Source organism: Azospirillum sp. 11R-A, from assembly GCF_049472615.1.
Classification (GTDB): domain Bacteria; phylum Pseudomonadota; class Alphaproteobacteria; order Azospirillales; family Azospirillaceae; genus Azospirillum; species Azospirillum palustre.
The window spans coordinates 111,920-157,754 of sequence record NZ_JBCEBL010000018.1 but is presented as its reverse complement, the minus strand read 5'-3'; the positions used below and the strand labels follow the sequence as shown (position 1 = coordinate 157,754).

Genomic DNA, 45,835 nt, shown 5'->3' with positions numbered 1-45,835 from the left:
TTGCCAAAAACGACAGCGCCGCTCCAACTTACCGGAGCGGCGCTGTCGTTTTTGGCATTTTTATTAGCTTCCTAAGGGACTTCAGAAGCCATGCGTGTCTTGCATGGTAGATTTATACATTTGTGCCTGGAAAGTTGGCAGCAGAATGGTCAAATTTTGATCGTTGGATGTTGCGACGCAGCATCTGATGTTTCGTCCCGGAGGTCTCCCCTCCGGGGTTGGGTCCTCGGACCCAGCGTCTCCCAGACGTGAAGCCTCCCTGTTCAACTCGCCGCTAATCCAATGGGTTAGCGGCGGTTTTTTTATGTGGGCAGGGTCTGGGGTCTCACCGGGGTCTCAGGATTGCTTCTCTTGGTGGGCTGGGCCTCTCCAGCGCTGCCGGCAGCCCCAGCACGAGCGGGCGCTCGTCTACCTGCTGATCATGATGCCACTCACTGCAGGCCGGGGGCTTGACGGCCTCTTGAACAGCCCAACGCCGCGCCGCAGTTCCAGGCTGCCTGGCTGCCGATCACCTCGGCCCCAACCGGCGCGAGTCACGGCTCCCGCTGCGCCAGGAGGCTTGCCCTCAGCAGCCGGCAGCGGCGGGACCGCAGTGCTCCCGCAGCACCTTGACCGCGCGTCAGCAGCGGCACAGCCGCGCCACCACCGCCAAACCGCAGCGCCTCCGCCGCACATCGACCGCATTCCAGCCGCGGGACAGGAGCGCCCCCCGTAGCGCCCCACAGCGGCGGTACGGGGCGGCATTCAGGGGCGTGCTGGTGGCGGGTTTCGACGTGATCGGGGATGTAGGCGCAATAACGCAAACCGTTAGCAAAACCCAGCACGGATGCCCCCGCGGCGGTCCCATGACGGGCGACATCATGCTGGCGATGCCGACCGGCTGGCGCGAGCGCTTATCACAGCGGCCGACATGACCACACTGGACGAGGTCGAGGTGTGGGCGATCCAACGCGCCCGCTTCGCCCAGGACCCGGGCTTCGCTGGCATCATCGATGGCTCCCTACGCGCCTTGGTCATCGACTCGGGCGCCACCCCTAAGACCGCCCTCATTGATCAGGTACGCGGGTGGCGTTGACGCGCTAGCCGTTGTGCCGCCTCCACTCCAAACAAATAGCGCTTCCGGTCACAGCCGAAGCAATTTGGCTGCCATCTTGGCAGCCTCGACATTCTACCGGCAGCTTCATGATCCCTTAACCGCTCCTGACGATTGTTCGGTATCTCTGCCATTTCGCGGAGATCTATATAAATTTGTTCATGCGGGGTCATCATGGCCGAAGCTGTCGCGCCGACGCTTTTTCAAGTCGTTGAGCAAAAGGTCGTTGAGCAGGATGAAGATTTCGCCACGCTGGACAAGCGTTATACCGACGAACTCGTCATTGCATTTGTTGGTCCAGTTGGATCTGGCGTCACCACAACAGCTGCACTGCTCAAGGAGATATTCGAGCGGGTATTCAGTTACACCACAACCTACATTCGGGTTAGTGAACTAATTCAAGAATCAGCCCCGGTAGTCGGAGAACGATATACAGTCGGCCTTGCTGGTGAACAACGAATTGAGCGCCTTCAAACTATTGGCACCAAACTGCGGGAACAGATTTCCGAAGCATTCTTGGCAGAGAAATGCGTCGAAAAGATTGCCATCGACCGACGCGAGCGCGGAGGGTACGAGCAACATGGTGACACTCTCGTTCCTGTACCGCGCCGGCACGTTCATATCATCGACTCGCTCAAAAATCCGGCTGAGGTGAAACTGCTTCGCGAGGTCTACGGAGAAACATTCTGGTTGTTTGGGGTCTTTGCTCCCCCCGAAGTCCGTGAAGCTCGGCTAACAGCGCAGGGGTTGAACCCTGTGAAGTTGAAGCTTTTGCTCAGCACTGACGAAGAGGAAGGGGTGGAACATGGACAAAAAGTCCGTGACACCATTGAACAGGCTGATTTCTTTGTCCGCAATGACCGGGAAAATGACGACCGCCTGAAAGTCGTACTCAACCGTTACCTGTCTATTTTGTTCAGCTTGGGCGTCCAGACGCCCACGCAAGATGAAATGGCGATGTATACGGCAGCCAGTGCCGCTACTTCCTCGGCTTGCCTCTCCCGGCAAGTTGGGGCCGCAATCTACACAAATGCAGGCGAGTTGATCGGCAAGGGCTCCAATGACGTCCCGCGCAGAGGTGGCGGTTTGTACACCGTAGAGGCTGGAGATGATGATCATCGGTGTTACAAGTGGGCTGGACATATCTGTCACAATGATGCCCACAAGTCGAAGCTATACCAAGATATCTATACCTCGTTGAAGGACAACAAGGTACTCCGTGCGGCGGCAGGCGCCGAAGCCGTCATGAAGGCTCTGCGCCAAACAGATATCCGTGGGCTGATTGAGTTTTCCCGCGCAAACCATGCGGAGATGGAAGCAATTCTCTCAGTAGCGCGTGGTCACAAGGCTGGCATTGTAGGGGCTACACTCTACTGCACCACATTCCCTTGTCATGCATGTGCCCGCTTGATCGTCGGAAGTGGGATTGCCCGTGTGATCTACATTGAGCCGTATCCTAAAAGCCTAGCCCTCACGCTGCACAAGGACGCCATTTCGGTCAACGAGGACAAGAGGGAATCCCACGTTCTTTTCCTCCAATACGAAGGGGTGGCGCCGAAGAACGTTGTTAGACTCTTTAAACAGCACGGGAAGCGAAAACAGGACGGTAAGGCGGTCACACGGCGACCAGAAACCAGCTCGCCGATATGCAGGACGCAGCTTGACGGATTCCCAGTTAGGGAGCAAATTGTCCTCAAACGCGTTGGGCAGATCGAAGCAAAAGCCAAGGCCGCCCCAACTACTGTTCGGGAGAAATCAAATGGAACATGAACGCCAATTGGGTTTTGTGTTCCTCCAACATGAAGTAGATGGTTATTTCGGAAAGGGTACCCCCGAAGGCGAAAATAGCCAGAATGTCGTTACTTTCGTTCAAGTGAAAGCAGAACGTGTTAAGGCTGAGCTAGTTCAACAGCTCGACCGCAGCGGCGTTCTTGCCGTAGGTCGCCGTTGAAAGTGCATTTTGCACTGCACCAATAGCGAAAAGACCTAACCTGAACTCCCATGTTGAACATATGAACGCCACCATGCTGTCACGTGGTGGCGTTCACGTTTCCTCTTGGATGTCGATCTTCAGCCCAGCAGTTTTCAGCCGGATTGCCGTTCCATTTGCCTCGCTACCTGAAGGCAGAGCCTCCATGTAGGCTGGAACCCTGGCGCGCTCCGGGCGATCTCGTCTAGCAGCGCCAGCACCTCGGCGAGCGGCGCCCCTGGCTCGCTGATCGTGCCGTCCGGCCCCCACATGGCGGCGATGATGTCGAGTCGCGCCAGGACGTCGGCGGTACCGGCGACGGGCCGGGCCTGGATCTCAGCGGCAAGACGCCGCGCCTCCTGCTCCAGCCCGCGGATGCGCCATTCCGAGGCGCTCGGCGCCTCAAGTGCTGACCGGGCGCCGTTCAGCTGTGCGACCTTGGCGGCGATCATCCTCCGGAACCGCTGGGCGGCTTCGTCGCTGATAGCGGTCCAGCCCGGCGCTGGCGTGGCCTCCAACTGGGCAGGATCGGCGTGGCGCTGACGCCCGACCAGCACCGCCGGGGCAGCTTGTTTGCGGTGTTGTCGCTCCTGCTCGGCCAGCAGCCCGGCCAACTCGATCCGGACCGCGTTCCACCGACGCCATGCCGCGCTGGCGATCATGGGAACGGCCTCCCATCGTGGGACCGTGGGACGGGCGACCGGTTGCCATGGTGTGACTCCTTCGCATTCGAACACTTCGGGAGCGAGGAACGGGCATGGCTGAACGGCGGTTGGTGGAGACGATGCCTCTGCAGGGGAGCCCACACGGGCCGGTGCTGCGCGCTGTGCGCGACGCCCTGTGCGCGGCTGGGCTGGCGAACGGCGTCACGCTGGTGCTGGTCGAGGAATGGGAGGCGCTGGCGGAGCTGAACGCCCGGCACCGCGGCGGCTGGTTCCCGCTCCTCCCCCGGCCGGCAGCGGCGGCGTCCTTCTGGGTGGCAGCGGTCGATGCCGACGGCGAGTTCGTCGCCACCCACGGCGTGGTGCTGCTCGACTGCTCGGCGGCCAGCTTCGGCGCGCGGGTCGGGGACCTGACGGCGTTCCATGATCCTGGTGCTGCTCCGGTGGGGGAGTTCGGGTTCTGCGCCTCGGCGGCAGCGTACGAGACGCGCGGGGCGGTGGCCTGGATCGTCGCCGGCTGGAACCGGCCGGACTGGCGCGGACGGGGACTGTTCCACCTGCTGGGCGCCGTGGCGCGTCTGGTGGCGCTGGACCGCTGGTCGCCGCGTTGGGTGGTCGGGCTGGTCGATCCGGAGACGGTGCCGGTGTGGATGCGCCGCTGCGCCGGGCGGGCGCTGTTGGAGCCCCTGCCCGCGGTGCTCTACCAGCAGGCGGGCGTCGGGCGGCTGCCGCTCCACTTCATGCGGTGGAGCCGGCCGGCGGTGCTGCTCGACCTTCAAGAGGCCGCCAGGAAGGATACCCTGGAAACGGGGACCCTTCGCCCGGTCTGGTCAATGCAGGGTCTGGACGTCTACGGCGGACAGCACGGCGCGGCGGCCCCGATCCTCCCACCCATAGAGGGCGTGGGTGTAGACGAAGGGCCGGCCGACACCGGAGACGGTCACCCGGTTGAAGACCGCCTCGCCGGCGCCGATGCTCTCGGCATACTGCGCCCCGACGCTGTGCGCGAACTCGACATGCGGATCCGCTTCGTCGGGCTGGTTGATGACGGCCCGTCCCCAAGCGCGCCCGAGAACCGACAGGGTCGGGACGCCAAGGTGACGGAAGCACAACGGATCGGCCGGCCCGGTGCTGGACAGGAAGGTGCAGCGGTCCATGAGCCCGGCGCGCTTCAGGAAGGCGGGCAAGGAGGGCGTCAACACGCGCTGGCGCCGGCACTCCGCCACGATGGTGCGCTGCCAGTCCGTCGCCTCGGCCAGCGTCAGCCGGACGATGGTGGTTTCCGGCCGGACGGCGGGGCGCAGGGCGCCCCGGTCATGGGTGGGGAAGATCAGGATGGTCACGCCGCCCGCTCCAGCTTCAGAGCCTCCACCGCGGCGGCATAGGCCACCTGGAACTGCGCCGGGGTGATGCCGGCGGCGCTGGCTCCGGCGTCGACCATGCGGCCGGTCGGCTCCTGCGGCAGGGCCAGCGTGGCGGGCGCCTCGGCCTCGAAGGCGGCGACCGTGTCGGCGAAGGCGTCGGCGTCCTGGCGCTGGTCGTTGGCCGCCGGGACGCGGGCATCCGGCGTGGCGTTGGCCAGGTTGCGCAGGCACTTCGCCACGCGCCACAGGGCCGCGACGGATTCCCGCTCGTTGTCCGCGGGGAGCGTGCCGTCGACGAACCATGCGCGGACCTGGGTCTCGTCGATGCCGAAGAAGAGGATCAGGGCGCGCAGGGCAAAGCGGCTCAGGATCTCCAGGTCGTGAATGGTGGTCACTGGCGCGGCCAGAATGCGGCCGGCTGCGTCGGCGGAGCGCTCGGCGATGGCGTCGTAAGCGCCATTCTCTAGTGCCTCCGGGGGAAGCGTCTCCACCTGGGCGTCAAGGGCGACCAGCTCGTTCCAAGCCTGCCTCAGTTCTTCGCTGGGCGAAGGTACGGCGACGCGGGTCTTTCCCAGCAGCTTCACCCGGTTCACGATGGTGTGGATTGCCAGGGTGTGCGGATTGTCGGAATTGAAGGGCGGGTTGAAAGCAATATCTGGCGGACTTCCCGCCACCCCTGCATGCTGCAGGTGGAGCATGGTGTATATCTGGGCTGCCAGCCCTTCCATGGTGGCGGGCGTGGGCTTAACCACCCTCAGGGCTAGGGCGTCCACCTCTCTGCACATGGCGGCAAAGGTGTCATCGTCGGGGCCGTTCTGGCGCGCGACCAGTTCAACGACATCCCATTTCCACTGCTCGAAGGCTGAAAAAATCTCGGCGTCGGCAAGGTGGTGCGCGTGAGCCTCAATCCCTCGGGGGGATGGATTGACGTGCGTTTCCTGCGGGGCATTTCCTGCACCCTGCCGGCCGATCCGCTTGATACGCTCGACAAGAGCCTGTACCGCCGCACCGTCGGCGTGATCGGCGTCGGACTGCGCCAAGAAGTCGATCTCCAGATGGTCGAGCGCCGCGCCGCCGTGCTCCAGGTGCAGCATGAGATAGACCTGGGCGGCCAGCCCTTCCCGAGTCGCCGGTTCGTAGGACATAACATTGAGGGCGGCTTCGTCGGCTTGATCCGACAAGCGCCGGACGTCTTCGTCAGCCTTCGCTGCGCAGCAGTCTCGCACCAGATCGGCCCAATGCTTGAAGGCGGCGAAGATCTCAGCGTCGGCGCTGGCTGCGGCGATGATCTGGGGGCGCAGGCGCTCGACGTCCTCCTCCAGGAGCCGCATCTCGTCGTCATCTTGCTCCAGCGCGCGGATGCCCAAATCTGGGCACATGAGCCGTTCCACCTTGGCGAAAAGGTCGCCGAAGGTCTGAGCCGGCGCGGAGAGAATGGCTTCCTCCAGCCGCCCCCATTCCCTCACTTGCTTTTTTTGCGCGTCCTCGTCCTCCTCCGGAATGGCGGAATAGGCGTCCAGCAGCGCGCGCGTCTGGTCGGCTGCTTCCCGGAAGGTCATCCCCAGCGCGGGAATGGTGGTCGTCGCCAGCAGCGACGCGCGGAAGGGGTCGGGGTTACGTTCGGTGGAAGTCGAGGCTTTCGGGTCCATAGCTTGATCTCCGGGCGCGAGGAGCCCTGCGAACGTCGCTGCTGCCGCAGCCGTACCGTCCGGGAGCGCATCGCTCGTCGTGGTTCGGGGCGCCTCTGCCTCCAGCAGCCCGGCATAGGGAGCCGACAGGGTGCGGGGCATGGCGAGATGGGTGTCGGGCATAGATGCCTCCATGGTTGAGCGATGCAGGAAAGCGCTTGGCCGGGGTGTAAATGCCGGTGCGCTTGCCGAATAAAACCGCTGAACACAGAGGCGCGTTGAGATCCTAAATGGTACGTTTACTGAAAGGACTTCTCCCTGATGCCTGTTGAGAACTTGCTAACTGCCTGATGGATTGCCGACCGCACTCGGCCATTCCATCGAAGAGTGAAGGAACGGCGGACAGCACCTATTTTGCCGACAGGTCGGCGCCGAACCAGCGGCCGGACAGGCGCGCTGTGGTGCCGTCCTCGGCGGCGCTGGCAATGGCCTGGGTGAAGCGGGCGGACAGCTGGTCGCCCTTCCGCACGGCGACAGCCACGCCGCCGCCCAGCACACCGCCGCTGAAGGCGGGACCGACCGGGACCAGATCCCCGCCGGCGGCGCGCAAGGCGTCGATCGACGTCCGGGCCGTCAGCATCGCGTCGACGCGGCCGGCGGAGAGGTCCAGGGCCGCGGCGTCCACCGTCTCGTAGAAGCGCAGCCGGACGCCGGGGAACAGCGCCTCGAGCATGTGGGCGTGGATGGTCGAGGCCTGCACGGCGATCACCTTCCCGTCCAGGGCGCGGGCGGCGCTGCTGGCGATGTTCCGGCCGGCTTCCGTCGAAAGGTCGGCGCGGTCCAGGTCGGGCATGGAGTCGGCCAGCGTCGAGCCCGGCCGCACCGCGAAGACGGCGGGGTCGGCGGCATAGGCGCGACTAAAGTCCACAGCCCCGGCCCGCTCGGCGGTGACGGTCACGCCGGCCATGACGGCGTCATATCGGCCCTGCTGCAGGCCGGGCAGGATGCCGGTCCAGTCCTGGGCGACGATGGTGCAGCGGACCCGCATCCGGCGGCACAGGTCGTTGGCCAAGTCGACTTCGAACCCGACCAGCTTGCCGTCGGCCGTGGTGGCGTTCCACGGGGCGAAGGCGCCCTCGGTGGCGATGCGCAGCACCGGAGCCGGCTCCGGCTGCTGGCTGGCGAAGGATGCGGCGCCAGCGGCGATGGTGGCGACAACAGCCGCGGCGGTGGCGAACAGGGCGAGGCGGCTCATGTGGGATCCTCCAGGCAAGGCGGGAGCGTTCGCGCCGAACGGCGCGTTGCGCGGTAGTGGGGTGGATGGTGGAAACTGGTCGCCCTGGATCAGGCGAGGTTAAGCGGTGCTTGGCGGTGCGGGAACCGATTACCGCTGCGAAATTCTGAGAGTCCCGCCCAGGCTCGCAGCCGGCGGCCGGTCAATGGCAGGCGGTGTATTTCACGGAGCCGTAGCCGCCGCCGTACATCTTGCAGCCGAAGCGGCGCTCGGCGCGGGCCGCGGCGGCGTTGAGCTGACGACTCAGCCCGTTGTTCGCCCTCGCGATGGCGGCGGCGTCCTGGGCGTCCCAATGCGGCTGGGCGCGGGCACGGGCCTCCAGCAGTGCCGCCCGGTCGGCGGCGACCTTCTCAGCCGTCTGGCGGGCGTACATCGCCTCCAGCGCGGCGCGGTTGCGCATCTCCTTCCAGGCGAGCTTCAGGGCATAGGCGAACTCCCGGCGCGGGCTGGTCTTGTTGAACAGCGACATGCTGCGGGCGGTGGACCATGCGAGGCGGAACAGTTTGGCTCGGCAGATCATGGGAGCCTCAAGGATTGTGTTCAGGTCTTATGTGACATAAAATCGTTCACCGCTGACCGAATGTCAACGGAAAATCGTTCACAATTGACCGGATTTCGTTCACATGCTTACAGGCGCGCAAATCCGTATGGCCCGCGGCTATCTCAGGTGGTCCGTTGAGAAACTGGCGAAGGAAGCTCGAGTGGGGATCTCGACAGTCCAGAGAATGGAAAAGGTCGACGGGGTTCCAGCGGCATCGGCCCAGAACCTTGCGGCGATTGAGACCGTGCTTCGCCCGCTTGTACGGTTCACCGAAGACGGTTGCGTCTGCCCGCCGAAGGCAGATGCAGAGCCGACCGAATAAGGCCCGCTCTTCCTCGATCCTGGTCGACGCAGCCAACCCGTAGATCTTCACCCTCACCGTGATGCTCGATGCCAGCGGTTTGAGGCTGACGGCTACATCAGCCGGGCCGCGTCGATGGCAAGCCGCATGTACACTTGCGCAAAGGTGTTATCTAAGCCTCGACAGCCGACGATTACCACCTCATGCTGCCCCGGTTGCGCTGATCCGCTGCGGCTCGCGCTTCACAATGGGGGATGGGATGAGGGGCGCTTGGATGGTTTGGTTGGCTGCGGTTGCCCTCTCTGGCTGCGCAGGGACTCCCACCACCAATCAGGTCACTCGGTATTGCGCCGCAAAGGATGGGTTCCCGTTCGAAACTCAGTCAGCGAGCTGCGCACCGCTGGCGCAGGAAGTGAGTTACAGCGAATACCGTTCCTTGAAGGATCGGCGTGAGAAAGGAATGCGCGAGCCCGGCACTTTAGACGCATCGAAGCCAGTCGCAGTCGGCTGGGCTGCCAAGAAGATCCCGGTTAGCGCCGCGCTCCAGGCGGCCGCCGAAGAGGCGGTAAGAAGCTCTCTGAAGGACCCGGAGTCTGCGCGGTTTAAGCCGCCATTCATGGCGTTCAGGGATGAAAAGGGAGACATAGCGGTTTGTGGGCATGCAAACGCTAAGAACTCCTATGGCGGATATGTTGGGTTTGAGCCGTTCCGGGCATTCATCGCAGAGCGCAAGGGCGGATACTTCGCGGCCGGCGCGGTGTTCGGCGGCGGCCAATATCCGCAGATATTCTATGATCTGCACCCCATGTGCGACGCCCGGAACTGGTGACGGTCAGTAAGCTGCTGGGCGTCGCAAATTGGCCAGCGAAGGCAAAGAAGCAATAGCTACGTTGCAAGCAGAAGTAATGACGTGACATTTTCCGCTGAAGACATTGAAAATCCGCGCCATGCGCGCCGAACAGCCTGCCCAGACCAGCGCCATCGCCAATGCGATCACTGCGACGAAGCAGCAGGCTCCGCAGGTGATCCTGGTGCCGACCCCGCAGGTTCAGCAACCCGCCGCCCCTCAGCAGTGACCAGTCCGCGATAGCACGACAGCCCGTCCGCCACCCGGCCGACGGCCTTCTCCAACCTTGGCCACATCTCCCCATCGATAGAGTGTAGCGTCGGCGCTGGTCCAAAACCTCGTCTGTCTTCCACAAAGCTCAGCGGATCACTATTTTGAGGGTAGGCGGCATTGACCGCCGGCGACAGTGTGTCACGCCTTCAGGCACCGATAATCGCGCATCGCAACGGAAGGCTCCCAGCGCCTGTAATGCGCTTTGATGGAGCACCGCGCGATGTCCAGCGAAGATTTCCTTCAGCTTCAACCCACTACTCCGGAAGGCCAGCGTCGCCGCAGCCGAGCGCTTTCGGCCGTCGGCTTGCTCGAGTACTTGGGGGTGCCGGTTCACCGTTGGCTAGCAGACGCGCAACGCTTAAAGCTATATGCTGCCGCACCAGAAGCCGCAAAATGACCTGGGTGAAAGAGCGCGCGCGACGTTAGGACACGCTCTATCGTTGCTGCTCGGAATCTCACCTTGATCAAGCTCTCTTGTCAGCACAGCGTCGCTGGATCAGGGAGGTTTGGCGACCATGACGATCATCGCATTCGCGTCCGGAAAGGGCGGCGTCAGCAAGACCACGCTGGCCGCGTCACTCGCCTCCTATTGGGCGCGGGAAGGGCGAAGCGTCGCTTGCGTCGATGCGGATCCGAACGCCCACCTCGCGCGCTGGATCGGCCGCATGGCGATCGACGGCTTGACTTGCGAGATGGCCGACAAGAACACTGCGATCGGCATGGTGCACGGGCTAGCGGATCAGCATGAAATGGTGGTCGTTGACGCTGCTCGCATGCAATGGTTCGGGCTGACCGAGATTGCCAAGGCGGCTGATCTGATCGTCATTCCAAGCATGACCAGCGACGGCGACACGGCAGAGGTGGCCCGCACCTATCACGCCGTCGACGATCTCGGACAAGCCGGGAAGGCCGTAGCCATTCTCACCCAGGCCGATCCGCGAACGGTGGTGGCGCAGCACGCCCGAGCGCAGATCGTCACCGACGGTGTGCCGCTGCTGAAGCCGGTTATGACAACGCGGGTGGCCTATCAGGAGGCGTGGGTTCGCGGGATTGCGCCGATCGACATGCGTAGCGATGCGCTGGCGATCGACATCGCCGCCATCGGCAGGGCCTTGAACTCGATGGCTACAAGGTGATCCACCCTAATAACGCGCTACTGGATGGATTTGACGATCATGACAATCATTGCGATCGCCACATCAAAGGGTGGGACCGGTAAGACCATGCTTGCGGCCGGACTAGCAGCCTTCTGGGCAACCGCTGGTAAGCGCGTCCTGGCGCTGGATACCGACCCCAACCGTCACCTTTTTGACCAGCTGGAGGGCTCTGGCATCGACTGCCGGCCGGTGGCCGAAGACGCGATCCTGGCGGAAGCGACGCGTGGCCGCGAAGCTGCAGACGTGGTTCTGGTCGACGTCGCCGGCCTACTGGCGAAGGGCATGGTCTATGCCGCCGCGGCCGCCGACGTGGTGCTGATCCCTTGCCGGCCTGACCGGGCGGATATCGGCGAGGCCGCGCGGACTCAGGACGTGGTGCGGAACGCAGAGGCGATGTCGCGGCGACCGATCCCGCACGCCGCCATCCTGACCCAGGTAAACCCGCGCACCCAGGTGCTGGCCGTGGCGCGCGACGAACTGGACCGGCTGGAGATCCCGCGATTGCCGGCGGAGATGCCTATGCGGGTCGCTTACGCTGAGGCGAATTTTACAGGGAGACATCTCGACAGTTCAGCGATCTACGCTGATCTGAGGGAAATCTCCGAAGCTATCATGCTGACGGTCGCCCATCGGTGATTGTCGCGCCATGAAGCGAAGACTGGACAGAAGCTGGTTACCGCGAGCATTCTTTTCTGGTTGCGTAGAACGGCTTACGTTCGCGCTTGGGTGGGGACGTGGATGGTGTTGATGTTGTCTGCGTGCCCACGCTGTTTACCGCGCGTCACAGAGTCCACAAGGATGGCGAGTGACAATTAATAGATCAGCGCGTCCAAGAAGATCAGGGGAAAGTTCATGGCTCGCTTAGTTTCCAGCGGATCGTCGGCGTTAAGCACGGACAATATCAACCTGTCGACCTTGCTTTATGGATCAATAACCGCGGCCAATAGCAGTTTTATTTCCGTAAGCTACGGATCGGGAACAGCTGAGTTCTATGGCAGCTTCAGCTACGATGCCAGCGGCCGGAACATCGACGGAGGCACGCTGAATGCCGTCCGCGAATTCGCCAACAGTTCATTGATCTACACACTTGACGGGATAAGCGTCCCTGCAACCGTGTTTGTTGGTTGGGTCAATAACGGCCAGACCGCGACCGCTCGCTCCACCATCCTGGCCGGTTCGGATACGCTCTATGGGTCCGACTATGGCGACACGTTGCGAGGCTATGCGGGGAATGACACCATCTATGGAGGAGGAGGGAACGATCTCCTTGATGGCGGTGCTGGAGTAAATTTCATCGACGGCGGCACCGGCGATACGGACATGGTGGCCCGCGGCTCATCTCGCTCGTCGAGCACGGTCGTCAGCTATGGCGGCAGCATCTATGTCGGGGATTCTGCCGGCTATGATCAACTCGTCAATGTTGAGTACATCAGGTTTACGGATCAGACCCTCTCTGTTTCTGTCGCTCCAGCTTTCGACCCTCTGTCCTATTTGGCAGCGAACCCGGATGTTGCTTCTGTGTTGGGAGCCAATCCAGGGGCAGCGCTGAGCCATTATCTGACCGTTGGTGGGCGCGAACGCAGATCGACGACTTTCAATGTTGACGGCTACTTGGCCGCAAATCCTGATCTTGCCGCCGCCTTCGGGGCGAACACGGCGGCTGCCACTCAGCACTACATTACGGCAGGGCGTCTGGAGGGGCGGAGCACGTCCTTCAATGTGATGAGCTACATCGCTGCAAACCCGGACCTGATCGCGACGTTTGGCAGCAACACCACCGCGGCCGCTCTCCATTACGCGACTGCCGGGCGCCTGGAAGGGCGGTCGACCACCTTCAATGCTGCGGCCTATCTGGCGCGTAATCCGGATGTGCAGCGGGCGCTTGGGTCCAGCGAACTGGCGGCGGCAACCCATTACGTCACGAACGGCTACCGTGAGGGTCGGTCGGCGGCCCCGCTTACCACAACGAGCACGCGCACTGGGATGGAGCTTGAGCCGGCTCAGCAGAGCGCAGCCCTCGCAGCGACTTGGTAATGTAGGCCGCGGCAAAGGTGGGGGCCGCGCCGGGCCTCAGCCGGAGCGCCTGTTGCAACCTCTGTGACAGGCTCTGTTGGATAGCGGCTGCGCGGCGTCTGCTTTTGCCCCATCCTGGGCAATTCTCAGGTTGAGGGCTTCCTTCCGCCGAAGGGATTACGATTTCAGCAACCCCTTGGGCAGGGCGCGAAGGTGCGGCCATTTCGGCCATACCTTGGGCGCTCAAACCCCTCCCCCGCGATTCGCCATCCTCGGAAAACCCGAGACTGATCTTCAGGCTTTCGCGGCGCTCCGGCGGCGGCCTCCAAGGAGCCTGCGAAATACAGGCGCCTCCAGTTGACGCCCCGTCCCCAGCCAAGGCATCAAGGAAACCCTGATACCTTCGGCCGGCGCCCGTCCTCAGCAAAGGTATGGTGGAAATCACCATACCTTCTGCCGGCTGCGTGCAGTCGATGGCTGCGCTCCCCCTGTCCAAGCAGGAAAGGTGCCCGGTGCTGCCGGCCTGCATCACGAATATGGTGATGCAGATGCCCAGCGACGCCGCGAGACGCAGGTGCGGTTGCGGCGGGAAACCGCCACCCTCAACGCCAAGTTCGGCAGGCCCTAATGGAAAGGGGAGCGGGCAAATAACGCCCGCCCTATCCTACGGGGTTCCAGTGGGCGGAGGGGCTACCGCACGCAGCACGGCTTGGCCAAGAGGAGTCAATCGGGCAGGATCCAAGTGTGGATGACGATCGGCGCCATCACCCAGGACGCCTCCATCGCTTCCTGGCTCTAGCAATTCGCTGGTGCGTAGCTGGCGCACAGTGCGATCGATGTAGGGGTAAGCGATGTAGTGCGTTGTCAATGCACCCAACCGGAACCCGTCCGCCGCGACCTCAATGTCCGGAGCGGCCGCAATGGCTGCCTCCTCCTCTGAGGTCAGCTTGCCGCTCCAGTACCGATCATAGATCAACAGCACACGCAGTTGTAGCGGCGTCAGCGTACGGACCGCCCGAGCTACCTCCTGAGCTACCAGGGCCTTCGAGTCCTCCATACCCAGATTCAGCGCTGCATTGCGCAACGCTTCAAGAAATGCGTCATCTTCCTCACCGGCGGCGATGAGAACCATCGTGTGCTCCGCCGTGCTGCGGTACAGGGAGGAGTGCGTAAGACGGTCTTCCAAGTCGGAGACAGACGCCTTGAGATGTTCCACTTGTCCAGCAAGTAAGCGTAGGAAGTCGGTCATCTGCTTTTTCGACGCAAACGCTACAAGCTTGTCGCCGATGTCGAAGGCAAGCGCCGCCAGGGGGATTGTCGACAAACAGGCCTTAGCCATCACATGGGCAACATCACGCAACAGGCCGGCCTCGGCGCCAGCTGGCACCAGAGCGGTCAGCGCGGCGGAAGGTGCCGAAAGTTGTGGATCATTCCCTTCGGCGACGGGACCAGGATTGGCCGGAACGAGGGCCGTGGAGTTTGCTGGGGCGGGCTGTTGGTCGCTCATAAAATACTCCAGTTGCCTGTCTTCGTGTGGGTTCCTTACACCGCTTGCATCGCATCGGTTGCTCAGAGCGGTATGATATACACGTCATGAAGCTGAGAGGTTCCGATGCGCAAGAACGCCATGATGATTATCATGCTGGCACTGGCTGCTCCGGCCTTCCTGTCCGGGTGTGGGCTCGCTCGCTCGAAGGAAATCAGCGCGGCGACCGCTCCAGCTCAATTGGCACAGTTCCGAGACAAGGATCTCTGTAACCCGCACGTCGACGAAACCGCCGTGGTGCTGAAGGAGCGCGCAGCACGGGGGCTCGGCGACTGTACGGTCGAGCATGTCCAGTGCGTGCGAACCGGGTTCGCTCCTGGGACCGACGGTTACCTGCGGTGTCGGTCCAGCATCGAGCAGCGGAAGGCCGCACAGGCGGTGCAATCATCTGCAGAGGCGGAACGCTGGGCGCAGATTGGAGCGATGGGGCAGCAGATGATGCAGCCGCCAGCGGCTGTTCCAGTTGCGCCATCTCCGGCGATACGGCAACCGCTGGTTTGCAACCACTATCGCAACCAAACGATCTGCCAATGACGAGCATTTCAGCGACCCCGAAGAGCGAGCGTCTGTTCCACCGCTCGGCTATAATCCTCACCGACCTCAGCCCTTGCGCTGAAGGGGGCGGGCGAGGTGGCAGCCCCACCGTCTGAGTCCGTGGCGTTTCGCCGTGCAGAACGCCTTGAGGTCACTACGGCCCCGATCCCAGGGAAAAGGGAGCCTCCGCAAGGAGGTGGCGCGCTGGGCCCGGCGCGCCTTGGTGGCGCCCTTGGAACTGGTGACGGCGTGGGCCAAATTACTCCCCGGGGAATAATTTGGCGCCGCCCGACCAAGTCAGGTTGCGGCCTTCTCGATCCGGTGTGCGCGTGTCAGCGGCTGTAACCTCCGGCCATCGTCGCGCGTAACCAGGGTCCGTGGCCCGCGCCGGCCGGTCATCGTTGCTTCGTAGACCTCACCGGTCTTTTTGTTAATGACCCGGACGCGGTCGCCGGATCGCAGTTCTGTGCCGGCACCACTCGACCGCGGGGCGCTGGCTGGCATGAGGCGAGCCGATGCCGCCTCGTCAGCTGCCGTCAATTTGTCGACCCGGTCGCGGGCCGCCATGTAGTTGTCGCGCGCCGCGGACCACCGGCGCTCGAACTCGGCACGTTCCGCCGCCGTGGTCGCGCGGGTGGCTTTCGCGCCGGAGGCCCGGCCACCGTCCGCAACCGGGTTCAGCAACATGTACAGGCTGTCCATCACCTCGTCCCAACGCTCCACCTCTGCCTGAGCCCTGCGCAGCTCCGGCGGGGTGCCGCCGATGAAGTCGTTGTCAACCATGCGGGTGGGCGCAAACGACACCGGCTCGGACTCCGGCATGGACTGCGCGGCTTCCTCGATCCGGACCGGAGGCGCCTCCTCGCGCACGCGCACATGCGCGCGCGAGCCGATGCCGGTCTCGACCATGCCGCCAGGGATCTCGGCAACGGCCTCCAGCGCGATATCGCCGGGCTTGCTGATGCGTCCCTCGCTCGCCAACTGGGCGCCGGCCTCACCGGCGGCGCCAGAGCCAGCCTGCATGCCCATCTCACCCAACCCGCGCCCGATGGCACCACGCACCGACTGCGGGCCTCCGGCGAGCCGCGTGATCTTGCCAGCCAAACCGGCGGACAGGCCGTCGAACAGCCCGACCGGGACGCCACGCTTCAGGGCGAACTCGCGGGCCATGGCCATCCGCTCAGGGTCGCCCAACCCGGTCTCGACGCTCTTCGGATCCGCGAGATCGACACCGGAGTCGGCCAGCGATTGAAGGACCGACGAGGCGTATTCCGTGGCGCCGGACGCCACGCCCTGCGCGGCACCGAACCCCACAGGTCCACCGAACGCACCCAGCGCGCCGGCCGCCATGCCGGGGCCGCCCTGTCCCAGGCTCTCGCCCATGATCGTCAACAACGCGCCAGGCTGTTCGTAGAGCGCGGACAGGAAGTCGGCGACCGATCCGGCCTCGCTCATGCGGCGCATGGCGTCCTGCGTCTCCTGCGGCGGGGCGATCTGCTGCTGGTAGCGCTGTTCTTCGGAGATGGTCTTGGCGGCGCTCTCGGGCGTCAGCACCCCGACATCGGCCGCTACCCCGGCAGCGCCCTGCTTGAAGCGGGAGAAGCCGCGACGCACGGAGGCGAAGGACGGGCTCGCCGCGCCTTTCGGCGCTGGCTTGCCGGCATCACCCAGGAACTCCTCCGCCGATAGGATCACAGCATCCGGCGGCAGGCTGGCCAGCGGATCGTCGGGGCCGGAAAGCAGGACTGCATCCGGCGGCAGCAGCGACATGGGATCAGGGACGCTGGGCCGGGCCTCCGCCGCTCTCTGGTGCCGCAGGATCGTGAGGCCGGTGTTCAGGTAATCCTCCGCCGACATGCTGGTAGTGGCTTCTCCGCTGGCATCGCTATCGGCATTACCGGATGCAGCAGGGGCAAGCTCACCCTGAACCAAGCCGCCGCGTGCGAAGCGCGGGGGAGCCAGAAGGTTCACGGAGCGGTTGCCCCAGGTGGGGTCGTACTGGAACGGCTTGAATTGCGTCATGCTCAAGGCTCCTTCGGCGGTCGTATCGGGCAGACGACGAGGGGTGAACTGGACATCAGAAGGTTGGGAATGGCCCGCCGGTTGAGCGCGTTGACGATGGGCCGGGCCTCCACGGTCAGCAGGGTGGGAGGCTGGGGGGTGTATAGGAAGCCGTGTGCGCTCCGACGCCCTTAAGGATTGTCACATCGTCGTAGTAGGCCGGAGTGACTAAGGCGCCCGTCGTTCCTATTCCGACCCTTACTGCATTATTTGCTGTCCGGCCAAGCGAGTTCGCCAAGGCGCCCGACACAACGAGGGAGCCATTCCAGAACATGTAGAGGGTGCCGCTGACGCGCGCCGCCTGTACCTCAACGAAGGCCCCTGCCGTGGGGATCGAGAGGCCGGTGACGGCAACCTGTTCCGGGTTTGTGCCGCCGGCATCGAATGAGCGGAATTCCATACCATCCGGCAAGAGGCGAAATACCCAGTTCCCATTCTCTGAGCCATTGTAGGCTTCATGCGCCATGATGGTGCAGTAGCTCACGCTGTCCAGTCGAACGCGGGCAGTCATCGTGAAATCGCCCGGCAGGGCAAAACCCGTTCCGCGCGGGCCGGACACATATCCGGGGGCGTTCGGGCTTGCAACACGAACAGATGACCCATATGAGGCCCAGGCGCTTTGGGCTGTGCTGATCTGCGTGCCCCCAACCCACGTCAGGGCATTCCCCAGATCATCCGTGGACGGCGTCGCCCCATTCGCCCCCTGGCCGCGCAGGAAGAAAGTGCGGTTGGCGGCGTAGGGGTCGATGGCGCAGGCCACACCGAACCGCGCCGGCTGAACGATCATCATGCCGACTGCCTCCCGATGAGAGTGACCTTCAGGCCCTTGGCGGTGCCGTCGCCGATCTGCGACACGTCGATGGTCATCTCGGCATCGTCGGCCAGGGCGGTATCGGAGATGACGGCGGGCGTCGTCGCCCCAACCGTCGTCTTGCTGCCGTTGTTGAAGGTCGGCTTGGTCGAGAAGATCGTCGTACCGCTCTCCTTGACGTCGATGGTCAGCAGCGAGCCGGAGGTCTGCGCCGTCACCAGGGACGCCCGCACCGCGGTCAGGGTGAAAGCGTAGGGCATGCGGAACGTGACTTTGCCGGTCCCGACCGTGATGGCCGTGGTTTCGTCACCCGCCGCTGCGATGATCGACTCCAGCTGCCGTTGGTGGACGTGGCCGGCATCGGCGGCGGTCCCGGTCGATCCGGCCGATGCGGTGGCCCCCAGAGGCTGCGCCGCGCTCGCGCTGATGCTGGCGGCGAGCAAGCCGCCGGCCAGGGTGAGGCCGGTCCCGACGGAAATCTCCTCCGTGGCTCCGGTCCCGGCCGTGGTGCGACCGATCAGCCGGGCCGTCGACATGCTGGTGCCGATGGTCGTGCCGGTAACGGTGATCAGGCCGGAACCGGTGTAGGTCCCCACCCCGGCGAACTGCGTCCAGGTGATGGCGGTGGTGCCCAGCGTGCCGCCCTGGTTGGCGGTGCAGACCCAGCCGGTATCGCCGTTGACGGTGCCTTGCTCGACGAAGACGAAGGCGCCCGGCACCTCGCTCCAGGCGTCCATATCGGTGGATCGGCTCCATGATCCGGAAGCCGCCACATAGATGCCGTTCTGCGCCTGGGTGGTCTGGTTCTTCACCAGCACGCGGGCACCGGCCGTGACGGATAACCCGTCGACAGTCTGTGCGCCGGACAGGGTGATGTTGGCCGTGGTGGCGGCCAGGACGGACGCCTTGACGTCGAGGCCCTGGGCGACATTGTCGACATACTGCTGCGTCGCCGCCTGAAGCGGGCCTGCCGGATCACCGGCCAGCGTCAGGGGGCCGGTCAGCGTGCCGCCGGTGAGTTGCAGATAGCGCGCATCTGCATCACCGCGGGTCGGGATGCTTGTCGAGGAGCCGACACCAATGGTCCGCTTGGCGAAGGCGTCCACGCCGGTCTGTTCGACCAAGCCAGCGGTGGCGTCAAGGCCGGCAAGCGCGGTCAGCGTGGCATCGGCCGGCTGCGCGCCGATGGCCGCCGGGGTGATGGTCGTGTTGCTGGCGGCGGTCAGGCGCCCCTGCTGGTCAACGGTGAAGGTGCCGGCCTGCGATGCGCTGCCGTAGCTACCCGGCGTCACGGCGGTGTTGGCCAGAGAGATCGTGCGGTCGGCCGTCAGGTTGCCGCCGCCGGTCAGGCCGGTGCCGGTCGCGATGGTCCTGCTGCTCGGGACGCCACCGATGCTGGACGGGGTGATCGTCGCCGTCGTCATGCCGGTGACCTGCCCCTGGGCGTTGAGCGTCGGGATCGGTACCGTCGCCGCATCGCCGTAGGTTCCGGGCATGACGCCGGTGTTGGCGATGCTGATCGTCCCGGTGGACGTGATCGGGCCGCCGGTCAGGCCGGTGCCGGTGCCGACGCTGGTGACGCCGCCGGTGGCTTGGCTGACCCATTGCGCGCCGTCCCAGGTCTCCAGCACGTTCAGCGTGGTGTTGCGCCGGGTGAATCCTGCGGGCGGCGAGAGCGGGCGCTGCGCCGTGGTGCCGCCGGGCGGAAGGAAGCCGGCCGTGCCTGGAAGGCGAGGATCGTCGGCGATGGCGAAGGTCGGGTCCCCGCCGGCGCCCTGGCCATTCGTGATGTCGATCTGGTTGGCCGTTCCGGTCAGCGTGCGCGGGCTGTAGGTATCGGGTCCAGTCGAACAGACCACGCCGGGGCCGGTCAGATCCTCCAGCGCCAGCAGACCGCCGGTCAGGGCGAACGTTGGGTTCCCCGCCACGCCGTCGGCGTTGCTGATCGTGAAGCCCTTGCCGGGCCCGACCAGCGAGCGCGTGGTGACGCTGCCGCCGCCGGTCAGCGCGGTCAGGCCCGTGGTGGACAGCAGCTGGAAGGCAAGCGCCTGCCCGGCCAGCGAGAAGGTCAGCGTGCCGCCGGGGCCGCTGTCGGTCCGCGTGATGCCGTTTGTCGCGCCGGCGCTGCGGCTGTTGGGAAGCGTCTCGCTCTCGCTGTCCGCGGTGACGAAGGACTGCGTCAGCCCCTGAGCTGCGGCGCCGATCTGCTGCACCGTGGCGCGCGACGTGACGCCGTTCTGATCCAGCGGGACATAGGCGAACGGGCTGACCTGCGTAACCGGAGGGAGCTGGGAAATTCGAACGTTGCCCATGGCTTTACTCCTCGGTCGAGGTCTTGGGAACCAGCAGGAGAATCGGCTCTCCATCGCCGCCCGTGAGGACGAACCCGTCCTGGGTCATCAGGCTGAATGCCTCTGTTTCGCTGCTTTGGGTGGTCGAGGTCTGTTCGGTCGTTTCAGAAGTGATTGGAAGCTTGCTATGCGTCATGGGGTGGCTCTCCTTATCGGCCGTTGTCGGGGATGCTGACGATGGCGGTGGTGCGGGAAAGGTCGATCCCCAGGCGTGCGGCAGCGGCCTCTGTGGTTTCGCCTGGCCGGTAGATCAGGACGGCCGGCCCGGTCTGGCCCGTCGCCGGCTGACAGGCGGCCTCCAGCTTGGCGACGCGGCGCTGCATCTCACGCATGGGCGCTCTCCATTCGTTCGCGGGTCCGGTGCTCGATGGCGTCGATCTCCGCCCGTTCGGTGGTGGTCAGGGTGGTGCGGCCGGGGGCAAAGCGCTGGAGGATGGAGCGCAGCGCGGCCCGGTCGTCGGTCGAAATGTGGCGGACCAGGGCGCGGGCCGGTTCCCCGGTGGCGCTGGCGCTGCTGGGGAGCCGCCGCTCCAGGCGCTCGATACGATGGCGAAGGGGTGTCATGGTGTCCCTCACCGGTCGGCGCGGTAGAAGGCGCGCATGGCGGCGCGCTGCTGGTCAGCGGACAGAACGGGGCCGTCGGTCCAGACCACCTTCGCCTCCATCGCGTCGACGAAGGCCAGTTCTTCGTCGGTCAGCGGCTGCCGCTGCTGGCATCGCTCGGCGATGGCATCCAGCTGGAACATCTCCTCCGCGGTCAGGCCGGACAGATTGGGAGCGGTCCCGCCGGCAGGCGCCTTGATCGCGCGCTCCAGCTTGGCAATGCGGTGGTGAAGTGCGTTGGTCATGAACGGGACTCCAGTTCAGCAACCCGGCGCGCCAGGTCCGTTGTTTCGAGGGTGCGGCGGAAGGTCTCGACGACGTTGGCGAGGGAGGCCGCTTCCATGGGGGTGAGGTCGCCGGCGGCGACGGCTGTGGCGATGGCGGACATGGCGCTGGCGGCATCGTCGGCCGTCGTCATCGGCGGGAGGGCGAAACGAACCGGTCGGTCCTTCCGCGGGGCGACGATGCGGTCCAGGACCAGCCGCAGGGCGGTGGTGTCGCCCTCAAGTGCGAGGTCGATGGCCTTGCGGGTGATGGCCTCGGCCTCACCGTCCAGAAGCTGCTCCGCGGCCAGGGTGGCGCGGGCCTTGGTGCCGGGCCGCTTGCCGGCCGGGTTCCCCGACTTGCCCTTTTCGAAGGGACGACCACGCACCGTGCCCGGCTGTTTTTGCAGCGGGTCAGCAGCGGGATTCTTGCGGTTTGCAGCCATGATCAGCAGCGCCCCGCGGTGGGAATGAATCGGGATCCGAGGGCGGACAGCGTGTCTGCCACGTGGTCGATCTCGGCCTCTGCGAATTCTTCAGCGACTTCGCGGGACCAGCCGGCTTCCATGCCCGTGGCGACGTAGATGTCGAGCAGCCGCTGCCACGCGGCGAAGAAGGCTTCGCGTGTCGGCTGGCCGGACAGATAGGTGATGATCAGCAGCGCGTGCGCGTCGCGCTGGCTGCGGCCGGCGCTGGACTGCTCGGCCGGCTGCTGGTGCTGCGTGTCCGTCATTGCTGCGCTCCCCGGTGAGGGTCGGTGCCGGTGGCTTCCGCAAGCGCCTCCTCCAGATCGTGGGCGTGCCGGGCGTAGAAGCTGGCGGCCAGTGCTTGGCGGCGCAGGACGCTCATGGCTTCGTCCAGCAGGGCGGCGGTGGTGCGCACCGTCTGGTCCGCCAGTTCGAGGGCGTAACGCAGGTCTCCGGACTCGGCCTCCGCGAGGCAGTGAGCCGCGAACAAGGAGGAGGGCCGACGGCGGACCGCTGGATCCTCCAGCTTCTTGTCCAGGATCACGCGGCACCTGTCCGCGCGCCGAATGATGGTGGCGATCTCTTCATCGAGGTCGGCGAACGGAACCGGGGTCGGGGTGGTGGCGCCGGTGGCGCTGGCGTCGGTCATGCCGCCCTCTGCGACTGGAAGGCTTCGGCCTCGGCCTCGCATGCGCTGCGGTCCAGGGCGGCACCGATCTGCCGGCGCAGGGCGACCGCGTCGGCGGTGGGGTGCCCGATCCCCGGCGGGTCTCCGGCTTCGGCCCGGTCGAGCATGCGCCGCGCCTCCTCCGCTTCTCCCTTGGCGGCCATGGCGGCGATGGCGGTGGCGAAGTCCAGCCCGACGACGCCCGCCCGCTGGAGCCGCAGGGCGTAGCCGATGACGGCGGCGCGACGGCCAAGGGCTACGGCCCATGCCTGGGCGCTATCGTGGGCACGGAGCCAATCGGCCAGAGAGACTATGCCGGGATGGCTGACCGGCGCATGACGATAAGCAGCGACCGCGTCGTCGAAGTCCCCAGCATCGATGGCCAGCTCACCGAACTGGTTCCGCAACGCGGTATGGTGGGCGATGCGCTGCGCCTGGCGCTGGGCTTCCGCCGTGGCGCGGCGCCGCTCCTCCGTCTCCCGGCGCTGGCGCTCCCGCTCCATCCGCTCCGCGGCGATCAGCAGCAGCCGGCGGCGGCCCTGGATGCTCTCGCATGCCCCGGCCAGCTCGGCGACGCTCGGCAGGAATTTGAGGGTGCGGACGATTGTCCGGCGGGCCTCCCGGATCACGTCGGCCGGCCAGCGGGAGGCTTCCTTCGCCATGGCGCCGCAGTAGATCTCGGGATTGTCCGGCTGGCGGGGGAAGCTGCCGATCATGGTCATTATCTCGGCGCGGGCCTCCCGCTCCCCTGCCGGCGGCGTCGCCAACACGGCTTGCACTTCGTCGACGACAAGGGCCAGCGTGGCGGCGTCCAGCAAGCCGCGGAAGGAGTCGGCCGGCCGGCTGACGAACTCCAGCAGCGTGTCAGCGTGCTGCTCGGCGGTGGGGGTGCGGCCGAACTCGGCGACCGCAGAGACGGGGCGGATGGCGATGGCGTTGGACATCACAGGGCCTCTCTGAAAGCTCGGGCTTCGGGAGTGTCGGCAAAGACCCTGCTGGCCGCGTCCTGGATGGACTGACGGCGCGGGTTGCTGTTGCCGGCGGTGTGGGGGCTTTGGTCTTCGGGGGTATCCTTCCACGCACCATGGCGCAGGAAGTTGGCCGGCTTCTTGATGTACCGGGCCGGGGTGTCCTCGCTGGCCACCGCGGCGGCGTAGGCGCTGGCGCTGGCGATCAGGCCGGCGGGCGTGGCCCCCTTCTTCAGGGCTTCGCGGTAGGCGCCGCGGGTTGCATCCTGGTCGGTCTTTCTCGGATAGACGGTCCAGAACTCCGCGAAGGCTTCCTCTGGGAAAGCGGGCTTGGCGGGCTTGGCCGGCGCCTTCGTCTTCGGGAGAGCGATCACCTTCCCGTCGTCGGGAAACAGGGTGGGAGAATCTGTAGATCCTAGGCGGGTTCTATAGGAGGAGTCGGGTGAAGTGGGCTTCACCTTTTCTTGACGTGAAACTTCACCTTTTACGGCGGCGATTGGTGAAGCTGGCTTCACCTTTTCGGCCTCAATTGGTGAAGTGTGGTTCACCTTTTCCCAGATCGGCCGATAGAGGTTGCTGCGCCCCCTGCCGCGGGAGTGTGTGCAGGCGAACCATCCGGCAGCCTCCAGCCGCTTCACGGAATCGATGCATGCCCGCTTGGTCACGGTCAGTTCGGTGGCGAGCGTATCCAGCGCCGGCCATGCCCCGCCCCTGCTGTCGTCGAAGTAGTCGAGCAACCGGAAGGCTATCCGCCGGTCCAGGTCGGACAGCCCCGGAACGCGCACGACAGCGTCCATGAACAGCCACTTGTCGAGAAGGGACGGGGCGGCGCTCATGGCCGGCCCCCTCGATGCAGGTTCTCGAAGGTCTGGCGCTGGCCGTCGAAGCGAACGGCAACGGTGCCGGTGCCGCCCTGGCGGTTCTTGGCGATGATGATTTCGCCGATGCCCTGGCACTCTTCGAGACGCTGCACCCATTCGCCATATCGGGCGTTGTAGGCGTCCTGCCCCTCATTCGCCCGGCGCGTCGGCTCGGCGCGCTCCAGATAATATTGTTCGCGGAATAGTAGCATGACGACATCGGCGTCCTGCTCGATGGCGCCAGAGTCGCGAAGGTCGGCCAGTTGGGGGCGCTTGTCCTCGCGCTGCTCGACCTGCCGGCTGAGCTGCGCCAACAAGATGACGGGGGTGTCGAGTTCCTTCGCCAGCAGCTTGAGCGCGGTCGTGATTGCCTCGACCTGATGGACCTTGTTCGCCCGCGGGTCGGCCGGCGCCACCAATCCGAGATAGTCGATCAGCAGCAGTTTCAGACCATGCTTGCGCTGGTGCAGGCGGGCGCGGGCTGCGATCTGCGCGGCGGTCAGCCCGGCCTGCGGGTCGATCCGCAAGGGCATGTTGGCGAAATGCTGCTGGGCGTCTACCAGCGCGCGGAACTGCTCGGGCGATAGGGGGCCTCGCTGGTCCTGCACGCTGATTCCGCTGCGGGACGCAAGGAGGCGCTGCCCGAGGCTGACCGTTCCCATCTCCAGCGAGTTGAACAGCCCGGGCTCGCCTCTGTCGGCCGCGTTGGTGGCGATGGTCATGCCGAGGACGGTTTTCCCCATTGAGGGCCGGCCGGCGATGATGACCAGATCCCCACCCTGTAGGCCGCCCAACCGGCGGTCCAGGTCAACAAGCCCGGTGGCAAGGCCGCTCACGCCGTCGGGCGCATGCTGGGCACGCTGTGCCGCTTGCATCGCCCCTTCGGCAGCGTCGGCCGCGGTGACGAGTTCAGCCGCTCCCGCGTGCGCGTGCACGAGAAGGGCCGCCGTCGACGCGTCCAAGTTGGCGATCATCTCCTCGGGTCTGGTCAGGCTGGGGCGATATGCCTCCTCCATCGCCTCGGCCGTTACCTCGATCAGCTGGCGGCGCATGAACAGGTCGTGAATGGTCCGGCCATAATCGGCGGCGTTGACCACGGTCACGATGTTGCCGGCCAGCTCGGCGAGGTAGGCGCCTCCGCCTTCCTTGGTCAGGTCCGGGTCGGCGTCGAACAGGGACCGCAGGGTGACGGGCGATGCCACCCGGCCGGCGCCGATGGTCTCGACGATGGCCGCGAAGATCCGCTGGTGCGCCGGGTCGTGGAAGTGCTCCGGCCGCAGGAAGTCCGCGACCTTGGCATGGGCGGCGTTCTTGACCAGCAGCGCGCCGAGTAGCGCCTGCTCGGCCTCCTCGTTATGCGGGGGCGTGCGGGGTGCGTCAGCCATGGCGTCCGCCCTCCAGCCGGTCGGCCAGCGTGTGCAGCCGATCAGCGATGGCGCGGATGTCTGCGGGGTCGGGATGCTGGGGCAGACGCTCCAGGTCAGTGACCACGCCGGCGATGCTCTGGTGAGTCGTCAGCGGCCGGGCGATGTGCAACCGGCGGCGGACGGGGAGGCGGACGACGGGGGCGCTCACAGCGGCGCCACCCAGCCGGCCAGTTCTGCCAGCGTGCGTGCCGCAGAAGCAGAAAGGCCGTAATACCGGATCAGTCGCGAGGTCGGGAATGTTGCGGATAAGGATGGTTCCGGATTAAGATGGGCTGTCAACCCGCCCATGTTTCCGGTTCCAACCGCTCCGCGTACTGCCAACGCGGGGCGGTTTTTCATCATGCGGCTTCCTTGTACACGCCGGGTAGGCCAGCGATGTAGTCGCGCAGCGAGTCGACCACCACCAACGTGCGGCGGCCCGACTTCTTGCCGACAATCTTCCGCTCCTTGATGAGCTTATAGATCGTGTCGCGCCCCAGGCTGCTCATTTTGCACGCCTCGGGAATATCGACAGCGATGGGGATGGTCGTCTCCTGCAAGGTCTTCTCTCCTCTGCTTGCCGGCGCGGTCGCTTCAACGACCGACGCCAGTCGACAGAGACAGAATTACTCAGGAGTGACTGGACATAAAATTCCTCAATAAATGGACGATAAATGGATTTTTATTCTGCGTCTCGCTCGGCCTGCGAGGCGGTCCAGCGCTCGAGCAGCAATCTCACTCGAGGGCGGGTTGCTCTCGTCCGGCCCGCGATTTCGCTGATGTTCATTTCCTGCCCTGCCGGCCACCGTCGGAACTCGTCCAGCACGGCGTTGTCGTGGGCGCCGCCCGGCGGCCTGCCGGGACCTCGTAGCTTCGGCGGCGTAAATTGCTCGTCGCCGTCGCACTGCAGTGCTGCCGATCCAGCATCCGGCGCGGGCTCTCCTTCGGCGGCTGGCACCTCCTCCAGCGTCGCGCCCGGCGCAGGCCCTTCCTGGGCGGTCATCTCGGCGGACGGGGCTTCCTCCAGCGCCGCATCTGGTGCGGCAACTGGCGCGTTCTCGGGGGCGGTCTCCTTTGGCCCCTCCTTCGGCGCGTCCGGCGCGGGCCATAGCTCGTTCAGCGCCGGACCGGGCGTCTCTGGCACTCCCGGCCGATACCAAGCCGCCAGTGCCTCCCTGGTCACCAGAAGGCCGCAGGCGAATTCCTTGGTTCTCTCGTCTTCATCTAACCATCCGAACGTCATGAACTCTATGGTCTCAAGAGGCATCGGCAGCAGCATTCCCCTGATGCGCCGGTCACCGCTGCCGGATCGTGCCATCACCGCAAGTTCGCCGGAGCGAATCCCAGTGATGGCGTCCTTGAGAAAGAGGCTTTCTTGCTCTCCTGACATCTTCGCCCAGCGCTTGGCGACGTCCCTTAGGAGATTGACCTTCCTGTCTGGGAAAGCTGCCCTGGTGGGCGTCGGATCGGGCAATGCCACTGCCGGGAGCGCTATTGGTAGCGGCAGCCATGCCGGGCGTGGCCACGGCAGGCCGCTGCCATCAAACCACGCGGCGAGGTCGGCGCGTCGAAGGCGCAATACATCGATGTGATGGCTCCTGGACAAAGGTTTGTAGAAGGCCAAGGGTTGCGCCGCCAGGGCAGTGAATGCATCCGCATTCTCCCGGTAGCTGACCGAATGCCCTGTCCACTTCAGGGCGTTCAAGAGATCCTGCCGGGAAAGCGAAATCGCTTCGCGCTCAGCAGTCGCCGCATTCTCCAGGATGATGTCGTCCAGAACGCCTTCAACCCGCTGCCATACGGTTTTCGTCACGACTCCATCGTCGTCAAGGTATTCCACCGTGGCGCTGTTCTCCTCCTTCCGGTCCTCCGGCTTCCGAAAGAGAAAGATCATCGAGCTTGGCTGGTCTCCGCTGCCCTCAAATTCCCCACGCCATATGGCTGACACCAATCGCGTGAGGATGTCAGGCTCCGACGGAGCTCCTGGCAAGCGGGCCCATTCCGCGGCGATCTCGGCAAAAGACGGCGTATCTTGGAACTGGAAAGGGATGTGCAAGAGACGCCTCCGCAGGCGCTGGCCGCAGGAAAGGTCGGCGCGGCGAGGTGATGCGGTGTCACCTGTTCCCCCCGTCGGGGTAGCCGCGCCGATGTCGTGCGCCCCGTCGTCACGGGGCAGTGATCAAGTCGCCTGCCGGCGTTCCGCCAACTCTACCACGTTGGCGCGCTTGCCGGTCACCACACCCTCGACATGCCGCGCCCAAGCCTCCAGCGCTGTGCGCTTCTCCTCGCGGTAGGCGTGCACGTTGTAGGTCTTATGAAGCGCTGGCCGGGAATGATTCAGGATGTGCTCAATGACCTCCTGGGAGACACCAAGGCGACCAAGCCCAGTTGCGACCGTGCGACGGATGTCGTGGATCGCCCATCCCGTCACCTTGCTTTCCCGATCCAGGATCTCCTTCAGCCGCTTCATGCCGGCATAGGGCTTCTTCCCCTCCGCGTCGCAGGAGAAGACGAACGGCCCGAGTCGGGTCACCCCACCCAACACCTCCAGAGCCGCCGTGGTCAACGGGACCTCATGCTGCCGCTTGCCCTTGTTCCGCTCGGCCGGAAGCGTCCATAGGTCGTCGCCGATCTCCGACCACGGAAGGCACCGCACCTCGTCACGGCGCTGGCCGGTGAGGATCAGCAGGCGCACGAGCTGGTTGCTTGGGTAGCTCAGGCTCGCGGCGGCCTTCCATATCGCGGCAAGCTCCCTATCCTCAAGCACCCGCTCCCGCGGCGCCTCGATGTTCTTCCGGCGTTTCACCGTCGCAGCCGGGTTGACGTCCAGGAACTCCCGCTCCACTGCCCAGTTGAAGGCGGCGATGAGCTGGGAGCGGATTCGGTTCACCTGGGCGTTCAGCCCCTTCTTGTTCTGAAGGTCGTCCAGCAGTTCCACGATGTCGGCGCGCCGCACCTCGTCCAGCGCCTTCGCCCCGATGGCCGGCTCGACATGGGCATTGAACATTCGCTCGACCGTCTGCCACCGGCGCTGGTTCGTCTTGCAGTATTCCTCGACGTAGCGGCTCAGCAGCTTTGCCACAGTCGCCGGTCGCCTGGCGCTGCGCTCATCGTCCTCGGCGGCACGTTTCTCCTGTTCAGGAAGGTCGATGCCCTTCTTCGCTGCTGCATAGATGTCCCGCGCGCGTTCCCGGGCATCCGCAAGCCCGATGGTCGGATATGGGCCGATGGCAGCGTGCTTCTGCTTGCCCCCGCCGGTCACGCGATACCGGACACGCCAGGACTTCAGGCCGGTGGCCGTAACGCGAAACTCCAGCCCAGGCGTGTTCGCGTCGGTCAGCAACAGGCGACCTGCTTCCGGCGGCTGAACCGACTGAAGGAGGCGATCCGTCAATTTCGTCGCCATATACGCCCAGCCCTTTCCTTGGGGTCTCACCGGGGTCTCAACCTACTCCCGCTTTCACACGACATCAACCGACATCTACCGACATTTCATTCATTGAATTTCAATGACTTGTTCGAAAATTTCGGGGGACTTCCGACGTTAGCCGACAGGGGCAGATCATAAACCTCACGTCTCCCAGACGTGAAGCCTCCCTGTTCAACTCGCCGCTAATCCATCGGGTTAGCGGCGGTTTTTTTATGTGCACAGGGGTTGGTCTACGCTGGGGGCCACAATCTGCATCGTTCCGGCTGGCTGCTATGGCCGGCTGCAAGGTGGCCGGCAGGTGAGGTCTGTCTTTGCCCAGCGCATCATTCCCACCGGCAGGTCATCACCGGGGATGGGACGCCCGGCCGAACCGGGGGCATGCCGAACGCCGCCCGCTGGCTCGATATGCCTCCGCCAACGCAAAAGGGCCGCCCCACAGGACGGCCCTCTCTTGCATTCGACAATTCGGCCCACAGGCGGGCCAAGTTCGGCTTCAGGCCAGTTCGGCCGTTTCGATCTGCTCGGCGCGCTTGTTGACGTTCTTGCGGATTTGCTCCAGCGCGGCCAGCGGAATGTCGATCTTCACACAGGGTTCCTGAATGCGCGGATCGTCTCCCGGATACAGCGCCTCATACTCGGCAGCGTTGTCGTAGGCCTGACGGTTGTCGGCTTCGAGGTAGGTCTCGACCGGCAGCCCTTCGGCGTACATGCCGTCATGGCTGTCAAGTTCGATGTGGAAATACTCGATCTCCTCCATCGCATCCACCTGCCGAATCGACGAGCCGTTGATCAGCAGACGGGCCGAAACACCGTACTCGCCGATCAGCAGCGCATGGCTGGGGGAGATATAGAGATCGCGGGACGGCATGTTCCGGGCGATGGCGTCACGGGCGATCCGCACCGGCAGATGGACCTTGCGCAGATGCTCGGTATCGAAGGACGAACCCGCCAGCAGACGCCTGCCGATCCAGCGGATCGAACGGAACTCACCGGTCACCGACGACTTGATCATATCGCCGATCTTCAGGCTTTCGACGGGCACATCGCCGAACATGGAACGAACGTAAGTGCCGCGGAGGATGCAGGTCGGAGTCGGGGTCGGAACCATTGCCTGGGAAGTCCCATTTCGGTTTGAGAAGTCCTCCGCCTGCCCTCCCTGATTTTCCAGGCCGGGAACGACGGAGGTAAGTCCGGAATGTTACTCCCCTATGCAATTCGTGGGTGTGCGAAGTTGTGCAGACTTACGACCACGCGTGACCAATTGTCTCAGCACCTTGGATGTGACCGCGATGTCCCTCTCACCGCTCCGGACAGCCACCGCCTTCGTTCCGTGACGGCTGCGGCATTTCGTCCCCGTCCTGCCCCACCAGCGCTTCGCGGGCAATGGCGAGGATGTTGTCCAGACGGATAACCAGTTCGTTCTCGCACAGGGCGGAACGCGCCGCCGCCGCCTCGTTCATGATCGCACGCAAGGCTTCGTTTGGTGTCATGCTGTCCCCCGATCCGATGTCGATCCCATGATGCCCGCCCGGCCCTTCGACGGCTCCCCGCTCGGAGCGGTCATTTTCCCTGTGAAAAACTTCACAGCACACACGCCGCCGTTTCGCATACCCATTTATGCATCAGCAACGGAGGGCTCTCCCATGCACATGCGCAACATCAGGGTGAACGGCAAGCGGACCAGCATGAAGCTGATGCCGGTGGAGTGGGAGTCGCTTGAGGAAATCTGCGCCCGCGAGTTCATGACGATGAGCGAACTGGTGTCGAAGATCGATGCCGAACGCCAGGACTGCGACAATCTCACCGGCTGCGTCCGTGTCTATGCCCTGTGCTACTTCCGCAAGGCCGCCAACCTGTCGGAGCCGATGCCGCGCCACCGCCACACCGCGGCCGTGGCCTTCGCAGCGGAGTGACGGCGTAACGCGGCCGTTCCGTCCGGCATAAGCGGTTCGCCGAAGCAGCGCCCGCCGGGTTCTTTCCATCGGACAGGACCGCTGGCGTGGCCGCTGCCGGCACACCATGTTCGACGCAGGCCCCACTCCGGCGGCCGACTTCTCTCTTTGCGTCGACCGAAGCGGTGTGCCAATGCCGGATGCCCACCAGTTTCCCGTCTACAGCGTCGGTGAGCGGCGGGCCGATGCGGTCGTTCATGCCATCGGCGTCACCGCCGGCCTCGCCGGTTTCGTCTGGCTGCTGAATGAAGGCGTGTTTTCCGGCGCCGTGCCGGTCCATACGGCGCTGGCGCTGACCGTCTACGGCCTGGGTCTGGTGGGGATGCTGACGGCCTCGGCCGCCTATAACCTCGCCCCGCCCGGCTTCGGCAAGGCGGTGCTGCGGCGAGTCGACCATGCCATGATCTTCGTGATGATCGCCGGCACCTACACGCCCTTCACGCTTGGGCTGGGCCAAGGGATCGGGCTGGGTGGCGCCGTCTGGGGCGGGGCCGCCTTCGGTGCCGCGCTGAAGCTGCGTTTTCCGGGTCGCTTCAACCGGCTGGGGCTGGCGCTCTACCTCGGACTGGGCTGGGCGGTGGTCACGGCGCTGGAACCGCTTGGATCGGCATTGTCGGCGCCAGCCCTGTGGCTGCTGGTCGCCGGCGGGCTGGTCTACACCGTCGGCGTCGTCTTCCACCTGATGGATCGCATGCCCTACAACAACGCCGTCTGGCACCTGTTCGTGCTGACCGCGGCCAGCTGCCATTTCGCCGCAATCGCAGTCGCTTTTCTTTGACTGCTTTCTTTGATTGCCGCTCCTCGGAATTGGCAGGGAGGCAGAGGACAAGCCGCAACGGATTCCGTATCTTCCGCGAATCACAGTCCCAGGAAGGCATGATGGGCCGGGCAGAGAAAAACCGAGCGGTTATGGACAAGCGCAAAAACGGGAAGCCGTCCATCGGCGGCGCAATGCTGGCGGGGGCGGCGGCTGCGCTCTCGATCATGATCGTCGGCGGGGCCGCAAGGGCTGAGCCGTCCTTCGACTGCAAGGCGGCCTCCACGCCGGTGGAAAAGGCGATCTGCGCCGATCCCAAGCTGGCCGACGCCGACCGGGAGATCGCCGGCCTCTACAAGGCGTTGCAGGATTTGTCCGCAGCCGCCGACCGTGACCGGCTGCGGACGGAACAGCGGGCTTGGCTGGCGCAGCGCAACCAGTGTGCGACCGCCGCCACTCCCGGCTCCTGCCTCGGCCCGGTGCTGGATGCCCGGCGCACCGCTCTGTCCGACTCGATGCCGAAGGCGGTCGCCGCGATGTCCGCCATCGTCGACGGCATCGCTGGCGATCCGGCCGGCGCCGGCAAACGGCTTGGCGAAATCCGCGGCGGGCTGGGCAAGGGATGGAACGCCTACCTGCTGCGCTTCGGCCCCTCCCCCGACCGCGCGAAGGCGGAGGCGCTGCTGCGCGAGGCCATCGCCGGCATCGAGGATTCCTATGCCCGCGAGACGGCCTCCGGGGTCGATCTCGCCACCGACGACGGTTTCCTCACCGCTCTGCGCGTCGTCAGCGACGAGGTGGAGATGGCGTGGCCCTGTTCGGTGATGGAGAAGCGCGGAGCGGCGGCCTGGAAGGCGATGGAGCCGCTCTATGGCAGCAACCGCGACAATTTCGGCGCCTATCCCGCCTGCCCCGACGACAAGGCCCTGCTCGCTACCCCAGCCTGGAAGGCGGTTGACGACCTGCTCGCCCCGATGCTGGAGGCGGCCTCCAACCGCACCGGCACCATCCGCTTCGCCACCTACCGCCAGATGGGCATCGACCGCATGAAGTCGGCGGTCGATCCGCGCCTGTTCGTCGCCAATCAGGGAGCCGATCAGGGCGCCGATGCCCCGCAACTGCCCCAGCTGGTCAAGGATGCCTCCGGCTGGTCCAACCAGCGCTGGATCGCGTCCGGCTGGGACGACCGCCTGCGCAAGGCGGTGGACGGTGCGGTGACGGCCTGGACGCCGCAGATCGCCACCCGCTACGGCATCCCCGCCGCCGAAGCCCGCAAGATTGCCGAGGCGGTGGCCACACAAGGGCTGAATGGCAGCATCGGCCTGATCACCGACAATCTGGAGGTCCAGAAGGACACCCGCCTGCCGGACTGGCTGCGCGGCAGCTGGAGCTGGAGCGGCGGCGGGGCGGACAATGCGCCCTTCAACGCCCCCACCGGAAAGGCGCGCATCGACGAGACCAGCATCTGCGTCGGCAGCGAATGCACGGGTTACGATGTCGCCGGCCAGGGAGAAGACGCTTTCTTCGACCCCAAGGAGGTCCCCGGCGGGGTGAAGCCTGCCGCCAACGCCGCCAAGCAGGCGGTCAGCCTCGCCCCGGTGTCGGCCGGCGGCAGCCTGACCGTCGTTCCGCTCGCCGGCGGAAACCTGCTGGTCACCGGCACGGCCAAGCCGGTGGTGCTGAAGCGGGACGGAAAGTAGGCGGGCACCAGCGCCGTCCCTCTCCCGGGAACGCGAAAGTCTTGCCTGCATCGTTCGGGTAAGCGACACTTCGCGGCGCGTGCTGCGGTTGCGGAACCGCACGCGGCTTTCCGGGGGGAGGCATGGCACGGAACCTCAAGGCGCTCGGGTTGTGGCGCACCGCGCTGGTCGCCAGCGTCCGCAAGGACGCGCCGGACCTGTCGGCGCGGCAACTGGCGATCCTTCTCCAGGTTTATCTGACCGACCCGCCGCACACCGTGCGCGGTCTGGCGTCCCTGCTGAACATTTCCAAGCCGGCGGTGACCCGTGCACTCGACCGTCTGTCGGTCCTGGGCTTCGTCAAGCGCAAACGCGATGCCGAGGACAAGCGCAACGTGCTGGTCCAGCGCACCGTGAAGGGCAGCGTCTATCTGTCCGATTTCGCCGAGCTGGTGATCGCCGCCGGCGCCGTCGCACCGGAGGACATGGCCCGCATCCAAGCCGACGAGCAGCTGGCCGCCGCCGCCAAGGCAAGGCTGGAGGCGGAGCTGCAGGAGGTCCCGGCACGGGAGGCCGCCCCGCTGGAAGCCTCCGCGCCCTGACCGGCCCCTTCCCCCGTCCGAAGGGGAAGGGAACTGCGTCTTACAGCAGCGCTTCCAGGACGCGGTCGGGCGGGGCGTGGCCGTCGCTGAAGGTCTTGATGTTGATCACCACCTTCTCGCCCATGTCGATGCGGCCCTCGATGGTGGCGGAGCCCATGTGCGGCAGCAGGACGACATTGTCCAGCCGCAGCAGCTTCGGGTTGACCGCCGGCTCATGCTCGAACACGTCCAGACCGGCGCCGGCGATTTCGCCCTTCGACAGCATGCGGGTCAGCGCCACCTCGTCGATCACCTCGCCGCGCGAGGTGTTGACGATGTAGCAGTGCGGGCGCAGCAGCTTCAGCCGGCGTTCCGACAGCAGATGATAGGTGGCCGGCGTGTGCGGGCAGTTGATCGACACGATGTCCATCCGCGCCAGCATCTGGTCCAGGCTGGACCAGTAGGTCGCCTCCAGCTCCTGCTCCAGCTCCGGATGGACGCGGCGGCGGTTGTGGTAGTGGATCGACATGCCGAAGGCGCGCGCCCGCTTGGCCAGCGCCGAGCCGATGCGGCCCATGCCCAGGATGCCCAGCCGCTTGCCGCTGATGCGGTGGCCCAGCATGGTGGTCGGACCCCAGCCGGTCCACTGGCCGGAGCGGACCAGCCGCTCGCCCTCCGCCACGCGGCGCGCGGTGGCCAACAGCAGCGCCATGGTCATGTCGGCGGTGTCCTCGGTCAGGACGCCGGGGGTGTTGGTGACGACAATGCCGCGCTCGCGCGCTGCCTTCAGGTCGATGTGGTCGACGCCGGTGCCGAAGGAGGCGATCAGCCGCAGCTGCGGCCCGGCGGCCTCGATCAGCGCGCGGTCGATACGGTCGGTGACGGTGGGCACCAGCACCTCGGCGATGTTCATCGCGTCCTGCATCTGGGCAGGGGTGAGCGGCACGTCGTCCGGATTGAGCCGGGTGTCGAACAGCTCCATCATGCGCGTCTCGATGACGTCCGGCAGCTTGCGGGTGACGACAACGAGCGGCTTCTTCTTGTCGGTCATCGGTGCTGGTCCTCCCTTGCCCCGGCTGCCCGCATCTGAAGGTCTCGGCACGGGCTGCTCCGGTCCATGGTTGCCATACCAAGCGGTCGTTGGACTGTCCAGAAGTCCGTCGCGAAAGGCCACCCTGCGGCAAGCCGGCCGCACCGTCCGATGGGCACGGCATCGGGGGTGGCGGCGGGGTGGCGATGCTTGCCCTATCGAACGGGTGGTCTCTATAGTGCGGCCCGGTTTGCCCTCCCTTATCCCTGTTCCGGTGCCGCCATGCCTGTCCGCCGCTCCGTCCTCGCCGCTCTGGTCCTGATCGCGGGGTTGGGGGCGGGGCTTTTCGTGGGCGGCGGGAGCGCGGCGTTCGCCGCGGAGGGGAAGGACCCGACCCACGCGTCGGGCCTGCCGATCCCCCGCTTCGTCACCGTGCGCGTCGGCGAGGTGAACCTGCGCTCCGGCCCCAACGGCAGCTACCCCATCGAATGGGTGTTCAAGCGCAAGGACATGCCGGTGGAGATCATCCAGGAATTCGACACCTGGCGCCGCATCCGCGATTGGGAGGGGGCGGAAGGCTGGGTGCACCAGAGCGCGCTGTCGGGACGCCGCGGCGTGCTGATCGTCGGCCAGACCCGCGCGATCTATGAGGCGCCGCGCGGCGACGGCGCCGTGGTGGCGCGGGCAGAGCCCGGCGTCATCGGATCGCTGAAGAAGTGCCGCGACGAGTGGTGCGAGGTCGATGTGAAGGGCTATCGCGGCTGGATGAAGCGCGCCGATTTCTGGGGCACCTACCCCGGCGAGAAGATCGAGTAGCCGGTCCCAGTCATTCCCAGGGGCAGATCGGCGCCGGCAGGGCTTGAAGGCGGGCGGGAAAGGCCGTACGGTCGCGGCCTTACCTTTCTCTACTGCAAGAGCAGTCCCATGAGCGGCGCGTCCGGCAAACAGATCAAGAAAGTGGTGCTCGCCTATTCGGGCGGCCTCGACACCTCGGTCATCCTGAAGTGGCTTCAGGAGACCTACGCCTGCGAGGTGGTGACCTTCACCGCCGACCTCGGCCAGGGCGAGGAGTTGGAGCCCGCCCGCAAGAAGGCCGAGCTTCTGGGCATCAAGCCGGAAAACATCTTCATCGACGATCTGCGCGAAGAGTTCGTGCGCGATTTCGTCTTCCCGATGTTCCGCGCCAACACGCTCTACGAGGGCACCTACCTGCTCGGCACCTCGATCGCCCGGCCGCTGATCGCCAAGCGCCAGATCGAGATCGCCAACATGGTCGGCGCCGATGCCGTCGCCCATGGCGCCACCGGCAAGGGCAACGACCAGGTCCGCTTCGAGCTGGGCTATTACGCCCTGCGCCCGGACATCACGGTCATCGCGCCGTGGCGCGAATGGACCCTGAACAGCCGCACCACGCTGCTGGACTACGCCGAGAAGAACCAGATTCCGATCGCGAAGGACAAGCGCGGCGAGGCCCCCTACTCCACCGACGCCAACCTCCTGCACATCTCGTACGAGGGCAAGGCGCTGGAGGATCCGTGGGTCGAGCCGGACGAGGACATGTACACCCGCTCCGTCGCCCCGGAAAAGGCGCCGGACACCCCGACCTACATCGAGGTCGAGTTCAAGAACGGTGACGCGGTCGCCATCGACGGCAAGGCGCTGTCGCCGGCAGCCCTGCTGACCGAGCTGAACCGCCTGGGCGGCGAGAACGGCATCGGCCGCCTCGATCTGGTCGAGAACCGCTATGTCGGCATGAAGTCGCGCGGCGTCTACGAGACCCCGGGCGGCAGCATCCTGCTGGTGGCGCACCGCGCGATGGAGAGCATCACGCTCGACCGTGGCGCCGGCCACCTGAAGGACGAGCTGATGCCGCGCTACGCCGAGCTGATCTATTGCGGCTATTGGTGGAGCCCGGAGCGTCTGGCCATCCAGGCGCTGATCGACCAGACCCAGTCGCTGGTCAACGGCACCGTCCGTCTGAAGCTGTTCAAGGGCAACGTCACGGTCGTCGGCCGCCAGTCGCCCAACTCGCTGTACCGCATGGATTATGTGACCTTCGAGCAGGACAGCGTCTACAACCAGAAGGATGCGGAAGGCTTCATCAAGCTGAACGCGCTCCGCCTGCGTCTGGGCGCGATGGCCAAGCAGAAGATCGGGTAAGGCCAGAAGATCGGCTAATGAGGAACCGCTCCACCGCCCGCCAGCCGGGCGGTGGAGCGGTTCCTTCGTCTATTGTGCCGCCAGCATGTCGCGGCGGATTTCCACGGCCCGGTCGGCCGCCTTGCCGACCACCTCCTGAAGCCGTTCGAACTCGGCGCTGTAACTGCCGACGCCGAAGGTCAGCGACCGCAGTTCCACGATCAGATCCTGCATGTCGGCCTGGGGCATGCACGCCTTCACCTCGTCCCAGCCGGGCCAGCCCGGCCGCGCATCGAAGCCCAGCAGCTGGCCGCGCCGTCCGCTGACCAGACGCTGAACCTTCGGCGTGAAGGCGCTGGGGACTGCAATGGTGACGGTCAGGATCGGTTCCAGCAGCACCGGCTCGCAGGTCGGCAGGGCATCGGCCATCGCCTGCCGCGCCACCGTCTTGAAGGCCATGTCGGAACTGTCGACGGCATGGAACTGGCCGCCGGTCAACGCCACCGCGAAATCCACGACCGGAAAGCCCAGCGGCCCGCGCACCGCCGCGTCGCGCACGCCGGCCTCCACCGCCGGAATGTACTGGCGCGGCACGGCGCCGCCGACCACCGCATCCTCGAACTGGATGCCCGACCCACGCGGCAACGGCCGGATCTCGACATGGATGTCGGCGAACTGGCCATGGCCACCGGTCTGGCGCTTGAAGCGGGCATGGTGGCCGGTGCCCTTGCGGATCGTCTCCTTGTAGGGCACCTGCGGCGGCTGGCCCCTCACCGCGACGTTGAATCGGCTGCGCAGCCGGTCCATCGCCAGCTTCAGATGCACGTCGCCCTGGCCCCACAGCACCAGTTCGCCGGTCTCGGCCGACTGGTCGAGCGTCAGGGACGGGTCCTCCTCCCGCAGCTTCTGCAAGGCCGCGGACAGCTTCACCTCGTCATTGCGGTTCTCGGCGCGGAGCGCCAGCCCATGCACCGGCGGGGCGGCGGCCGGCCAGTCGGCGGGCGGGCCGAGATTGGCCTTCTCGGTCAACCGGTCGCCGGTCGCCGCCTTCTCCAGCCGGCCGAGGGCCACGAGATCGCCGGCGACGGCCTGCGGCACCTTGGTCTGGTCGCGGCCGAACTGCTGGAAGATGCCGGACACCCGTTCAGCCCCCAGCGTCATGCCGTCGGTGACGGTGCCGCGCCAGATGCGGGCGAGGCTGAGCTTCCCGGCATGGGACCCCATCATCGTCTTCACCACCTGCGCCGCCACCGCCGCGTCGGCCGGGATGCCGATGCGGGCCGCGGTGGTGGCAACCTCCGGCCCCTCGTGCCGCAGTGCCTTCAGCAGGCGGCGGACGCCGTTGTCGTTCTCCGCCGACCCGAAGAAGACCGGCACGATCAGGTCGTCGGCCAGTTCGTGCGCCAGCGTCTCGTACAGCTCGGCACTGTCGGGAGCCATGTCCTCCAGCAGCTTTTCCAGCAGGCCGTCGTCGAAATCGGCCGCCGATTCCAGCATCGCCTGCCGCGCCTCCGCCTCCCAGTCGCGGGCGCCATCGGGAAGGGCGACCAGGTCGGACGGCTTGTGCGGGTTGAAGCGCCAGGCACGCTCGCTGACCAGATCGACCAGCCCGGTGATCTGGCCGTTCTCGCGCAGCGGCACCTCGCGCAGCACCAGCTTGCGGGTCGAGACCTCCTGATAGGCGGCGACGACGTCGCGCACCCTGATATCGCCCAGCGTGTCGATCTTGTTGATGAACAGCAGATGCGGGATGCGGTGATCGTCCAGCACCTTGAACAGCGGGGCCAGCAGCACCGCCTTTTCCGGTGCGGCCTCCGCCACCACGATGGCGATGTCGGCGGCCATCAGCGCCGCCTGTGCCTCCCCCGCCAGTTCCACCGAACCGGGGCAGTCTAGGATCGACCAACGTTCCCCCAGATAATCGAAGGAGGCGACGTTCAGCTCGGTGCTCATCGACCGGGCCTTCGCCTCCGGCGAGTTGTCGCCCACGGCATTGCCGTCGCGCACGCTGCCCTTGCGGGTGACGGCCCCGGCGGCGAACAGCAGGCTTTCCAGCAGTGTCGTTTTGCCGGCGAGATAGGGGCCGACCAGCGCCGCGCAGCGCGCCGTCCGGATTTGCGTATGCGGCATTCACACCTCCCGTCGAAGCTTCGGGCTGTCGTGACCGGGGGACGGGGCCAGGGCGGGAAAGGGGCCGCCGGCGCCGGCCGCCGGGGCGGCCCGTTCGCGTGTGGCACTTCAGACTGGCACTTTAAAGAACTGGCACTTTTCCAGAAGATTGCGTCCGGATCGGGCGACGGGCGGCGACGGACGGGCGCTGGGAAAACGCATCGGGTCCGGAGCCGGCGGGGCGCCCGCATCGGACTTTCGATGCTCCACCCGAACGGCGCGGCTGTCGATGGAAAAAAGGGGCGGCAAACCGTCACGCGCGGGCTGTGGGAGGGACCAATGCGTTGATAAGCCGCATCGGCGCGCGAATGGCTTGTCCATACCCGCCCAGCCGCTCTCGCCGCACGGCCAATACGTTCAAATGCAAGGCGATACCGCCGGAGAGTGCACCTGCCGGCTATTCATTTGCAATATTGCTATGTTGCAATGCAATATGATCGCATAGAAATGCAGCGGACAAACGCATGAAACCTTCTGATAGTAGCCTTTCGGGAAAATGGCCGCACGCGAAGGCGATGACGGCCGGATAAAACATGTCAGGGGCGTCCGGCGTCTGCCGGCCGTCCCGCATTTCTTGGGGAAAAAGCACATGCGCCTGTGGTTTCGTTTGCTGGCGGTCGCCCTGATTGCCGTCGGGACTGCCGTTTCCGCCCCGCTGTCCAGCCCGGCCGTCGCCGAGCAGGCCAAGCCGACGCAGGAGGACGCGAAGTCCATCACACTGAAGGCGGTGGACCTGATCGCCGCCCAGGGCCTGGACGAGGCCGCCAAGGCGTTCAACGCCGACGGTCCGTACAAGCACGGTGAGATCTACGTCAACGTCATCGATTTCGCCGGCGTGTGGAAAGTCTACCCGCCGCGTCCGGCCGGCGTCGGCCAGAGCGTCATCAACGTCAAGGACCCGGACGGCCGCTTCATCGTCCAGGACGTGCTGGCCGTCGCCAAGGACAAGAGCGAGGGCTGGGTCGAGTATCGCTGGCTGAACCCCGCCAGCAATAGGATCGAACCGAAGATCACCTACGTGAAGCGCGTGCCGGGCCAGGAACTGGTCGCCTATGTCGGCATCTACAAGTGACGGCTCCTGCATAGGGCGGTGACCGGCGGGTAGGGCCGTTGGAGGCGGAACTGTTGGGGGTGAGCATGAGCGGCGGTGTCTTTGCGCGTCTGTCCGGCCTGTCTGTGGCAGGCCGTGTGTTCGCAGCCCCCCTGATGGGGATCGTCCTGACGGTGGCGGCGCTGGTGCTGGCCGACCGGCAGTCGGAACAGGCCCTGGGCGCCGTGGACGCCATCCACCGCGAGGCGGCGGAGCAGTTGGGCCGCATAGACCGGCTGGTCGCCATCGCCTACGTCATCCACAGCGACGTGTCCCGGCATCTGGCCCTGTCGGGGTCCGGGATCGAAGAGAAGAAGCTCCAGGCCATGCGCGACGCCATCGCCGCCAACCTGGGCAGGGCGCGCGCCGCCATTGCCGAACTGCGGGCCATGCCGCTGATCGAGGCGGAGCGGACGATGCTGGACGAAGTGTCGGTGCGGATCGGCGCCTATGCCAAGGCGGTGGACGAGATGAACCAGATGGCGGCCATCGACCGCCTGATCGGCATCCCGATGATGGCCCACTCCGACGACCAGTTCGCCGCCCTGACCGCCAAGGTGATGGAGACGCAGGCGGCCATCGGCCGCTCCACCGCCGCCGCCACCCAGGCCACCCGCGATGCCGCCGCATCGGCCCGCCGCGACTTCGCCCTGGTGATGGGCGGGCTGCTGCTGGCGATGATGGCGGCCGGGCTGCTGCTCGCCCGCTCCATCACCCGCCCCTTGCGGCGGCTGGCGAGCAACACGGCCGATCTGGCCGCCGGACAGCTCGGCACCGTGGTCGAAGGCGGCTGGATGCGCAACGAGATCGGTGCCATGGCCCGCGCGCTGGAGGTGTTTCAGACCAACGCCCGCGAGGTGGAGCGGCTGACCGCCGACCAGCAGCGCCAGAAGGCGGACGCCGAGGCGGAGAAACGCCGCGCCATCCAGGAGCTGGCCGACCTGTTCGAAGTCCGGGTGGCGGAGGTGGTTCAGCTGGTCGGTTCCGGCGCCCATCAGGTGCGCAGCAACGCCGCCGGCATGCTGGAGCGCGCCAACAGCACCAACCGGCAGGCCGCCACCGTCGCCGCCGCCAGCGCCCAGGCGGGCATCAGCGTCCAGACCGCCGCCGCCGCGACGGAGGAGATGTCGGCTTCCATCGCCGAGATCGGCGATCAGGTTCGCCGGTCCTTCGACATGGTGCGCGGCGCGGTGCGGGCGGTTGAGGAGACCAACGCCCATGTCGTCGGACTGTCCGACGCCGCCCACCGCATCGGCGAGATCGTCGGCCTGATCAACTCCATCGCCGCCCAGACCAACCTGCTGGCGCTGAATGCGACCATTGAGGCGGCGCGGGCGGGCGAGGCCGGCAAGGGCTTCGCCGTGGTGGCGAGCGAGGTGAAGAACCTCGCCACCCAGACCGCCAAGGCCACCGAGGAGATCGGCGCCCAGATCGCCACCATGCAGGGCGTGACCGGAGCCGCCGTCACCGCGATCAAGGGGGTGGGCGAAACGGTGGTCGGCATCGACGAGATCGTCGGCTCCATCGCCGGGGCCATGGAACAGCAGGCCGCCGCCACCCAGGAGATCACCCGCAACGTGCAGGAGGCCGCCGCCGGCACCACCGAGGTCTCGCACACCATCGCCACCGTCTCCGCCAGCGCCGGGGAAACCGGCACCGCCGCCGGCGAGGTGCTGCGCGCCGCGGAACTGCTGGACGGCCAGGCGGTGACGCTGAACCGCGAGGTAACGAACTTCATCGGCCGGCTTCGGGCGGGCTGACGGGAGCGGACGAAGAGGACGGCATGGGTCCTGGGGTTCATCGCATGCCCGCGAAGTTTGGTCGCATCGGACTTGAAACGATCCGCCTGCGCCCAAGCTCTTGTCCCGGGGCCGCGGGGGCTGAGGCCGGTTACGGCCGCGCTAGAGCCGGGGTATGATGCAGGACCCAACAACAAGGATCGAAGCATGAAGATCGACATCGGGATCTCGGACGCAGACCGCAAATCCATCGCCGAAGGGCTGAACAAGGTTCTGGCCGACACCTTCGCGCTCTACATCAAGACCCATTCGTTCCACTGGAACGTCACCGGTCCGATGTTCAACACGCTCCACACCATGTTCATGACCCAGTATACGGAGCTGTGGACCGCGCTGGACGAGATCGCCGAGCGTATCCGCGCCCTGGGCTATCCGGCGCCGGGCAGCTTCTCGCAGTTCGCGCAGCTGGCCTCGATCAAGGAAGAGGCGGGCGTTCCCAAGGCGAACGACATGATCCGCCAGCTGGTCGAAGGCCACGAGGCCGCCGCCCGCACCATCCGCGGCGTCTTCCCGCTGGCCGAGCAGGGCAGCGACGAGCCGACCGCCGACCTGCTGACCCAGCGCCTGCAAATCCACGACAAGACCGCCTGGATGCTACGCAGCATGCTGGAGTAGTCACCGCACCGGCCGCCCTGCGGTCGGCCGCACAGGGTCAGGGCCTCCCCGTCCGGCAGGATGGGGAGGCCCTTTCCGTTTTCAGTCCGGTCCCTTTCCTTACGCCGCTGATTCCTTACGCCGCTGACTTGGCGTGCTGGCGGACCGGCAGGTTGGGAATGGTCAGGGTGAAGATGGTGCCGCCGTCGCGCTCGATCTTCAGCGTGGCGCCGGCCTGGTGCGACAGCGCCTGCACCAGATTAAGGCCGAGCCCGCTGCTGGCGCCGCCGCGGCTTGGGCGCTTGTGCTGGCTCGGCATGCCGGCGGGCAGCCCGACGCCGTTGTCGCGCACGATCAGCCGCATGCCGTTTTCCTCGCGCTCCAGCAGCACGCGCACCGTTCCCGGATGACCATGCGGGAAGGCGTGCAGCAGGGCGTTGGACACCAGCTCGCTGGTGGCGATGGCCAGCGGCGTGGCGCGGTCGGCATCGACGATCCAGTCCTGCGCCTCCAGCTCCAACCGGGCGGCCGTCGGATTGTCGGAACGGACCAGCCCGTCGCACATCTGGCGCAGCGCGTCGGCAAAGTTGATGTGCGCCGGCTCGGCCGAACGGTGGAGCAGCTCGTGCAGCAGGCTCATGGTCTGGATGCGGCGCAGGCTCTCGTCGAAGCCGCGCCGCGCCCTCTCGTCGATGCGGGCGGCTTGCAGGCGCAGCAGGCTGCAAATGACCTGAAGGTTGTTCTTCACCCGGTGCTGAACCTCCTTCAGCAGGACCTCCTTGTCGGTCACCGCCGCTTCCAGCTGGGCGTTGGCCCGCTCCAGCTGGGCGGTGCGCTGATGGACGTTCTCCTCCAGCGTGTCGTAGGCGTGTTGCAGGGCGTCCTCGGCCTCGCGCTCCTTCCGGGCGCGCTGGATGGCGAGCGCGCCGATCACCGCCACCGTCGCGCAGGCCGCGGCGGCGAAGGCGGCGTAAATCCACAGCCGCTCGCTCCAGCGCCGCAGGACGCTTTCGGTGGTGATGGTCACCGCGGCCGACAGGCCGGTGTCGCCGATCGGACGGGTCACGGTGATGTCGTCGGCGTGGCTGGCGGCTTCATCCCCGGGATTGCCGCCCGTGGTACCGCCGCCCTCCGGCTCGCGCAGCAGCGGCGTTCCATCCGGCAGCATGATGGAGATGCTGTGGCCGTAGCCGACGTCGAGCGAGCGGTAGACATCGCGGAAGGCCCGCGCGTCGAGCCCCGCCACCGCCCAGCCGCGCGGCGCGGCACCGGAACCGCTGGCGGCCGTACCGCCCGGCAGAGGCTGCGCCAGGACAACCACCGCGCGCCTGCCCATCCGGCCGCTGCCGATGGTCATGCCATTCGGCTTCAGCGCCGTCATGCCGGCGCCGGGCGCTGCGTCCGGCAGACTCGACAGCCGCAGGGCGCCCGCAGCATCGCGGATCTCCAGCCCGACCACATGGGGAGCGCTGGCCGCCAGCAGGGCCATGCGATCGCGGGTCGCCACATCGTCGGGCAGCAGCGTGCCGGCCTGACCGGCCAAGGTCGCCGTCTGGGTCAGCAGCAGGTCGCCCGACTCGATCAGCCGGGCGGCATGCTCCGCCGCCAGCAGCCCGATGTTGCCGGCGACGCCGGTCGCCTGCTGGACCGCCTCGTTGCGGTCGCGCCAGGCGAAGACGGCCGACAGCCCGATGGTCAGCAGAACCGCGGCGGTGCAGGCGATCAGGACCAGCGCCGAACCGGGCAGCCGGTAGAGCGGAGAGGATTGGGAACGCAGCGCGCGCAACGGCATCGTGTCGGAAACCATCTGGAGATACGGCCACTTCATTCTTAGCCGGAAACGGTAACACCGCCCGGCGGGTGACGGTTCCGCCGAACGCTACCCGTGTTGAAGCGGCAGCGGCCACCACCTATTGTGGGGTGCCGACAAAGTCATCCCGCGTTGGTAAGGACTTGGCAAGACTCCAGCAGGCATGGGGAGGATAGTTTTATGCGGATCGACGGGACGGCCTATCGCACCATCTGGCCGGACGGCGAGGGTGTCGTCGCCATCATCGACCAGACCAAGCTGCCGCACGACTTCGCCGTCGTCCGCCTGACCAGCCTGGAGGAGGCCGCCCACGCCATCCGCGCCATGCTGGTGCGCGGCGCCCCGCTGATCGGTGCGGCGGCTGCCTATGGCGTGGCGCTGGCCCTGCGAACCGAGGCCAGCGACCATGGGCTGGAACAGGCCTGCACCACCCTGCTGGCGACCCGCCCGACCGCCGTCAACCTGCGCTGGGCGCTGGAACGCATGCGCCGCCGGCTGGCACCCCTGCCCGCGTCGCAGCGCATCGGCGCCGCCGAGGCGGAGGCTGCGGCCATCGCCGACGAGGATGTGGAGATCAACCGCTCCATCGGCCTGCACGGCGCGGCATTGATCCGCGCCGCGGCGGCACGCAAGGCACCGGGGGAACCGGTCAACGTGCTGACCCACTGCAACGCCGGCTGGCTCGCCACCGTCGATTGGGGAACGGCGCTCGCCCCGGTCTATGCCGCCTTCGAACAGGGCATTCCGCTGCATGTCTGGGTGGACGAGACGAGGCCGCGCAACCAGGGCGCCAGCCTGACCGCCTGGGAATTGCAGCAGCATGGCGTTCCCCACACCGTGATCGCCGACAATGTCGGCGGCCACCTGATGCAGCATGGCAAGGTCGATCTGTGCATCGTCGGCACCGACCGCACCACCGCGACCGGCGACGTCTGCAACAAGATCGGCACCTATCTGAAGGCGCTGGCCGCCCACGACAACGGCGTGCCCTTCTATGTCGGGCTGCCCTCGCCGACCATCGACTGGACCATCGCCGACGGTGTGCGGGAGATTCCCATCGAGGAGCGCGACGGCCGTGAGGTGAGCGAGTTGACCGGCCGCACCGCCGATGGCCGGATCGAGACGG

The 45,835-nt window shown here is 66.1% G+C and carries 48 protein-coding genes (1 of these 48 only partly in view); 20 read left to right on the top strand and 28 right to left on the bottom strand.

Going from position 1 to position 45,835, the window contains the following annotated elements; all coding sequences use genetic code 11:
* Positions 1 to 910: 910 nt before the first annotated feature.
* From VH569_RS22845 to VH569_RS22835, 3 genes are all read left to right on the top strand, one after another.
* Positions 911 to 1,075, top strand: a complete 165-nt coding sequence (locus tag VH569_RS22845) for a hypothetical protein (RefSeq protein ID WP_423318168.1) — start codon at positions 911 to 913, stop codon at positions 1,073 to 1,075.
* Between the two features lie 192 nt (positions 1,076 to 1,267).
* Complete coding sequence (locus VH569_RS22840) at positions 1,268 to 2,863, top strand: anti-phage dCTP deaminase (RefSeq protein WP_423318167.1); 1,596 nt, start codon at positions 1,268 to 1,270, stop codon at positions 2,861 to 2,863.
* Positions 2,853 to 3,044 carry a hypothetical protein gene (locus VH569_RS22835; protein WP_423318165.1) on the top strand — a complete coding sequence of 64 codons (192 nt, stop codon included), beginning with the start codon at positions 2,853 to 2,855 and terminating at the stop codon, positions 3,042 to 3,044. The genes VH569_RS22840 and VH569_RS22835 overlap by 11 nt, the downstream gene beginning before the upstream one ends.
* Before the next feature lie 134 nt (positions 3,045 to 3,178).
* Here VH569_RS22835 and VH569_RS22830 read toward each other — a convergent pair whose 3' ends face one another.
* Complete coding sequence (locus VH569_RS22830; protein WP_423318163.1) at positions 3,179 to 3,724, bottom strand: hypothetical protein; 546 nt, start codon at positions 3,722 to 3,724, stop codon at positions 3,179 to 3,181.
* 95 nt (positions 3,725 to 3,819) lie between these two features.
* On the opposite strand from VH569_RS22830, the gene VH569_RS22825 reads away from it, so the two are divergent.
* Positions 3,820 to 5,109 (top strand): hypothetical protein, encoded by a 1,290-nt coding sequence (locus tag VH569_RS22825; protein WP_423318162.1) that lies wholly within the window; start codon positions 3,820 to 3,822, stop codon positions 5,107 to 5,109.
* Here the strand turns inward: VH569_RS22825 and VH569_RS22820 are convergent.
* The 3 genes from VH569_RS22820 to VH569_RS22810 form a co-directional block, all read right to left on the bottom strand.
* Positions 5,064 to 6,899, bottom strand: a complete 1,836-nt coding sequence (locus VH569_RS22820; RefSeq protein ID WP_423318160.1) for a hypothetical protein — start codon at positions 6,897 to 6,899, stop codon at positions 5,064 to 5,066. The genes VH569_RS22825 and VH569_RS22820 overlap by 46 nt on opposite strands.
* A 226-nt stretch (positions 6,900 to 7,125) precedes the next feature.
* On the bottom strand, positions 7,126 to 7,971 hold the full coding sequence (locus VH569_RS22815; RefSeq protein WP_423318159.1) for a transporter substrate-binding domain-containing protein: 846 nt from the start codon (positions 7,969 to 7,971) through the stop codon (positions 7,126 to 7,128).
* Between the two features lie 181 nt (positions 7,972 to 8,152).
* Positions 8,153 to 8,530, bottom strand: coding sequence for a hypothetical protein (locus tag VH569_RS22810; RefSeq protein ID WP_423318157.1), 378 nt, complete (start codon positions 8,528 to 8,530; stop codon positions 8,153 to 8,155).
* A gap of 782 nt (positions 8,531 to 9,312) precedes the next feature.
* Here VH569_RS22810 and VH569_RS22805 point away from each other — a divergent pair.
* From VH569_RS22805 to VH569_RS22785, 5 genes are all read left to right on the top strand, one after another.
* Positions 9,313 to 9,681, top strand: coding sequence for a hypothetical protein (locus tag VH569_RS22805; protein WP_423318155.1), 369 nt, complete (start codon positions 9,313 to 9,315; stop codon positions 9,679 to 9,681).
* 118 nt (positions 9,682 to 9,799) lie between these two features.
* Positions 9,800 to 9,928, top strand: a complete 129-nt coding sequence (locus VH569_RS22800) for a hypothetical protein (RefSeq protein ID WP_423318154.1) — start codon at positions 9,800 to 9,802, stop codon at positions 9,926 to 9,928.
* 559 nt (positions 9,929 to 10,487) lie between these two features.
* Positions 10,488 to 11,108, top strand: a complete 621-nt coding sequence (locus VH569_RS22795) for an AAA family ATPase (protein ID WP_423318152.1) — start codon at positions 10,488 to 10,490, stop codon at positions 11,106 to 11,108.
* Positions 11,109 to 11,132: 24 nt separating this feature from the next.
* The gene (locus VH569_RS22790) at positions 11,133 to 11,765 is read left to right on the top strand and encodes a ParA family protein (RefSeq protein ID WP_423318150.1); all 633 of its coding nucleotides are present in this window, start codon (positions 11,133 to 11,135) and stop codon (positions 11,763 to 11,765) included.
* 216 nt (positions 11,766 to 11,981) lie between these two features.
* On the top strand, positions 11,982 to 13,163 hold the full coding sequence (locus VH569_RS22785) for a hypothetical protein (RefSeq protein WP_423318148.1): 1,182 nt from the start codon (positions 11,982 to 11,984) through the stop codon (positions 13,161 to 13,163).
* Positions 13,164 to 13,806: 643 nt separating this feature from the next.
* Here the strand turns inward: VH569_RS22785 and VH569_RS22780 are convergent.
* Positions 13,807 to 14,649: a hypothetical protein gene (locus VH569_RS22780; RefSeq protein ID WP_423318147.1), complete on the bottom strand. Its 843-nt coding sequence runs from the start codon at positions 14,647 to 14,649 to the stop codon at positions 13,807 to 13,809.
* A 105-nt stretch (positions 14,650 to 14,754) separates the two neighbouring features.
* Between VH569_RS22780 and VH569_RS22775 the strand changes: the two genes are divergently transcribed.
* A complete protein-coding gene (locus VH569_RS22775; protein WP_423318145.1) occupies positions 14,755 to 15,222 on the top strand; it encodes a hypothetical protein in 468 nt (155 codons plus the stop codon).
* A gap of 297 nt (positions 15,223 to 15,519) precedes the next feature.
* Here the strand turns inward: VH569_RS22775 and VH569_RS22770 are convergent, their stop codons facing one another.
* The 20 genes from VH569_RS22770 to VH569_RS22675 form a co-directional block, all read right to left on the bottom strand.
* Positions 15,520 to 17,244 carry a hypothetical protein gene (locus VH569_RS22770; RefSeq protein ID WP_423318143.1) on the bottom strand — a complete coding sequence of 575 codons (1,725 nt, stop codon included), beginning with the start codon at positions 17,242 to 17,244 and terminating at the stop codon, positions 15,520 to 15,522.
* Positions 17,245 to 17,359: 115 nt separating this feature from the next.
* Entirely contained in the window at positions 17,360 to 18,073 is a 714-nt protein-coding gene (locus VH569_RS22765; protein WP_423318141.1) for a LamG-like jellyroll fold domain-containing protein, read from the bottom strand.
* On the bottom strand, positions 18,070 to 20,406 hold the full coding sequence (locus VH569_RS22760; RefSeq protein ID WP_423318139.1) for a hypothetical protein: 2,337 nt from the start codon (positions 20,404 to 20,406) through the stop codon (positions 18,070 to 18,072). Before VH569_RS22760 ends, VH569_RS22765 begins: the two co-directional genes overlap by 4 nt.
* 4 nt (positions 20,407 to 20,410) lie before the next feature.
* On the bottom strand, positions 20,411 to 20,581 hold the full coding sequence (locus VH569_RS22755; protein WP_423318138.1) for a hypothetical protein: 171 nt from the start codon (positions 20,579 to 20,581) through the stop codon (positions 20,411 to 20,413).
* 13 nt (positions 20,582 to 20,594) lie between these two features.
* On the bottom strand, positions 20,595 to 20,777 hold the full coding sequence (locus VH569_RS22750; RefSeq protein WP_423318136.1) for a hypothetical protein: 183 nt from the start codon (positions 20,775 to 20,777) through the stop codon (positions 20,595 to 20,597).
* Positions 20,770 to 21,009: a hypothetical protein gene (locus VH569_RS22745; protein ID WP_423318134.1), complete on the bottom strand. Its 240-nt coding sequence runs from the start codon at positions 21,007 to 21,009 to the stop codon at positions 20,770 to 20,772. The genes VH569_RS22750 and VH569_RS22745 overlap by 8 nt, the downstream gene beginning before the upstream one ends.
* Before the next feature lie 8 nt (positions 21,010 to 21,017).
* Positions 21,018 to 21,293: a hypothetical protein gene (locus VH569_RS22740; protein ID WP_423318132.1), complete on the bottom strand. Its 276-nt coding sequence runs from the start codon at positions 21,291 to 21,293 to the stop codon at positions 21,018 to 21,020.
* Positions 21,290 to 21,757: a DUF5681 domain-containing protein gene (locus VH569_RS22735; RefSeq protein WP_423318130.1), complete on the bottom strand. Its 468-nt coding sequence runs from the start codon at positions 21,755 to 21,757 to the stop codon at positions 21,290 to 21,292. Before VH569_RS22735 ends, VH569_RS22740 begins: the two co-directional genes overlap by 4 nt.
* 2 nt (positions 21,758 to 21,759) lie before the next feature.
* Positions 21,760 to 22,044, bottom strand: a complete 285-nt coding sequence (locus VH569_RS22730; RefSeq protein ID WP_423318128.1) for a hypothetical protein — start codon at positions 22,042 to 22,044, stop codon at positions 21,760 to 21,762.
* A complete protein-coding gene (locus tag VH569_RS22725; protein WP_423318126.1) occupies positions 22,041 to 22,427 on the bottom strand; it encodes a hypothetical protein in 387 nt (128 codons plus the stop codon). The genes VH569_RS22730 and VH569_RS22725 overlap by 4 nt, the downstream gene beginning before the upstream one ends.
* Positions 22,424 to 23,389: a hypothetical protein gene (locus tag VH569_RS22720; RefSeq protein WP_423318124.1), complete on the bottom strand. Its 966-nt coding sequence runs from the start codon at positions 23,387 to 23,389 to the stop codon at positions 22,424 to 22,426. Before VH569_RS22720 ends, VH569_RS22725 begins: the two co-directional genes overlap by 4 nt.
* Positions 23,389 to 24,249 (bottom strand): hypothetical protein, encoded by an 861-nt coding sequence (locus VH569_RS22715; RefSeq protein ID WP_423318122.1) that lies wholly within the window; start codon positions 24,247 to 24,249, stop codon positions 23,389 to 23,391. Before VH569_RS22715 ends, VH569_RS22720 begins: the two co-directional genes overlap by 1 nt.
* Positions 24,246 to 25,658, bottom strand: a complete 1,413-nt coding sequence (gene dnaB / locus VH569_RS22710) for a replicative DNA helicase (protein WP_423318120.1) — start codon at positions 25,656 to 25,658, stop codon at positions 24,246 to 24,248. Before dnaB ends, VH569_RS22715 begins: the two co-directional genes overlap by 4 nt.
* Positions 25,651 to 25,848: a hypothetical protein gene (locus VH569_RS22705; protein WP_423318119.1), complete on the bottom strand. Its 198-nt coding sequence runs from the start codon at positions 25,846 to 25,848 to the stop codon at positions 25,651 to 25,653. Before VH569_RS22705 ends, dnaB begins: the two co-directional genes overlap by 8 nt.
* On the bottom strand, positions 25,845 to 26,042 hold the full coding sequence (locus VH569_RS22700) for a hypothetical protein (protein ID WP_423318118.1): 198 nt from the start codon (positions 26,040 to 26,042) through the stop codon (positions 25,845 to 25,847). The genes VH569_RS22705 and VH569_RS22700 overlap by 4 nt, the downstream gene beginning before the upstream one ends.
* The gene (locus VH569_RS22695; RefSeq protein WP_423318116.1) at positions 26,039 to 26,239 is read right to left on the bottom strand and encodes a helix-turn-helix domain-containing protein; all 201 of its coding nucleotides are present in this window, start codon (positions 26,237 to 26,239) and stop codon (positions 26,039 to 26,041) included. Before VH569_RS22695 ends, VH569_RS22700 begins: the two co-directional genes overlap by 4 nt.
* Positions 26,240 to 26,361: 122 nt before the next feature.
* Positions 26,362 to 27,573, bottom strand: coding sequence for a hypothetical protein (locus VH569_RS22690; RefSeq protein WP_423318114.1), 1,212 nt, complete (start codon positions 27,571 to 27,573; stop codon positions 26,362 to 26,364).
* A 285-nt stretch (positions 27,574 to 27,858) separates the two neighbouring features.
* A complete protein-coding gene (locus tag VH569_RS22685; protein ID WP_423318112.1) occupies positions 27,859 to 29,085 on the bottom strand; it encodes a tyrosine-type recombinase/integrase in 1,227 nt (408 codons plus the stop codon).
* Positions 29,086 to 29,602: 517 nt separating this feature from the next.
* The gene (locus VH569_RS22680; RefSeq protein ID WP_423318110.1) at positions 29,603 to 30,217 is read right to left on the bottom strand and encodes a Hint domain-containing protein; all 615 of its coding nucleotides are present in this window, start codon (positions 30,215 to 30,217) and stop codon (positions 29,603 to 29,605) included.
* A 190-nt stretch (positions 30,218 to 30,407) separates the two neighbouring features.
* The gene (locus tag VH569_RS22675; protein WP_395458987.1) at positions 30,408 to 30,599 is read right to left on the bottom strand and encodes a hypothetical protein; all 192 of its coding nucleotides are present in this window, start codon (positions 30,597 to 30,599) and stop codon (positions 30,408 to 30,410) included.
* A 153-nt stretch (positions 30,600 to 30,752) separates the two neighbouring features.
* Here VH569_RS22675 and VH569_RS22670 point away from each other — a divergent pair, with 153 nt between their 5' ends.
* From VH569_RS22670 to VH569_RS22655, 4 genes are all read left to right on the top strand, one after another.
* Positions 30,753 to 31,022 (top strand): ribbon-helix-helix domain-containing protein, encoded by a 270-nt coding sequence (locus VH569_RS22670; protein ID WP_098738887.1) that lies wholly within the window; start codon positions 30,753 to 30,755, stop codon positions 31,020 to 31,022.
* Positions 31,023 to 31,194: 172 nt separating this feature from the next.
* A complete protein-coding gene (gene trhA / locus VH569_RS22665; RefSeq protein WP_391348426.1) occupies positions 31,195 to 31,839 on the top strand; it encodes a PAQR family membrane homeostasis protein TrhA in 645 nt (214 codons plus the stop codon).
* 131 nt (positions 31,840 to 31,970) lie between these two features.
* Positions 31,971 to 33,518 carry a lysozyme inhibitor LprI family protein gene (locus tag VH569_RS22660; protein WP_423318107.1) on the top strand — a complete coding sequence of 516 codons (1,548 nt, stop codon included), beginning with the start codon at positions 31,971 to 31,973 and terminating at the stop codon, positions 33,516 to 33,518.
* Positions 33,519 to 33,640: 122 nt separating this feature from the next.
* Complete coding sequence (locus tag VH569_RS22655) at positions 33,641 to 34,099, top strand: MarR family transcriptional regulator (RefSeq protein WP_109096634.1); 459 nt, start codon at positions 33,641 to 33,643, stop codon at positions 34,097 to 34,099.
* A 40-nt stretch (positions 34,100 to 34,139) separates the two neighbouring features.
* Here the strand turns inward: VH569_RS22655 and VH569_RS22650 are convergent, their stop codons facing one another.
* Positions 34,140 to 35,129: a 2-hydroxyacid dehydrogenase gene (locus tag VH569_RS22650; protein ID WP_174474226.1), complete on the bottom strand. Its 990-nt coding sequence runs from the start codon at positions 35,127 to 35,129 to the stop codon at positions 34,140 to 34,142.
* Positions 35,130 to 35,390: 261 nt separating this feature from the next.
* Here VH569_RS22650 and VH569_RS22645 point away from each other — a divergent pair, with 261 nt between their 5' ends.
* Entirely contained in the window at positions 35,391 to 35,924 is a 534-nt protein-coding gene (locus VH569_RS22645) for an SH3 domain-containing protein (RefSeq protein WP_423318105.1), read from the top strand.
* A gap of 108 nt (positions 35,925 to 36,032) precedes the next feature.
* A complete protein-coding gene (locus VH569_RS22640) occupies positions 36,033 to 37,268 on the top strand; it encodes an argininosuccinate synthase (RefSeq protein ID WP_423318104.1) in 1,236 nt (411 codons plus the stop codon).
* Between the two features lie 69 nt (positions 37,269 to 37,337).
* On the opposite strand, the gene VH569_RS22635 is transcribed toward VH569_RS22640, so the two are convergent.
* Positions 37,338 to 39,377, bottom strand: a complete 2,040-nt coding sequence (locus tag VH569_RS22635; RefSeq protein ID WP_423318102.1) for an elongation factor G — start codon at positions 39,375 to 39,377, stop codon at positions 37,338 to 37,340.
* A 628-nt stretch (positions 39,378 to 40,005) separates the two neighbouring features.
* On the opposite strand from VH569_RS22635, the gene VH569_RS22630 reads away from it, so the two are divergent.
* From VH569_RS22630 to VH569_RS22620, 3 genes are all read left to right on the top strand, one after another.
* Positions 40,006 to 40,488 carry a cache domain-containing protein gene (locus VH569_RS22630; protein WP_395458983.1) on the top strand — a complete coding sequence of 161 codons (483 nt, stop codon included), beginning with the start codon at positions 40,006 to 40,008 and terminating at the stop codon, positions 40,486 to 40,488.
* A 116-nt stretch (positions 40,489 to 40,604) separates the two neighbouring features.
* The gene (locus VH569_RS22625; protein ID WP_423318101.1) at positions 40,605 to 42,266 is read left to right on the top strand and encodes a methyl-accepting chemotaxis protein; all 1,662 of its coding nucleotides are present in this window, start codon (positions 40,605 to 40,607) and stop codon (positions 42,264 to 42,266) included.
* A 186-nt stretch (positions 42,267 to 42,452) separates the two neighbouring features.
* The gene (locus VH569_RS22620) at positions 42,453 to 42,920 is read left to right on the top strand and encodes a Dps family protein (protein ID WP_098738879.1); all 468 of its coding nucleotides are present in this window, start codon (positions 42,453 to 42,455) and stop codon (positions 42,918 to 42,920) included.
* A gap of 115 nt (positions 42,921 to 43,035) precedes the next feature.
* On the opposite strand, the gene VH569_RS22615 is transcribed toward VH569_RS22620, so the two are convergent.
* Positions 43,036 to 44,706, bottom strand: a complete 1,671-nt coding sequence (locus tag VH569_RS22615; RefSeq protein ID WP_423318099.1) for a sensor histidine kinase — start codon at positions 44,704 to 44,706, stop codon at positions 43,036 to 43,038.
* A gap of 183 nt (positions 44,707 to 44,889) precedes the next feature.
* On the opposite strand from VH569_RS22615, the gene mtnA reads away from it, so the two are divergent.
* Positions 44,890 to 45,835, top strand: partial view of an S-methyl-5-thioribose-1-phosphate isomerase gene (gene mtnA, locus VH569_RS22610; RefSeq protein ID WP_423318098.1) — the 5' portion only. The gene runs 146 nt beyond the window's last position; the window shows 946 of its 1,092 coding nt (coding positions 1-946); it begins with the start codon at positions 44,890 to 44,892; the stop codon falls past the right edge of the window.

What these genes read in the sequence shown, in the direction of transcription:
- VH569_RS22660 (WP_423318107.1), top strand. Translation starts at nt 31,971, where the DNA reads ATGGACAAGCGCAAAAACGGGAAGCCGTCCATCGGCGGCGCAATGCTG.
- VH569_RS22735 (WP_423318130.1), bottom strand. Translation starts at nt 21,757, where the DNA reads ATGGCTGCAAACCGCAAGAATCCCGCTGCTGACCCGCTGCAAAAACAG.
- VH569_RS22775 (WP_423318145.1), top strand. Translation starts at nt 14,755, where the DNA reads ATGCGCAAGAACGCCATGATGATTATCATGCTGGCACTGGCTGCTCCG.
- trhA (WP_391348426.1), top strand. Translation starts at nt 31,195, where the DNA reads ATGCCGGATGCCCACCAGTTTCCCGTCTACAGCGTCGGTGAGCGGCGG.
- VH569_RS22720 (WP_423318124.1), bottom strand. Translation starts at nt 23,389, where the DNA reads ATGTCCAACGCCATCGCCATCCGCCCCGTCTCTGCGGTCGCCGAGTTC.
- VH569_RS22805 (WP_423318155.1), top strand. Translation starts at nt 9,313, where the DNA reads ATGCGCGAGCCCGGCACTTTAGACGCATCGAAGCCAGTCGCAGTCGGC.
- VH569_RS22645 (WP_423318105.1), top strand. Translation starts at nt 35,391, where the DNA reads ATGCCTGTCCGCCGCTCCGTCCTCGCCGCTCTGGTCCTGATCGCGGGG.
- VH569_RS22750 (WP_423318136.1), bottom strand. Translation starts at nt 20,777, where the DNA reads ATGCGTGAGATGCAGCGCCGCGTCGCCAAGCTGGAGGCCGCCTGTCAG.
- VH569_RS22730 (WP_423318128.1), bottom strand. Translation starts at nt 22,044, where the DNA reads ATGACGGACACGCAGCACCAGCAGCCGGCCGAGCAGTCCAGCGCCGGC.
- VH569_RS22740 (WP_423318132.1), bottom strand. Translation starts at nt 21,293, where the DNA reads ATGACCAACGCACTTCACCACCGCATTGCCAAGCTGGAGCGCGCGATC.
- VH569_RS22700 (WP_423318118.1), bottom strand. Translation starts at nt 26,042, where the DNA reads ATGATGAAAAACCGCCCCGCGTTGGCAGTACGCGGAGCGGTTGGAACC.
- VH569_RS22755 (WP_423318138.1), bottom strand. Translation starts at nt 20,581, where the DNA reads ATGACGCATAGCAAGCTTCCAATCACTTCTGAAACGACCGAACAGACC.
- VH569_RS22670 (WP_098738887.1), top strand. Translation starts at nt 30,753, where the DNA reads ATGCACATGCGCAACATCAGGGTGAACGGCAAGCGGACCAGCATGAAG.
- VH569_RS22650 (WP_174474226.1), bottom strand. Translation starts at nt 35,129, where the DNA reads ATGACCGACAAGAAGAAGCCGCTCGTTGTCGTCACCCGCAAGCTGCCG.
- dnaB (WP_423318120.1), bottom strand. Translation starts at nt 25,658, where the DNA reads ATGGCTGACGCACCCCGCACGCCCCCGCATAACGAGGAGGCCGAGCAG.
- VH569_RS22630 (WP_395458983.1), top strand. Translation starts at nt 40,006, where the DNA reads ATGCGCCTGTGGTTTCGTTTGCTGGCGGTCGCCCTGATTGCCGTCGGG.
- VH569_RS22715 (WP_423318122.1), bottom strand. Translation starts at nt 24,249, where the DNA reads ATGAGCGCCGCCCCGTCCCTTCTCGACAAGTGGCTGTTCATGGACGCT.
- VH569_RS22690 (WP_423318114.1), bottom strand. Translation starts at nt 27,573, where the DNA reads ATGATCTTTCTCTTTCGGAAGCCGGAGGACCGGAAGGAGGAGAACAGC.
- VH569_RS22745 (WP_423318134.1), bottom strand. Translation starts at nt 21,009, where the DNA reads ATGACACCCCTTCGCCATCGTATCGAGCGCCTGGAGCGGCGGCTCCCC.
- VH569_RS22835 (WP_423318165.1), top strand. Translation starts at nt 2,853, where the DNA reads ATGGAACATGAACGCCAATTGGGTTTTGTGTTCCTCCAACATGAAGTA.
- VH569_RS22800 (WP_423318154.1), top strand. Translation starts at nt 9,800, where the DNA reads ATGCGCGCCGAACAGCCTGCCCAGACCAGCGCCATCGCCAATGCGATC.
- VH569_RS22765 (WP_423318141.1), bottom strand. Translation starts at nt 18,073, where the DNA reads ATGATGATCGTTCAGCCGGCGCGGTTCGGTGTGGCCTGCGCCATCGAC.
- VH569_RS22760 (WP_423318139.1), bottom strand. Translation starts at nt 20,406, where the DNA reads ATGGGCAACGTTCGAATTTCCCAGCTCCCTCCGGTTACGCAGGTCAGC.
- VH569_RS22620 (WP_098738879.1), top strand. Translation starts at nt 42,453, where the DNA reads ATGAAGATCGACATCGGGATCTCGGACGCAGACCGCAAATCCATCGCC.
- VH569_RS22635 (WP_423318102.1), bottom strand. Translation starts at nt 39,377, where the DNA reads ATGCCGCATACGCAAATCCGGACGGCGCGCTGCGCGGCGCTGGTCGGC.
- VH569_RS22780 (WP_423318147.1), bottom strand. Translation starts at nt 14,649, where the DNA reads ATGAGCGACCAACAGCCCGCCCCAGCAAACTCCACGGCCCTCGTTCCG.
- VH569_RS22845 (WP_423318168.1), top strand. Translation starts at nt 911, where the DNA reads ATGACCACACTGGACGAGGTCGAGGTGTGGGCGATCCAACGCGCCCGC.
- VH569_RS22655 (WP_109096634.1), top strand. Translation starts at nt 33,641, where the DNA reads ATGGCACGGAACCTCAAGGCGCTCGGGTTGTGGCGCACCGCGCTGGTC.
- VH569_RS22815 (WP_423318159.1), bottom strand. Translation starts at nt 7,971, where the DNA reads ATGAGCCGCCTCGCCCTGTTCGCCACCGCCGCGGCTGTTGTCGCCACC.
- VH569_RS22770 (WP_423318143.1), bottom strand. Translation starts at nt 17,244, where the DNA reads ATGACGCAATTCAAGCCGTTCCAGTACGACCCCACCTGGGGCAACCGC.
- VH569_RS22675 (WP_395458987.1), bottom strand. Translation starts at nt 30,599, where the DNA reads ATGACACCAAACGAAGCCTTGCGTGCGATCATGAACGAGGCGGCGGCG.
- VH569_RS22820 (WP_423318160.1), bottom strand. Translation starts at nt 6,899, where the DNA reads ATGCCCGACACCCATCTCGCCATGCCCCGCACCCTGTCGGCTCCCTAT.
- VH569_RS22725 (WP_423318126.1), bottom strand. Translation starts at nt 22,427, where the DNA reads ATGACCGACGCCAGCGCCACCGGCGCCACCACCCCGACCCCGGTTCCG.
- VH569_RS22795 (WP_423318152.1), top strand. Translation starts at nt 10,488, where the DNA reads ATGACGATCATCGCATTCGCGTCCGGAAAGGGCGGCGTCAGCAAGACC.
- VH569_RS22685 (WP_423318112.1), bottom strand. Translation starts at nt 29,085, where the DNA reads ATGGCGACGAAATTGACGGATCGCCTCCTTCAGTCGGTTCAGCCGCCG.
- VH569_RS22640 (WP_423318104.1), top strand. Translation starts at nt 36,033, where the DNA reads ATGAGCGGCGCGTCCGGCAAACAGATCAAGAAAGTGGTGCTCGCCTAT.
- VH569_RS22790 (WP_423318150.1), top strand. Translation starts at nt 11,133, where the DNA reads ATGGATTTGACGATCATGACAATCATTGCGATCGCCACATCAAAGGGT.
- VH569_RS22825 (WP_423318162.1), top strand. Translation starts at nt 3,820, where the DNA reads ATGGCTGAACGGCGGTTGGTGGAGACGATGCCTCTGCAGGGGAGCCCA.
- VH569_RS22615 (WP_423318099.1), bottom strand. Translation starts at nt 44,706, where the DNA reads ATGGTTTCCGACACGATGCCGTTGCGCGCGCTGCGTTCCCAATCCTCT.
- VH569_RS22680 (WP_423318110.1), bottom strand. Translation starts at nt 30,217, where the DNA reads ATGGTTCCGACCCCGACTCCGACCTGCATCCTCCGCGGCACTTACGTT.
- VH569_RS22830 (WP_423318163.1), bottom strand. Translation starts at nt 3,724, where the DNA reads ATGATCGCCAGCGCGGCATGGCGTCGGTGGAACGCGGTCCGGATCGAG.
- VH569_RS22785 (WP_423318148.1), top strand. Translation starts at nt 11,982, where the DNA reads ATGGCTCGCTTAGTTTCCAGCGGATCGTCGGCGTTAAGCACGGACAAT.
- VH569_RS22810 (WP_423318157.1), bottom strand. Translation starts at nt 8,530, where the DNA reads ATGATCTGCCGAGCCAAACTGTTCCGCCTCGCATGGTCCACCGCCCGC.
- VH569_RS22840 (WP_423318167.1), top strand. Translation starts at nt 1,268, where the DNA reads ATGGCCGAAGCTGTCGCGCCGACGCTTTTTCAAGTCGTTGAGCAAAAG.